Here is a 57,671-nt window from a genome sequence, read left to right as displayed (position 1 = left end):
GGGAATAACTTCAAACTTTTTTTCTATCAAACCTTGATATTTATAAATATACTCTCCAGATAACGCCACAAAATCACCATACATGTCAAACTTGCCATTAGTGTTAATTTCAATTCTCAAATTGCCATCACCTCTACCTCTTAAAGTGCTTCCACTTTCTTGGTCTACAACCACTTCGACTAAAGCATCTTTTGTAATCTCAAGGTCAAAAGCCATGCTTAAGCCTGAGATTTTGTCAAAGGTGTAAGTTTTTCCTTCTTTTTTACTGGCTTTATCTTCAGGCGTTAAAAAATAAATGAAAGAATTGTCCCCAATAGTTTCTGTATCTGATAATGGAATATTAAAAACCGTATTAGGATTACTTTTGGCATCGACATTTATTGTTAGTGCGTCTGTTGGACCTACAATACTTGCAGTTCCATCAATAAATGCAGTACCGTAATATAGGCTTTCCTCTTTGTATGGCGTGTCTAAGGTTAAAATATTGTCAGAGTCTAATCTTAAATCTAAATTCCACTTCGAAAAGTCTTCGTGAAATATTTTGCCGCTTAAAACCCCTTTGGTGTTGTATTTTGTATCGGTAAGTTGTATATTATCCAGGATAAATTGCTTTTTGTCCAATTGAATTTTAGAGTTTTGGTCAAAATCAAAATCAATATTGAGGTATGGAAATTTTAAACCAGCATCATTGAGATTTAGTTCACCGTATAAATCTGGATTTTGAAGTTTTCCTGAAAGTTTTGCTTCACCAATAATCTTACCTCTTATTCTGCTTAAAACCTCACCGCCCAAAGGACTTAGGGATGATACGTCCAATTGATTTAGCTTTAGGTTGACATCAATAAATTGATTTTGATTGTTATTGGTGATTTGACCTTCTGCAGTGAGGTAATTTTGCTGTTGATTGAAAATATAAGCTTTAACATCAAAATCTGATAAATCCCTGTTACCGTTTGCAGATAGTTTTAAGTTACCGTAATCTAATTGATTGACGTTAAAGTTTTTGACCAAAACATCAAGATTGGGGGAATACTGATTGTCTTTTTGAAAAATACTAATATCGCCATTCACTACACCACCAAAGTTTAAGCTGTCAAGATAAGGTGTAATATTTGCAAGATTTACTTTTTTCAATTTAAAATTGATGTCTTTGTAAGTCGAATCTCGCATTTGGCCATTGAGCTTTATCATTTGATCTTTATAAAACGCTGAAATCGAATCAAATGTAAAATTTTGTAAACCTGGTTCTAAAATAATGCGGTTATTGGTATATCGATTATCTTTATTGATATCCCAGGATTTGTTTTTGAAGTTGATATTGGATTTTTGAATACCCACTACGGTATTATTGTCTTGATCGTAGGTTTGGTATAAATTGATGTTGTAGTTGTCATCATTTTTTAGACCACCTTCAAACTCTGTTCTAAAAAACAAAGTATCATTTAGTTTGACGTTTATTAAGCTTAAATTTTGGATTGGGTAGATAGCGTTTTGAATATTAGCAATTTTGACATAAGTATCAAAGAAAGGGTTTTGCTTGTCGAGCTGAACTTCTACATCTTTTAATATGTTATTTTGAAACCTAATCTCAGGAGAAATAAATCGAATTTTCATCTCATCTTCATTAGATGATATGTTTCCTCTTAAAAAAGTATTTGGGGCGATACTGACTTTAGGAAAGAAAGCTTCGACAACCTTGTTGTTGATTTGAAATTCAAAGTTTACATTTCTGTCTTTAAAATTGCTTTGTTGTAAATCTTTGAAGTACAAATTTCTTAAGGAATAATCAACAAACTCCGGTAATTGAGAAGGTTGAAAATCCCCATAAATTCTACCATTAACTACATCTGGAGAGTTGACGCTAAACTGATGTATGCCTGCAGACATTGAGGATTGAAGCTTAAAATCTTTGAAGTTGTATTCACCAAATGAATTTTTATAATTAAAATCATTGAAATTAAGTTCTCCAACTGCATCATCTAGAGAGTTTGCCTTAAGATTCATGTCTAAGTTTCCCTTAAAAATAGATAAGGTATCTTTTTTGATAAAATTCAAAGCGTACAAATCGGCATATTTTATGTCAGATTGAAATTTATAAAGATTTTGATCTTGACTAGCATCGACTAAACCATTGAAGTCAAACAAAAAATTTTCATCTTCACTTTTGAGTTGGCCATTAAATATTGGAAACTTTAAATTGCCTTGAACTGCAATTTCGTTATAGGTATAATTATTAAAGTCAAAGGCTTGAATATCAGCATCAATTTTGGTGTTTAAAGCCTTTTCTGTAAACCCTTTTCCGTTGATATTTACTTTGAGGCTAGCCAAACCTAATCGTTTGGACTGAAGCACTTTTGCCAAATTAAAATTTTGCAAGTCCAGCTTGCCATCGTATTTTACCTCATCAGAAAGATTGAGGTTTTTAAACATAACTTCAATTTGACCTTGGCCAACTGGTGAATTAAAATCTACATCGGCAAATAAGTTTCGGGCTTTTAGCGCTGTTTCTCCTTTCACCGAAAAATTCCCCATGTATTGGATAAATTCCGGTAGCCTATCGCCTAAAACTTCTGGCAATAAACGCTTTAAGTCAAAATAATTGGTTTTAATGTCAATATTTTGAGTGATAAGCTCAAAATCTTCAGACTCTGTTACACGCTTAAAATAAATATCACCTTGAATTTGACTTCTTTGAATGCCTTTGATGTCTATATTTTTAAAATTAAAATCATTGAGTGTCCCAATAACCTGACCGGATAAGACTAAATCTTCAGCATATCCAAAACCTTTGTAAAAATGATTTAAGTCTGTGGTAGAAAGTTTAGACTTATCGAATCTCGCCGATATTTTTACTTTATTTTCAAAATCTGACCAATCGCCTGAAGCATACTCAAGTTTTAAATCAGTCTCCAATTGTGATTGAGGCGTTTTAAGTTTTAATTGATCTAACCGCATTTCTGATGCATTCATAAAAAACCTCGATTGAAGTTGGTCTATTTTAAAGCCAAATCCTGTTAAGCCTGATAATGAATTGATGTTTAAACTCACCTTACCACCAACAATATTGAGATTATCAACATCAAAATTTAGGTTTTCAATACTAAATGACTCTGGATTGTCTAAGTTATAATTGGTTACACTAAATTGACTATCAACTAGCAAAATATCGTCGACGTGAAGTTTAAATAATTTGGTAGTATCTTTTGGTTTATCAGATTCAAATTTTTGTAAAATGGTGGTGAGGTTATCATTGGGGTCATCTTTATAGCGTATCAATTTCATCTTTAAACCCTCAATATCAGTACTGCTCAAATTTAAATTGCTCCCATCAATAAGACTTGGAATATTAAATATCGAGCTCGATAGTTTTTTGATATTAAAAAGGGTATCATTTTTATGATCAATAACCCGAATAGATTCAATTTGTACATTGGCACTCAACCCGATTTTTAGGCGCTCTATGCCAATCTCTGTGCCATAAGTCTCATTAATATTTGAAGTCAATTTTTGGGCCGTATAGGTTTGCACTCCAGGAATTAAAAATATCAAAACAATCAATAAGAATAGCAATATGATTGCTATGACTATTCTTTTAACAATATGAAAAACGCGCTTAATAATACTTCGTAATTTTTGTTAAACAAATATACATTTAATCTATGATTGATAATACCTAAAAATATTTAGCTTTGTTATGTATTTCAATAATTATGCCTTTTAAGACATATGACTAAACAACCTATTTATACACTTGCCATAGAATCATCATGTGACGATACATCTGCAGCTGTATTTAAGAATAACAAAAAGCTAAGCAATATTATTGCCTCACAAGCTGTTCATGAAAAATATGGCGGTGTAGTACCCGAACTGGCCTCTCGTGCGCATCAACAAAATATCGTACCAGTGGTAGACCAAGCCTTGAGTCAAGCTAAGGTTGACCGTAAAGATTTAAGCGCAATTGCCTATACAAAAGGTCCAGGATTATTAGGCTCGCTTTTGGTAGGGTCATCTTTTGCAAAATCTTTGGCCATGGCTTTAGACATTCCGCTCATAGAGGTTCATCATATGCAAGCGCATATCTTGGCTCACTTTATTGATGATGAAAATCAAAAAATACCTCAATTTCCTTTTTTGGCACTAACGATAAGTGGTGGTCACACACAAATTGTAAAAGTTAACGACTTTTTTGATATGCAAGTCATTGGAGAAACCCTTGACGATGCTGTAGGAGAAGCTTTTGATAAATGTGGTAAAATGATGGGACTTGGTTATCCTGCTGGTCCGATAATAGACAAACTTGCAAAACAAGGCAATCCGGAACGCTTCACTTTTTCAAAACCCAAGGTCAGTGGGCTTGATTTCAGCTTTAGCGGACTCAAGACAGCGGTCTTATATTTTTTACAAAAAGAGAAAAAGGCCAATCCTAATTTTGTGGATGAAAACATAAAGGATATCTGCGCCTCATTTCAAAAAACAGTCGTTGATATCTTAATGGATAAAATGAAAATTGCAGTCAAAGATACTGGTATTACCCAAATTGCTATTGGTGGTGGGGTTTCTGCCAATTCGGGTATTAGAACAGCTTTAAAGCAGGCTGAAATAGGGCTTGGTTGGCAAAGCTACGTTCCTAAATTTGAATATTGCCTTGACAATGCCGCTATGATAGCAATAGTTGGATATTATAAATTTTTACAACAAGAATTTGCCGATTTTGGCTCAACCTCAAAAGCAAGACTCAAACTATGAATAAATTCTACTTTACATTACTTTTTGTTTTATTTTGTATTCCATTAAATGCCCAGCGAAATTTATTCAATCAACGATATGATGAGATATCAAAAGATTTTAATATTGATGGTAATGAATTAAAAGTCTATCAAAATCAAGGGAAACTCATCATTTTTAATGAAGAAAAACACAAAACCAAACTCGCCAAAAAGTTGCTTAAGTCTAGAAGAGGTAAAACAAGAACAATAAAAAGAGCTTATTACAATTTAGAATATGAAGTCATTGGCAAAGAAAAAATACCCCACTACAGAGTGAGATATATTTTTATAGACAAAAATAAATTTGAGACCAATGAGGCGTTTAATGCATACCTTAAAAAGATAAGGTCTTTACTTGATGATGTTACTTTCAAATCGATTGCTATGCAATACTCAATGGATTATCAACAAAATGTAGGTGGTGATTCCGGCTGGTTTAAACAAGGCAAAACCCATTCAGAATTTTTTAAAAAAGCAACTGCAAGCAATAAACTTGCTGACGAAATATTTGAATTTGAAGTCCCGGAAATTAACGCCTATTACTTTGTAAAGAAAACCCATTCAAAACAAGATATCAAAGAAGTTTTGGTTGTAGAAACCAAAGTCAAAAAATAGTTATGCAATTATTTTACGATGAACATATTAACTCTGGTACCCATTCACATAAAATTGTACCAGATGAAAGCCGGCATATATTAAGAGTTTTACGCAAACAAATTAATGATGTCATCTACTTGACTAATGGATGTGGACAAGGCTTTAAATGCAAGATTTCTGATGTTGAGTCTAAACAATGTGTGGTAAATATTTTAGAAGTTTTTAAAGACAAGCCTCTACCCTATTCACTTCACATTGCCATTGCACCTCCTAAGTCTAGTGATAGGTTTGAATTTTTTTTAGAAAAAGCTACTGAGATTGGAATTTCAGAAATTACACCTATATTATGTCAAAATAGCGAACGCAAAAGATTGAACATGAAACGCTCTCAGAACATTTTAAAAAGTGCTATGAAGCAGTCCCAGCGTTTGTTTCTGCCAAAATTAAATGCATTATCAACTTTTGAAAATTTTATAAATCAAGACTTTACAATGAGTAAAAACCTAATTGCCCACTGCAAAGTACAAGATAAATCATATCTGACAAATCATATAAAAACATCACAAAAGCTGTGTATACTCATCGGCCCGGAAGGTGACTTTGATTCAACTGAAATTGACATGGCTCTAAAATCAAATTTTATACCTGTGAGCTTTGGCCAAAAGCGCTTAAGAACGGAAACTGCCGGTATTTTTGCATCTCAAGCCTTAGCTTTACAACATCAAATTTAGACCTTAAACCATGAGATATATTTGCCTTATTCTTATAATGTTTTTTTCGCATGACACGATTGGGCAAGAAATCGCCGTCATGAAGTATAAAGGTGGTGGCGATTGGTATAGCAATCCTACTGCTCTTCCTAACCTTGTTAGATTTTGCAATGCTGAAATTAACACCTCAATATCAGAAAAAATACCAACCGTAACCCCTGATTCGCCAGAGTTATTCAATTATCCTTATATATATTTAACTGGACACGGTAATATATTTTTTACTGAAAAAGATGCTCAGAATCTTAGAAACTACTTGTTAAGTGGTGGTTTTCTTCACGTCGATGATAATTATGGTTTAGAACCATATTTTAGAAAAGCACTAAAAACAGTTTTTCCAGATAAAATTTTGGAGGAAATTTCAGCAGATCATCCTATATTTTCGCAGACTTTTAGTTTTCCTAAAGGACTGCCAAAGATTCATGTACACGATGGCAAGCCACCACAATTATTTGGAATAACTCATGAAGATAGATTGATTTTAATATTCTCATACGAAAGTGATTTGGGCAATGGGTGGGAAGACCCTGAAGTCCACAACGATCCAGAAGAAGTAAGGCAAAAGGCTTTAAAAATGGGCGCTAATATCATCAAGTACGTATTTTCAAACTAAACTTGATAATGAAACAACTGCCGCATGATCTTATTAATAACAATAAACACAATCTATCTATTGTCTTAATTTGCGACAAGTTGCAATCGCCAGCCAATTTAGGTAGCATTTTCAGGATAGCTGATGCTTTTGGCGTTGCAAAACTCTACATACATCAAAACAATACCAATATTTTAAATTCTAATCGATTTAAAAAAACCGCTCGTCATTCAAATCAATTTATTGAACTTACTTACTATAATGATTTTTTTACACTTTATAAAAGTCTTAAAAACAAACACTTTGAAAGTGTGGCCATTGAACATTGTGATACGAGCATAGCCTTAGCTCAAACAAAGTTTAAAGACAATACAGCATTGATTGTTGGCAATGAAATTTCTGGTCTCTCGGACGACATCTTAAAATGTGTTGATAAATGTGTTCACATTGAAATGTATGGTCAGAATACCAGTATGAATGTAGCGCAAGCAGCAGCAATTGTACTTTACGAATGTGTAAATCAGCAATTATGAGTGTTAACAAAAATATTTTACATCCTAAAATTATAGATTTTATAAAACATCATGAAAACGATGATATACCGGCGCTAATTTTAAAAGGAAGCTCTTTTAAAACCGTTAGTATTCAACATATTGCTCAGCAAATTAAAGGGAAACAGATTGCTAAAACGAAATTTCCGACATTGTATTCTAATGAGCAGATCATTTATCCACCAAAACTTAACTTAGAACAGTCTTCGTCTGAAATTACCGCAAAATACAAGGCTCAATTTTTAAAATCTGATGATAAGGTTATTGATATTACTGGTGGTATGGGAATTGACGCTTTAGCATTTGCTGAAAATGCTGAAAATGTCACCTACTGTGAAGTCCACCCGAAAACTTTTGAATATGCTAAGCACAATCTAAAAATTCAAAACCCAAAAATAAAATTTCACCTAACCGATGGGATAGAATTTATTAGACAGAAGAAAACTAAATATGACTTGATATACGTCGATCCAGCTCGACGAAATCAACATCAAAGCAAAGTCTTTAGACTTGAAGATGCTTCACCTAATGTTTTAGAATTTTTAGATTTATTTAAATCCAGATCAAATCGCATTTTAATTAAGACTTCACCACTACTCGACTTAAAGTATTGCTTAAATAAAATACACAATATATCTGAAATACATATTATTGCAATTAAAAATGAAGTCAAAGAGGTATTGCTGCTCATCGATTTTTCTTCGACTAAAAGTTTACCCATTTTAAAAGCTATTAATCTTGAGTCAGGACAGCCTGGTTTTGAAAGTCAATTAACATCTGCAAACCCAAGTCCATCAATATCTAAACCCAAAACTTATCTCTACGAACCCAATGCTGCGCTCATGAAATCTCAATTATTTGGTCTATTATCTTTGCGTTTCAGACTTTCAGCATTAGCCAAAAATTCGCATTTGTTTACAAGCGATACACTTATAGAATTTCCAGGGCGTCGTTTTAAAATCAAATCAGTTTTTTCGCCTAAATCAAAAAATATAAAAAATAATATCCCCGATTTAAAATCTAATGTGAGTTGCAGAAACTACCCTTTAAAGTCTGAACAAGTCAAGGCAAAGTATAAACTCAAAGACGGTGGTAAAAGTTATACGTTTTTTACAACAGATTTTAAAAATCAAAAAATTGTCTTACTTTGTGATAAAATATGACATGAGTGTGAAATCAGTTAAATTGCTATTTTTATTATGGATTTGTTTTAGCATTCTAATCTATGGGCAGTGTAACTATGAACGCATAAAATACGACAATAAAACTAATGAAGCTACGCTTAAGCTCTCGCCAATAACATTAGATCTTTACGAAACACCTCTAAACGGTAGAATAATTTTAGCCTCTTTAATTAGAATTGATAATAAATTTTTCATAGAAATTGAAATCACTAAAGACTCAAAAACTCAAAAATTAGAGCCAATTTGTTTTAGACAAGGAACGAAACTAAGTTTTTCTCTTAAAAATAACACTATAATTAGTTTATTTCAACGCGAGAAGAAGATTTGCGGAGTTAATTATTACGATAAAAAAAACAATTACAGCTCGGTTTCTAATTATGCGAGATTTATTCTTACGCAACAGGCTTATGATGAACTTATACAGTCTGAAGTTATTTTAATGAAAATTATAGCTAAAAACTATGAAAACACCTTCGTTCTCAAAACTGAACTTGAAGAACAGTTTGAAGATCAAATCATTACCACAAATCCTAGTCGTTTTTTTATAGATAATATCAAATGTCTAACCAACCCACAATTTAAATAAACTTGAGGCAGTCTTTTATAAAACTCATCAAATCTATAGGCCCTGGATTTTTATTAGCTGGAGCAGCAATTGGAGTCTCTCATCTGGTGCAAGCCACACGAGCTGGTGCAGAGTTCGGGTTTGTTCTGATTTGGGCTTTGGTTTTGGCTTGCATAACCAAATATCCATTTATGGAGTTTGGGCCACGATATACTTCATCTACAGGTAATACCTTAATAGAAGGTTACAAAAGTATTGGTCAATGGGCTTTACAGTTGTATTTTATAATCAGCATTGGCAGTGTTTTTATTATACAAGCGGCTGTCACTTTAGTCACTGCGGGACTTGCAGAATACTTATTTCAAACAGGAATCAGTATTTTTGGGTGGTCTTGTATTATCTTAAGTTTATGTATAATCATATTATCGATAGGTCGCTACAAAACTATAGACCGATTGATGAAATTACTGATAAGCGGTTTAACTTTAGCGACCTTAATTGCCGTTTTTCTAGCTGTTGGTAATGAAAAAAACACCTATTTGTTTAACTACACACATCCTGACTTATGGACTGTGAGCTCTTTAGCTTTTATCATTGCTTTTATGGGCTGGATGCCCATTCCAGTTGACGCCTCTGTTTGGCACTCTATATGGACTAAAGAAAAAAATAAACAATACCTAAACAATTCTGTAAAAAATAGTTTAATTGATTTTAATATAGGTTATCTCTCAGCTTCATTTATTGGCTTATTATTTTTTCTGCTTGGGGTATTGGTTTTCTTTGGGAGAGATATTGTTATTTCAACAACTGCTGTAGGGTTTTCTGGCCAATTGATTGAAATGTACCAATATACTATTGGAGAATGGAGCAAAACCATCATCGCGGTAGCTGCTTTTTTTGCAATGTTTAGCACTACTCTAGCGGTAACAGATGCCTATCCAAGGGTGTTTGATGAGTATCTTAAACACAGGTCACAATCGACCAATACCCACAAATCAAATTATATCTTACTGTTGTTTATAATAGCTGTTTTAAGCATAGCGTTACTTTATTTCTTTTCAAATCGCTTTACTATTTTTATAGATTTTGCCACCGGTGTTGCTTTCTTAACGACTCCAATTATTGCTTGGCTAAACTTAAAATTGGTAACATCTTCAAATTTTCCTAAAGATAACCGACCTAAACCTATTTATTATTGGTTTAGCCAGGTCTGTCTATGGTTTTTGGTGGGTTTTGGTGTATTTTATCTTGGTCTAAATATATTTTATTAATCTTTTACAATCAATTTTTTTACTACGATACCCAATGTTGTATCGATTATCTAGTAAAGACTTATTTTTAATGGTCTTAAGCCGTTTTCCTATAGAATTAAAAATTTCAACATTATGGATATCAATATTAGAATTGTGAACAATTTTAACTTGATCTTCAGCAGGATTTGGGGACAATTTAATTTGTTGAGCTTGTTCAAAATCTGTAATATTAAGATTGTCCACAACTTCAGTAGAAACTGTATTGGTAATGATTGGTGCGTTAAAATCAAAAAAGATGTAAGCTTTATTGTCTATGATATCGCCAATTTGCACATCATTTTTAGGTTTAATTTTAAAGCTGACATGACCATTACTACCAGGTTCATCAATGGCTTCGTAAGGCAAGTTGATGTTTTCAAAGATAAAATTGATTTCTTCTTGATCAACTAACTCTAAACGGTAATCATGGCTGGAATTAATGGGTTGAAAAGTTGTCCAATCCAGTTTACTGCTAATAGTATCGGTTATTACAACATTTATAGCATTGGCAGTTCCTACATTTTGAAATCGGATCTTATAATCGAGGTATTCATCGGTTTTATCAATAGTAATTTCATCGCCTTGAGTGACGAGTTTATTGTTGGGGTCAAAAGAATTAACTACGATTTGGTCAAAACTAACACTATTATCGTCCGGATTGGCATCATTATTATCTGGGCTAACATCTGCATTAATGATGACCAAATAACCGCTGTTAAGTGTCGGTGGCTGAACATTTAACAATGTAAAATTAATTACCTCTGAACCCAGTATCGGTAGATTGTAAATGGTAAATGTTATAGAGTTTGAGGTGCTGGTTGAAGGGGTTTGACTGGCTGAAATAAAGCTTTGCTTAGTATTTTCAAAATTCACAGTGACTTGAACATTCTGAATTGATGTGGTGCCTTTGTTTTCAACAATTAGCTCATAATCAGATTCAAATCCAGGAACAGCATCGTCTAATGGAAAAAGTTCGACACTTAAGTCCTCTACAGTCTGATTTGCTGTTACACAAAAATCTTTTTGGTGTCTCTCAGATCCACAACACAAACTGGCCGTTGAGGTCAAGACCAATACAACCCCTAATGGTGATGGAATAGGGATTGTTAATGTGGGTAATTCAAATTATTGGAACATACACATGTCAACTGCTTTTTTACGTTTTAGTTATGAAAATAATAATGTGTCTTATATAAATGATTTTTCCGGAGCTTATGTACAAACATCTGATAGAAGTTTAAAAGAAAATATTAGACCTGCTCAGGCTAATATTTTAGATAAGCTTAATCAAATTAAAGTTGTTAAATACAATTATAAAAGAGACAAATCAAAAACTGAAATAACAGGTGTTATTGCTCAAGAAATTCAAGAGGTGTTTCCTGAGTTTGTTCACCAAGATGAAAAAAGCGATAAACTAGGCGTAAATTATGCAGGCCTGAGTCTGATAGCAATTCAAGGTATTCAAGAACTGCAACTGCAAATAGATAAGCTTAAGTCTGAAAATAAAAATCAACAGGAACAGATTGATAAACTCAATTCTAAAATTGAACTTTTAGAACAAAAAATTCAAAATGTTATAGAAAATAATTAATCACTTCTAGTTTTTATTTGAGTTGACTAACTAATGGATTAGCCTAAACTATCCTAGTTAAAGCTGAGCAGAATATGCTCAGCTTTTTTTTATTTTAGATAGCCCTTTATAATTTCCTCAACGACTTCTGGATTAAGTAATGTACTGGTATCACCCAAATTACTCGTATCATTTGAAGCGATTTTTCTTAAAATTCGACGCATGATTTTACCACTTCGGGTTTTTGGTAAACCTTTGGTAAATTGAATTTTATCCAGTTTAGCGATAGGTCCAATTTGTTCAGTAATAATTTGATTGATTTCTTGTCTTACGTTATCTTGATTTCTGCTTTCTCCGGTGTCTTTCATGGTGATATAACCGTATAACGCATTGCCTTTAACGTCGTGTGTATAACCTACAATCGCACTTTCTACTACAGCAGGATGCTCATTGATAGCGTCTTCAATAGGTGCCGTACCAAGATTGTGCCCGGAAACAATAATCACATCATCTACTCTACCCGTAATGCGGTAGTAACCCACTTCATCTCTAAAAGCTGCATCTCCAGTAAAATACATGTTTTTGAAGGCTGAAAAATACGTGTTTTTGTAACGCTGATGATCGCCCCAAATGCTTCTAGCTATACTTGGCCAAGGAAATTTGATACATAAACGCCCGTCAACTTGATTGGCTTTTACAGGTTTTCCATCTTCATCCATTAAAACAGGCTGGATACCTATAAATGGCAAAGTGGCATAAGTCGGTTTGGTTGGTGTGGCAAAAGGAATTGGAGAAATCATGATACCACCGGTTTCGGTTTGCCACCACGTATCTACAATGGGAGATTTTCTTTTACCCACATTATCATCATACCAATGCCAGGCTTCCTCATTGATGGGTTCGCCAACCGTGCCCAAGACTTTTAAAGTTGATAAATCGTGTTTCTCTATATGCTCAATACCTTCTTTGGCTAACGCACGAATAGCAGTTGGCGCTGTATAGAATTGATTAACTTTATGTTTTTCAACAATATCCCAAAACCGACCAAAATCCGGATAATTAGGCACACCTTCAAACATGACTGTAGTTGCACCGTTGCAAAGCGGACCATAAACAATATAACTGTGACCTGTTATCCAGCCTATGTCTGCGGTACACCAATACACATCTTTATCTTTATATTGAAATATATTTTTGAACGTATAAGCCGTATATACCATATATCCTGCAGTGGTATGCACCATGCCTTTGGGCTTACCGGTTGATCCGGATGTGTATAAAATAAATAACGGATCTTCGGCATCCATGATTTCAGCCTCACAAGTTTTATCAGCTTGGTCTAGAAGCGGTTGTAACCATTCGTCACGACCGGATTTCATATTAACATCAGACTTTATGCGTTGAACTACCAAAACACTTTCAACAGATGCACATGATTCTAAAGCCTCATCTACAATACCTTTAAGATCTATAGTTTTTTGACCTCGATAAGAGCCATCGCTTGTTATGAGCATTTTGCACTCTGCATCGTTGATGCGTGTGGCAAGGGCATTAGCAGAAAATCCAGCAAATACTACTGAATGTATGGCACCAATACGAGCACAAGCCAAAACGGAAATGGCCAATTCCGGTATCATGGGTAAATAGATACAGACCCGATCGCCTTTTTGAATGCCTTTTGATTTTAATACGTTAGCAAACCGGCAAACCCGTTCATGTAATTGTTTGTAAGATATATGTTCTGCACCTTCATCGGGGTTGTTGGGTTCAAAAAGTATGGCCGTTTTATCGGCTTGTGTATTGAGATGTCGGTCGATACAATTTTCGGTGATGTTAAGTTTAGCTCCATCAAACCACTTGATTTCCGGTTTAGAAAAATCCCAATCTAAAACCTTATCCCATTTCTTGCGCCACATGAAATGCTCTTCAGCAATTTCTTCCCAAAATATTTCCGGGTTACGAATAGATTTTCTATAAACTTGGTAGTATTCTTCAAGGTGTTTGATATGGTAATGACTCATAATGTATTATAGGTTTAGAAATGAATTTAAACTCTAATTTCAAATTTAAATTTAATAAATATTTTATGGAATGGTTTTGAAAAATATAATTATGACTTATCGTTTAAAAAAGTGTTTTCTTCTTTGCTCAAAAGTCGAGAATGGATAATAAAGCGTAAACCTAGTGGTATTTCTAGTGAAAAACTTGAGCCTCTACCTTCTGTGATGTCAACGGTCAAATGGGTATGTTTCCAATATTCGTATTGATCTTGATTCATATAAAACGGCACACCATCTAAGTCACCCATGTGTATATCGCTATCATCAAGATACATATCGTCTTTTTCAAAAATCATAGGTGAAGAACCGTCACAACAACCGCCACTTTGGTGAAATATTAATTCGCCGTGTTGATGCTTAAGTTGTTTCAGAACTTTTAAAGCTTCCGGGGTAATGTCTATACGTGTCATAGGCTAAAATTGTACTATTTAAAATTAATTTCTATCGTTTCAATTCTGTATTAATATAATAATAATTGATTTGATGAAAATTTAGAAATAATCGTTTTAAGTTAATAAAGCAGACTAATAGTATCAGTCTGCTTTATAAAATTTTAAAGTTTAAAAGAACCCTAATTTATTCTTGTCATAAGAAATCAACATATTTTTGTTTTGGCGATAGTGGCTAAGCATCATTAAGTGGTTTTCACGACCAAAACCCGATTTTTTATATCCACCAAAGGCAGCATGTGCCGGATAAGCGTGATAACAATTCACCCATACTCGACCAGCTTTAATGGCTCTTGGAATTTGATAAAGCTGATGCGCATCTCTTGTCCAGACTCCGGCGCCAAGACCATATAAAGTATCATTGGCAATTTCTAGTGCTTCAGCTTCATCTTTAAATTTGGTCACACAAACGACCGGACCAAAAATTTCTTCCTGAAATACCCGCATTTTGTTATGACCTTCTAAGATAGTTGGTTTGATATAATGTCCTTTAGATAAATCACCATCCTTATTTGCTTCACCACCACAGAGCGTTTTGGCGCCTTCTTCTTTGCCAATTTTTAAATAAGATTGGATTTTTTCATATTGGTCATTGGAGGCTTGAGCACCAACCTGAGTATTGACGTCGTAAGGATTGCTTTGAACAATGGCCTTAGTTCTTTCGACAACACGTTCCATGAATTTGTCATAAATGTCTTCTTGAACTAACATTCTGGACGGACACGTACAGACTTCGCCTTGATTAAAGGCAAACAAAACTGCACCTTCTATACATTTATCTAAAAAAGCGTCGTCTTCATCCATGACAGAATTAAAAAATACATTTGGTGATTTACCACCGAGTTCGACGGTAACAGGATTCAGATTTTTAGATGCATATTGCATAATCAATTGTCCTGTTGTGGTTTCGCCGGTGAATGCCACCTTATCAATTTTTGAGCTTGAAGCTAAGGGTTTACCGGCTTCTGGTCCAAACCCGTGAATTACATTCACGACGCCAGGTGGAAAAACATCTGCAATTTTTTCCATCAGTAAAGTGGCTGCAGATGGAGTTTGCTCGGCAGGTTTTAAAACGACGCAGTTACCAGCAGCAAGTGCCGGTGGCAGCTTCCATGATAACATCAATAAAGGAAAATTCCAAGGTATAATTTGACCAACCACACCGAGTGGTTCTTTGATGTTCATAGATAAGGTATGCTCATCGAGCTCAGCAACACTACCTTCTTCAGCTCTTATACAAGACGCAAAGTAACGCCAGTGGTCTGCAGATAATGGCACATCTGCATTCAAGGTTTCTCTTATGGCTTTACCATTATCACAAGTTTCAACTGTAGCAAATTCCTCGAGGTTTTCATCGATAATATCGGCCACCTTATTAAGCAAAGCGGCACGTTCTGTAACCGATGTCTTTTCCCAGTTATCTTTAGCTGCATTAGCCGCATCTATAGCCATCTCTACATCTTCTTTTTGAGAGCGTGGATATTTTGCAATATGACTACCGTCTATTGGTGATGTATTATCAAAATAATCGCCACCAAGCGGTTCAACAAATTTTCCATTAATAAAATTGCCATAACTGGCTTTGAATTTAGGTTTAGAATAACTCATAATATTGTGTGTTTTGATTATTTGTTAAAATTATAGAGTTATTTTATCAAATTGTTGAACAATGGTATCGTATTATAGTACAATTCTATTATATTTATAATCTGTATTATATTTTTAATAAAATGAGCCCACTTCTAAGTCAACATAAAAAACACAGAAAGCTTACCACACTAGTAGAAAATAGAACCGTATACAATGCAGATTTTGCTGAGCTAAATATTTATGAAACTCATGAATTTGCTGAAAAAGTAGCTTTAAAATTTAATTTTCCCATCATAGCAAGTATGCTAACCGGTAAAAAAATCATGCATATTGACGATATGCCGTCTTTTGAATTTTATCCCGGTGAATCTGTTGTTTTGCCCAGTCATCAAAATATGTTAATCGATTTTCCACTGGCTTCTCTTGACGAACCTACACAATGTTTAGCCCTTGGAATAGATACCGATAAAATAAATGAAGTGGTTGATAGGTTTAATACAATTGTAAGTGTAGATAACGAAAACAATTCTTGGTCATTGGATGATACCTCAAACCATTTGGCAAATCACGACGAGGTCAATGACCTCATTAACCGTTTAGTTTACACCTTTACCAACCAAACCAAATCCAAAGACGTGCTTCTAGACTTGATGATTCAAGAACTGATTGTCAGACTCTTACAAACTAAAGCTAAAGTTTTATTAATCAATGATATGCAAAATACGTTTTCAGATACCAGAATGGGTTCTGTAATCAAGTATATTAAACAAAATCTTACTAATAAAGACATCAGTGTAGAAAAATTGGCCGAAAAAGCGCATATGAGTAAATCTCATTTTCACAAAACCTTTAAAAATACTTTAGGCATTTCACCAATTGATTATATCAATTCTGAAAAAATCAAGTTCTCTAAACAATTAATTAAAGAACGTCAAGACTTAAGTATTTCAGAAATAGCGTTTTACTCAGGATTTAATTCCATCAGCTATTTTAATAGACAATTTAAAAAGTTGGAGCTGATGACACCCCAACAGTTTAAAATATCAATAAACACTTAGTTTATTTTTTTGGGGGTTGTGATGGTCTGACCTCAATTTTACTTGGTAAAGTTCTGGGGTTGAGTTTAAATAAATCCACAACAATTTCGCCCAAATCTTCAATTTGTATTTTCCAGGCATCTTTATCATCAGGTTCGTTACCATTAAAATAAGTTGAAACTGAGCCGGGCATAATGGTCGAGACGTTAACGCCTTTTTGTCTTAAATCTAGCATTACAGCTTGGGTAAAACCAGTAACGCCAAATTTACTCGCATTATAAGCTGAACCGCCCGCAAAAAAATTCTCACCAGCTAAACTGGAAATACTGATAAAGTAGCCTTTGGTTTTCTTAAGTGCTTCTACAGATGATTTTATGGTATAAAACACGCCGCTCAGGTTAGTGTCAATCACTTCTTGCCACTGCTCTACTTTGAGGTCTTCAACACTACCAAAGTGACCCAAACCTGCATTGGCAATCACATAGTCTATTTGTCCAAAAGCGTCTTCGGCACGATCTACCGCAGATTTAACAGCTTTATAATCACGAACATCGGCTTCTATGCCAAGACATTTGACCTTATATTTTTCTGATATGGCTTTTGCGGCTTTATCTGCATTGGCTTGAGTTCGACTGGTTAAAACACTGTGCACACCTTCTTGTGCTAAACTTTCAGCAATACCGTAACCAATACCTTTTGAACCGCCAGTTATGAATGCTACTTTTCCTCTCATTTTATTGTGTTTTGTAATTTATTTCAAAAGTAAAATTTAAGATTTAAGTGTTGGTTGATTTAAAAAAGGTTTAACCTTCTTTGTTTTTAGAGCATATTAATCTCTGAGTTCATAAGACTTAAACTAATTTGTTTCAGGTTAAAATAAAATGTAGTAAAATAGTTTTCTATTATAATAAAGGAATTTAACCTCTGCTTGAGTGGTTTTAGTTTGATTATTAAAAAAAATTAAACTAAATTCTATCGAGGGATCTTCGACTAATCTCGATACAATTTATTGTTTTTGGCTTTTAGGAAGCCAAGAAAAATAAATCACTCAATTTGACGATAGAAATAGATTATATAAAAATCATTTTGAATAAAAATTTGTTGAGATAATTATTTGAGGCCTATGTCAATATTTTTTTAAGACAATCTCATAAATATGTGGTGCAATCCCTTGATCTGCTTCTGAAGAGATATAAAATTTGTCAATATAGAAAGATAAACTTTCGGGTTGTGGCAATTCTGAAATATTGAGTTTGTATATCTTTTGTGGTTTAAAGCTAGAGTTTAATATCAATAATCGTCTATGCCGACCATCGAGCATATAATATTTTTTTGTCGAGGCATAATATGTTAAAGATGCCGGCATAAATTCTGGGTGTTTTTTCAGTAGGTTATCATTTAAATTTAATTGGTAAATCGGTGTATCAATAAATTTATGGCGGTTTAAATCAAACCCGAAAATCGGTTTTTTACCTGACTGTCTTTTGAGTTTGTATTTTGGAGCTATCAAGAGTCGGTTTTGAACTGAATCAAAAGATAAACCTTCAAAATTGTATCTTGAACTATAGTTTGATTGATAGGTATTTACATCTATATTTTTGAACGCATTTTTAATTTCAAACAACTTGCCGTCACTTCTCAAGACATAAATGGTATCGTTAACTTTTGTAATAGATTCGTAATCGCCACCTGGTCCGAATTTGATTTTTTGGTCTATAGATTTAGTTTTGAGGTTGTAAATAAACAAGTAGCCATCTTCATCTTGAATACAAAAAATGCGGTTTTTATCAAGGTGAATCATGCCCGAGATTTCGTTGAGTTCATCAGGCAGTGTCCATTCTCTGACCAATTTATAATGGTAATCTTCTTGTTCACTTTCTAATATAAAATCTTTAAAAATTAGTAATGTGGCAACCAATGCAACGCATAAAAAGACTATAATTTTTAAACCGAGTAAATTCTTAAACATCCTATTTTTATTCAATAACAATTTTAATCATTTATCTTTGAATTTTTAAAGTCATCCACATGAATCCTAAGACGTCTATTCATTACGTTTATGATATAATTAAATCCCATTCAGATTTAAGTGATTTTTACGCTTTGGTTTTTAATGCTTTAGCTAATAGTATTGTACTTATACTTATCTCTTATATTATCTATAGAATCTTAAGAGGTATTGGGTTAAAGTTGGTCAATCAGTTTGCCAAGAAGTCCAAAACCCATTTTGATGACTATTTGGTTCAGAACAAAACTTTTGTCAATTTATCAAACTTACTGGTTTTTTATATTATTTCTGCCTTTACGGAAGAATTGTATATTGACTTTCCGGTTTTTGAAAACCTTGTTAGCAAAATAATTCAAGTTCTATTAGTTGTATTCACAATTTGGACGGTAAGGAGTATTTTAAAAACCATCAAAGACTACCTTAAAACACTTGATAACCTTAGAGATAAGCCTATAGACAGTTATATTCAGGTCTTTATGATATTGTTATGGCTTATCGGGATTATCATCATTTTTTCAATTGTTACCGGTAAACCTTTAATGAAATTTTTGATTGGGTTGGGTACGATTTCTGCGGTAATTTTATTGGTCTTTAAAGATACTATTTTGGGATTTGTGGCTAGTATTCAAGTGGCTGCTAATGATACAGTGCGCATTGGCGATTGGATTACTATGGAGAAATGCGGTGCCGATGGTGATGTGTTTGAAATCAATTTGGCTTCGGTTAAAGTGCGGAATTTTGATAAAACCATTACCACCATACCGACTTATTATTTGATATCCGATTCGTTTAAAAACTGGCGTGGCATGAGTGAATCTGGTGGTCGTCGAATAAAACGCGCCATTATTATTAAAGCCAACAGCATCAAGTTTGTCGATCAAGACTTGCTGGAAAAATTCAAAAAAATTGAATTGATCAGCACATATGTTCAAAAACGACAAGCTGATATCGACAAATACAATGAAGCTCATGATGTAGATAAAAGTGTGATCATCAATGGCAGAAACCAAACTAATTTTGGCGTATTTAGAAAATATATTGATGAATACTTAAAGCAACACCCTGCTGTAAGTGACGACATGACGATTATGACCAGGCAATTGCCTCCAACTGCTCAAGGCGTACCTCTAGAAGTTTATTGCTTTAGTGTTGATAAAGTCTGGAAAAACTACGAATATATTATTGCTGATATCTTTGATCATCTATTGGCCACCATACCATTTTTTGAGCTTGAGGCTTTTGAGCTCCCAAGTGGCAAGGACTTGAATTTAATTAAAAGTTAACGTCTCAACGCGGTTTAAAATCCTATTTTTGCAACCTGAAAAATAGGTATGGTTCAGTTTTTGAAATTTATAAAGCTAAATTTAAAGCCTTTAAGTTATGGATGGTTGCTTACATTTTTATCAAGCTTTGGGCAAACCTACTTGATATCTTTGTATGTCATTCACATTACTCAAGCTTTTGATATTACAGAGGGCACTTTTGGAGCGATTTATGCCGTTTGTACTGTAGTCTCGTCTATGATTATGCTTAGTATAGGTCATACGGTCGATCATATTCCTGTTAAAAAAGTTAGTTTTTTTACCATTTTGGCTTTAGCCATGTGTTGTATTTTAATGGGCCTTTCCTATCATTTGGCTTTTGTATTTTTAGCATTAATTGGGCTAAGGTTGAGTGGTCAAGGTATGTTAAGTCATATTAGTTTTACAATATTGTCAAAATACTACGATAAAGATCGCGGTAAGGCCATTAGTTTTTCAACTTTGGGCTTTTCTATTGGGGAAGCGATTTTGCCTATCATCATTGTAAGCACCATTGCCTATTTTGATTGGCGAATAGCTATGATAGGAAGTGGTATTTTGTTGTTGATATATTTAATCCGTTTAAGATTTACAGACTTAAGCCATTTTGACCAACAGCTCAATAGTTTTAAACCTAGCTCTAAAAGTCTTTTTAAAGATTTTTTTGAGATTATAAAAGACAAGCGCTTTTTAATATTAATGCCAACGAGTTTTGTATTGAGTTTTACAGCCACAGCAGTTATTTTTTACCAATACGTCTTTGTAGAACAAAAGGGCTGGTCAGTAACACTTTATGCCTCATTTTTTACAGCTTATGCGATAACGCGACTATTATTTTCTCTTTTTGGTGGTCTTTGGGTAGACCGTTTTACGGCAAAAACACTGTTCAGGTTTTATTTGATTCCTATTGGTTTAGGCCTTTTGGCTTTTGCCTATATCAATTCTATTATTGGCGCCCTTATCTTTTTGATATTGATGGGAATTACAGTTGGGATGTCAGGCACTATAAAAACATCGGTTTTGGCTGAAGTCTATGGCATCAAAAAATTAGGAACCATTCGTAGTTTATTTACCATGTTTATGGTGTTAAGCACTGCTCTTGGTCCTTTAATTATTGGGCAAATGATAGATATGGGGTTAAGTATACAAATTATTATGATAAGTCTGTCCCTATTTGTTTTGCTTTGTATATTGAATGCTCAGCGAATAAAATATGTTCCTAGAATAAAAACTCAGTTATAATTTAAGGAAAACAATAATTATAAATTTTTTAGGTTATGATAAGCCTTTTTAAAAAGTAATTTGCAATTTCTAAATCACATTAATGGCTAATACTCCTCAAAAACATCAAAAAAAACCGCGATGGAAATTATTGCATCAATATTACACCTACACCGGGTTTTATAATTTTATTGGTCGAAGTTTGCTTAAAGCTACACCGCCTATCATCGTATTTATAATCATAGTTTTAAGCATACATTTTTTTGTCATAGACATCAATGATATTTTATTGTATGTGACAGAAAATTTTCATCCCATAGGGGTTTTCGGTGTGTTTTTTGCCTCGGAGTCTATATTAGGACTTATTCCTCCGGAAATATTTATAGCCTGGTCAGGAAAAAATGAATATCCATGGTTTTTCTTAAGTATTCTATCTGTGCTGTCTTACCTAGGTGGGGTTTTGTCCTACTTTTTTGGACGTGGTATAGCCAATATCCCAAGAGTATTTGTCTATTTGGAAGTTAAGATGGCTAAACACATTAAAAATATGCGTAAATGGGGTGGCCTGTTAATTATTGCAGGAGCACTTCTCCCCTTGCCTTTTGCTATATCGAGTATCGCTGCAGGCATTATTAAATTTCCTTTTGGAAGTTTTTTACTTTTCGGCTTATTGAGGTTTTTACGCTTTGTAATTTATGGTTTGTTAATTTTTGGAGTCCTTTAAATTAATCCATAAAGAGTTCATTGATTTTTGAACGCAGTTTTCTCGTATAATCTTCATAGAGCCAATCTCTGTAGTTTTTTGTATTTCTAATAATACATTTTGAATATTGCTTTATACGGTCTTGGATGTCTTCCTTTAATTCACGCGCCAAAATTCGAGCATCAAAAACATCTTCAGAGTTTTCTACACACATCTGTGCATGCTGAGCGATAGACTCTTCAAGAACTAACTTTGATTTTTCACCATTATTCACAGTCTCATCATATCGTTTTTTAATATCAAAACTGATGTCTTCAGTATTTTTAAATTTCTCTCGAACTTCTTCCGGCATTTCATAAACAAATTGACTTTCAATTTCTTCGTCAGACACGACATTTTCTAAAAAGTAATCTGGATTTTTAAAGATCATTTGCCAGTCGACTTTAGCGTCCCATGGTCCGAAGCGAGCGAAGTTATTACCTAAATCAATAACATTGAAGGTATCTTTATTAGGAAGTTTTCTAGAACCACGACCAATCATTTGAAAATACAAAGTCAACGATTTTGTAGCGCGATTTAAAATAATGTTTTCAACCGTTGGTTCATCAAATCCTGTCGTTAAAATACTGACTGAAGTCAAAATAGCATCGGGCTTTTCTTTAAACCATTTCAAAATGGCTTTACGTTCTTTTTTATTGTGGGTATTGTCAAGATGCTTGATTTCGTAACCCGCTTCTTTAAACGTGTGGTATACATACCACGAGGTGTTGATACCGTTATTAAAAATTAAAGTCTTCTTCCCTTTACATTTTTCTTCATACGCCTGCAATAACTTTGTTTGCATGTTCATATTTGTATAAAGGTCTTCTGAAGACTTTACAGTATAGTCACCATTGATCCCAACCTGTAATTGGCTTAAACCCACATTATAAGTATAGGTTTTAGCTTTGGCTAAAAATCCTTGTTGGATTAAAGAAGGAATAGATTCGCCTACGACGAGCTTGTCGTAATTTTTATACATTGGCAGCTTAATATTAGAACTCAAGGGTGTTGCTGTGACACCAAGCAAAAAAGTTTTTTCTAAAAATTTAAACAGCTTGGTAAACGAATTATAATGGGCTTCGTCAATAATGGTTAAACCGATATTTTTCAGGGTTACTTTTTCATCATTGAGGCGATTATTGAGTGTCTCTACCATGGCTACAAAACACATATAATCATTATCATCACTGAGTTCTTTAACCTGTGAGTTGATTATTTTATTGTTGACGCCAAATTCCTTCAACATTTTTGAAGTTTGCTTACAAAGCTCTATTCTATGGGTGAGCACTATAACTTTTTTACCTGTTTTATTGATATAGCGCCTCACAATTTCTGAAAACACTACAGTTTTTCCACCACCGGTAGGCAGTTGATACAATAAATTAAAGTCACTTTTTTCATTCTCAATATGTTCAAAAATGTTCTGAAGATCTTTTTCTTGGTAGTCATACAGGGTTTTATCTGCTGTTTTTGTCAACATAAAAGAGGTATCATTTAGGTTTAAAAGATTTGCAAAAATAAGTAGAAATAAAAGTTAACTAAAATTTTAAAGGTTAAAAAGCATTAAAAATCATTTTTAAACTAAAATATCTCATAAATAATTTATTTTTGCCCTCATAAAATTTAATATTTTGGAACATAAAAAAGCCCAACAAAAGATAGAAGATATCATCAGCGATGTTGAAAACAAGAATGCTGTTTCTCAGTCATTAATTGAACAGTTGAAAGATTTAAGAACTTATGCTGTAGAAGCCAAACAGCCTGTGGTTGCTAAAGCCCTACGTCTAGCTTCTGAACACATTGAAGAAAACGAAAGTTTTATTATTCCTATCCCAACCGATGAGCCACTTGAAGGTGAAGAAGATGATGTACAGCTGATTACTGGTGTAGAAAGCTTTGTTTATTTTATGAATCTTATAAAAAATTCAAAAAATAAAATTAATCTCGAGGAATTAAGAGAGTACAATAGATTGATGGATTTGTAAATAAAATAGTCAAAATTATAAACAAAAAAAGTCGTGTTTTTACACGACTTTTTTTGTACTTATATACAACTTTATTGTTACATCTCATCAAATATAGAATGCATCAACCGTTTTTTGTCGTTAATACTTTCCTCAAGTGATATCATGGTTTCTGTGCGTTGAACACCCTCAATATCATCAATTTTAAAAATAATTCCTTTTGCGTGATCTGTGTTTTTAGCTCTTAATTTGCAAAAGACATTATATTTACCGGTAGTAATACTTGCTACAGTTACATTTGGGATTTCACCGATTCTATTAATCACAAATTGAGTTTGGGATGTTTTTTTCAAATAAATACCGACATAAGCAATAAACATGTAGCCTAATTTCTTGTAATCTAAACTCAAACTTGATCCGGTTATGATACCGGCTTCTTCCATTTTTTTGACTCTCACATGAACAGTACCGGCAGATATCAATAGCTTTTTTGCTATATCTGTGAAGGGTGTCCTGGTATTTTCGATGAGCATGTTAAGAATCTTGTGATCGGTGTCGTCTAATTTTATTTTTCCCATTTTTTAAACTTTAATGAATTAAATAGCAAAATTAATGCTTTTTTATCAAAAAAACATTTAATAAATCAATAATTTTATGGCTTTGTAATTTTACTATAAGGTTTTCGTTAAAAACTCAAGAGAATTTTAGGTCAATAATCTCTTTGCCGACTCGAATTTTATCCAGCTGCTCACCTACTTTTAGTTGATACCTTGAACCAGCTAGAATATTTTGATGCTGCGCATCAATATACCTAAAGGCAAAAAAATCGTCTAAACGATCTATGATTTTGATAATGGGCAAAAACACAATTTTATCATCCTCTAAAACTTCACTATACGTCAAACCTATTGCATCTGGGTATGTTTGTAAAGCGTTCGTGATAATACAATCAAAGAAGAGCTTATGATTCATTGGGATTTCAGAATATTTATTGTAATCAATAGAAGATAGGCCATTTTGAGAAATAAGACTTAACATTTTATGTAAACACATAAAGACTAGTTGACGGGTTTTGTTTCTGTTGTAATCCCCCGGATAATGTCCGGCTTCAACAAGTACAGTAGGAATCCCTTGACTTTGAATATGATCTCCAAAACAATTAGCGTTGTACGTATCGTCATATCGTCCTATCTGATTAGGAATAAAGGCCTGAAGCGTTTCAAAGGCTGATAAAATAAGTTGCATGGCTGTCTTACGAACTGTATTAAGTGAACGATTAGCATTTACAGAAGGAGACAAAAAAGATAAAGTTGCGGGATATTCCGCTTGACCTGCACTATACATTGTACGTTGACCATGCATATTAAAACAATAATCTGGTTTAAATTGCTTGAAAACTTGAAAAAAAGCTTGTGTTTCTGATTGACTTTGATCTATGGCATCGCGATTAAGATCTTTACTATTGGCATTTAACCTTGTATACTGCGTAGCTCCATCCGGATTCAGCATGGGTATGATTTTAATGGTACATTGAGAAAGCATGTCCATAACCTCGGCGTTCTCAGCATTTAAACGACAATAATTCAATAGGTCTAAAATAGCTTTTGTCGTAGTCGATTCATTACCGTGCATTTGAGACCAAATAAGAATTTTAGTATTGCCATGCCCAATGTTAATTTCATAAATAGGTCGCTTTTGTATAGATCGGCCAATACTCTGATGAGAATAATAAGGAAATACATTTTTATTTAAATGCGTTTGCAAGTGCTCAAAACTTAAATAACGGTTATCAAAACCTGAAACTTCAAAACTTGAGTAGTTCTGCTGAAGCCTTTTGTAAGAAGATATATCCATGTCACAAATGTAAACAATCCACTATTCACATCTGTAAACATCTTGAATATTACAATTGTATACAGTGTTCTGTGGTCAAGTTACAAATGTAAAATCCACTGGTTGGCTTTATGAGGAAATATTCCAAGAAACTTCAAATAACATTTTATATTCCTTATTATCAATACTTTAAATACTTTTATCTAAACTTTTAGTTAGTGTTTATAACTCATGTTGGGGTAAGTAGTCTTAGTTTATAATTATTATTTACATTTGTATAATTCAAGTTTCATTAAAATAAGTTTACAATGGTAAACAGTAAGGAATTTTCAAATCGTCTAGAACAAATCTTTGATTATTACGATTTAAATGCTTCGGCTTTTGCTGATAAAATTGATGTTGGTCGCGCTTCGATCTCGCATTTATTGTCCGGCCGTAATAAGCCGAGTTTAGATTTTGTGATGCGTGTTGTTAAGACTTTTCCTGAAGTTGAGCTTTATTGGTTGTTAAACGGCAAGGGAGATTTCCCTCAAATCGATGAAGAAACTCAAGATCGCAGTCGTTCATCACTAAGACCTCAAAATCAAAATAGCGAAGAGGTTGAAGAACATCCGGAAAAACCACCAATTGTAAGGAAACAGCAAACACCAAAAGATATAGAACGCATCGTAATTTTTTATAAAAATGGTTCTTTCTCTACTTATACCCCGAATTAAACTTTAATTTTGCAACATGAGAAAATTAAGTGTAATTATTGTCGTAATATGTCTTTCATGTTATACTCCTAAACGAGACTGCCAAGACTTTAAGTTGGGAAAGTTTAAATATGAAGCTCTTGTCGATGGTGAATTAGAACAAACCTTGTTTATAAGAAATGACAGTTTGCAAATAGAGGTATACAAAAACCAGACAGATACTTCTGAGATAAGATGGATTAATGACTGTGAATTTATTTTAACGCCTCTTCATCCGGAAAGCATTTTAGACCAATACCAAATGCATATGAAAATCATAAGTACAACAAAAAATTCCTATACGTTTCAATACAATGTTGTCGGAGAAACCCAGAAAGAGACTGGAAGAGCCACAAAAGTTGAGCCGTAATATTTGGTGTTGCTTTTCTTAAATAAAGTTGTATATTTGCACCCGAGAAAAATTTTCTCGTACATAATAATCATTGAAATAATATTTGCATGTATATTACATCTGAAGACAAAAAGAAATTATTTGCCAAGCACGGTAAAAACGAAAAAGATACCGGCTCAACCGAAGGACAGATTGCATTGATGACCAAGCGCATCCAACACATGTCCGATCACTTAAAGAAAAACACCAAAGACTTTAATTCTGAAAGAGCTTTGGTAAGAACTGTTGGTAAACGAAGAGATTTACTTAACTACTTAATGAAAAAAGACATTGAACGATATAGAGCTATCGTTAAAGATTTAGGTTTAAGAAAATAAATTTGCTAACCAAAAAGGGGCGTTTGCCCCTTTTTTTTTATCTTTAAATTTGCTTTCCTTGTTTTAAGTTTCCTTTGGTCTTTACAACATCAACAACACAACCGGACCGTCACGAAAGGCGGAAATTTTAAAACATTATTATGATTCCAAAAACATTTAAAGAAATAATCGATTTAGGCGATGGTAGAGAAATTTCAATTGAAACCGGTAAATTAGCTAAACAAGCTCACGGTTCTGTAGAAGTGAGAATGGGAGATGCAGTATTGTTATGTACAGTTGTATCGTCATACACACCTACAAAAATGGACTTCTTTCCATTGACACTAGATTACAGAGAAAAATTTGCTGCTGCCGGTCGATATCCCGGTGGATTTTTAAAACGAGAAGGTCGACCGAGCAATGATGAGATACTTGTCATGCGCTTAGTTGATAGAGTTTTAAGACCTTTATTCCCAAGCGATTACAAGTTTGAAACTCAAGTAATGATTCAATTGATGTCTCATGATGACGAAGTTATGCCGGATGCGCTTGCAGGTCTTGCAGCATCTGCAGCAATACAGTTATCTGATATCCCATTTGAGTATCCTATTTCTGAAGTTAGAGTTGCTCGAGTAAATGGTGAATTTGTTGTTAATCCCAGCCGTTCTCAAATAGAAGAGTCGGATATGGATATGATGGTTGGTGCTTCTGAGGATAGTGTTTCTATGGTAGAAGGAGAAATGCACGAATGCTCTGAAGAAGATATGACCGAAGCGATCAAATTTGGCCACGAAGCCATTAAAGCACAATGCGAAGCCCAAAAAAGATTGGTCGCACAAGTGGGCAAAAAACCTACACGTGAATACGAGACAGCAAATGAAAATGAAGACTTGAAACAAAAAATTAACGGTGCAGCTTACCAAAAATCTTATGACATAGCCAAGCAAGGTTTAAGTAAACAAGAGCGTTCTGAAGCCTTTTCGGCTTTAAAAGAAGAAGTCGTCGATATGTTTTCTGAAGAAGAACAAGAAGAGCTTGGAGATATGATTTCCAAATACTTTAAAGAGGCTCATAAAAATGCTATACGAGACCTAACCTTAAATGAAGGCATCAGATTAGACGGTAGAAAAACCACAGATATCAGACCGATATGGTGCGAAGTCGACTACTTACCTTCTACTCATGGTTCTGCTATATTTACTAGAGGTGAAACTCAGGCTTTAGCGACGACAACGCTGGGCACTTCCCGTGAAGCCAATACTATAGACAATGCGACTTATCAAGGCGAAGAGACATTTTATCTTCATTACAACTTCCCGCCTTTCTGTACCGGTGAGGCTTATCCCATAAGAGGAACCTCTCGACGTGAGATTGGACATGGAAATTTAGCACAACGCGCCCTTAAAAATATGATTCCTGAGGATTGCCCTTACACCGTTAGGGTGGTTTCTGAAGTTTTAGAATCCAACGGATCTTCTTCAATGGCTACAGTGTGTTCAGGAACCATGTCGTTAATGGATGCCGGAATTCAACTTAAAAAACCCGTTTCCGGTATTGCCATGGGATTAATTTCTGAAGGTGATAAATATGCCGTATTGTCTGATATTTTAGGTGATGAAGACCATCTTGGAGATATGGACTTTAAAGTCACAGGTACTGAAGATGGGATTACCGCTTGCCAAATGGATATCAAGGTCAAAGGTTTATCTTATGATATCTTAATCAAAGCATTAAAACAGGCGCGTGACGGGAGATTGCATATTTTAGATAAAATCACAGAAACCATAGCTCAGCCAAACGAAAATGTAAAAGCACATGCGCCAAAAATTGTAACCACAACGATACCCGGCGACTATATCGGAAGTTTAATTGGCCCTGGTGGTAAAACTATTCAGGAACTACAAAAAGAAACGGAAACGACAATCGTGATTAATGAAGATGAAGAAACCGAACAAGGTATTGTGGAAATTTTAGGCACCAACCAAGATGGCATAGATCAAGTTTTAGCTAAAATTGAAGCCATGTTGTTCAAGCCTGAAAAAGGCAGCGTTTACGAAGTGAAAGTGATAAAAATTTTAGACTTTGGCGCTGTGGTAGAATATGTTGAAGCGCCTGGAAACGAGACTCTACTTCACATTTCTGAATTGGCTTGGGAGCGTACCAACAACGTCACTGATGTGGTCAATGTAGGTGATGTTATAGATGTAAAATATTTTGGCTTTGACCCAAGAACCAAAAAAGAAAAAGTCTCAAGAAAAGCTTTATTGCCCAAACCTGAAGGTTATAAAGAGCGTTCTTCTAAACCGAGACGTGATAACAACAGAAGAGATAATCGTAGAGATAACGACAGAAAGTAAAATCTGTTTTTAATCAAACTTTAAAAGCCTGCCATTTTAGGTGGGCTTTTTTTATTGGCAATTCGTAATGCCTATTTTTAACTTAAAAATTTTACGACTAAAATCAACGATTTTAATTATGGTTTTTATTCCAGTGAACATTTAAGTTTATTTTCTAATCTCACAAATTGACAACAATTTGATAAACCACGATGACATGGAAGTTATTTTGTATTTCATCACTCATGATAGTCAAATTTTGTCATTACCCCAAAAGGATAAACTTATGAAAATCATACGAAAAGTATCGAGATTTTTAGGAAATAAGGATTCGACGGAAACCAGAGACTATTATTACGAAAAATTATTAAACAAGTTTGAAAGCATTGATCCGTACTTAAATTTAATAAAACTTCAAAATAAACGGGGACTCTCCACAAACAAAGATATTGTCTTTTCTGAAAATCCCGAATTCAGCAAGCATAAAATTAAGTACATCAAAAAAAGGTATGGCAGACCAAATTATACGATTGTCAACAATTATGGTTTCGGTAAAATCAAAATTTATTTTTATCGAATTTACTTAGGTGACCACAAGGTCAATATGGAATTACATTTTTATAAAAATACTTTGATAATGTACAATTATACATTTTCTCACCTACACAATGATGTCCAAAAATCTGAGGTCATAAATCTATTAAAACAAAAATATCATATTGATAAAACAATTGATCTTCAAGACACCAATTCATATATCATAGATCAAAAAAATTCTATTATTGTTTCATCTCAAGACATTGATTTTACCATCAATTATGTTCTTAATATAAATGACAAAGTGTTTCAAGATATGTCTGAAACTCAAAAAAGAGAAGTCGAACAAGGCAAACAAATCCCTAATCATAATAAACGACAGGTTTTTGTGAATTTATAAATCAAATAACCTTAGACTTCAATGAGGTGAATAAAAGTAATACGTAAAATATTTAATATACCTTCGGTAGAGATATTTTAAAGACTACAGCAGAAATCCTTATGGCAATGACAATGAGTCCGGAAATAATAAAGATTAAGTCTTGAGGCAAATTAAAATAAGCTAAAGCAAAATAAGAAAAGCCACCAAGGATACAGGCCGTTGCATAGATTTCTTGATGAAAAATCACAGGAATATCATTACACAAAATATCTCTAATAACCCCGCCAAAACAAGCACTCATCGTCCCAAACGCCACACATATCACTGGTGGCAGACCAGCTGAAATGGCTTTTTCTACACCGACAACCGTATAAAGGCCAATACCCAGCGTATCAAATAAAAAAAGGGATTTGCGTAGATAGTTTAGCTTGTTTCTCAAGATTATACCAAATATGGTGGTAATGATAATCACATAGACATAAGTCATATTAGTGAGCCAGCTGACATCGGTATCAATCAACACATCACGTAAAGTTCCTCCTCCAACCGAAGTTGCAAAGGCGATAATCAAAATACCAAATACATCAAGACCTTTACGCATGGCTGCTAAAACGCCTGAGATAGAAAAGGCCACAACACCGAGAATGTCTAAAACGAATATAAATTCCATTATCGCTGAGTATAGTAATTATAATCCATTAAAACAGTTTCAACAAATTTGATAGATTGTCCTGAAGAATCAACATCCATCTTACTTGCAAGTTGTTGTTGCAACTTGTTGATTAAATGATATTCCCGTTGATGTTTAGCTTTCATGTAAATGGCTTTGGTTTGCCGCATATCTTCATCATTAAAAATGGTCACTTGTGGATATTTAGGTTGATAATTCTCCGGCACATCCATGATGATAGTCTGCGTAAAATCGACACGGTTACGTTCTGAAATCACTGTAGTTTTGGCAGCCAAATCTCCTAAACGCTGACCTTTACCGCCAAATAAAATAAACAAACTAGCCACTGAACCCATTGTTATGCTGATGTCAATCAAGCGCAAACACCATCGGATCAAATAGTGGCCTATTTTAGGTTTTGAACCATCAAGACAAACCACTCTAATTTTCAAGGCGGCTTTACCTACACTTTGACCATTCATCGCCAATTCCATGACCAAATGATAAAGCAATAAAGGCAGAGAAATTACCATACCAACAGCAAAGCTAGAGCCGCCTAATAGTGGAAAAATAAAACTAACTAAAAATAAATAAGCTAATAAAATGAGAATATCTATAAGAAACGCCGCTGCTCGCTCAAAGTAGTTTGCTAAATTTTGATCAATCGTGACATTTTGAGCCGTTTGAATTTGAAAATTATCCATTAAAATTTGTTAGATTTGAAGTTTATTTTAAAAACCATGCGCGAGGCTGCTTTTGTAAAGCAAAATAAAAACAAATGGTTCAAATTTGAAAGCTATTTGAGAGATAATGCTCAATATTCTCCCGACGACCTTTCAAATTTATACATCGAAATTACCGATGATTTGAGCTATGCCCAAACATTTTACCCAAACAGTAATACGACTAAATACTTGAATCAAATTTCGGTTAAAGCGCATCAAAAAATATACAAAACCCAAAAAACATCGGGTAATAAAATTGTAAAGTTTTATACCAAAGAGTTTCCGTTGATGTTTTATCAGTATCGTTATCAACTTTTACTGGCTTTTTTAGTCTTTTTGTTCTTTTCATTAGTAGGTGCATATTCTGCAGCCACAGACCAAGATTTTGTCCGGTTAATTTTAGGGGATAATTATGTCAATATGACTTTAGAAAACATCAACAATAACGACCCGATGGCCGTGTATAAAAAAGCCAATGAAACCGATATGTTTATTGGAATTACCATTAACAATGTCAGGGTTGGGTTTTTATCCTATATTTTTGGATTTTTACTTGGTATTGGCGCTTTATTTATAGGCATGCAAAATGCAGTCATGTTAGGTTCATTTCAGTATTTTTTTGCTGATAAAGGCTTGTTGTGGGAATCTGCTAGAACCATTTGGATTCACGGAACGATTGAAATTTCAGTGATTATTGTCTGTATTTGTGCAGGTTTAGTAGCTGGCAATGGCATTATGTTTCCTAAAACCTATACCCGATTAGAATCTCTCGCCCGAAGTGCAAAAGCCGGTCTCAAAATTGTTTTAAGTACCGTGCCATTTTTTATCATCGCAGGATTTTTAGAAGGTTTTGTCACCCGACATACCGAAATGCCTGATGCTCTGGCTATATTTATCATTGGTGGCTCAATGGCATTAATTTTATTTTATTACGTATTTTTACCCATTAAACTTCACAAAAACCAACACAATGGAAAACCTTAGTTCAAATCAACCACAATTTGCCTTTAGAAAAGAACGCGAGTTTGGAGAAATTATTAGTGATACCTTTAGTTTCTTTACACAAAATTACAAGAGCATTTTAAATCTATTTTTAAAATTTGTCGGGCCATTTATATTGCTGAGCATTTTTGTGACAACCTATTATCAATACAAAATGGGCGATGTTTTTAGTGACATCACTACTTTTACAGACCCAGATTCAGCCATCTCAGCCATTTTAGGAGATTCTTGGATTATCATTCTTTTATTTGTGGTTTCCATTGCCACCAATATTGTGCTGTATGGCACAATTTTACACATCATCAAATCTTATATTAAAAATAATGGGGAAATTTTAGAAAAAGACATATCACAAGGACTGAAAAAAGATTTTTGGAGATTGCTCGGCTACCTTGCTCTAACGACCATTGTTGGAATTGTCGGGTTTATGCTTTGCTTTATACCAGGTATTTATTTGACAGTCGTACTCGCTCCGGGGATTGCCCTTTTAATTATGGAAAACGAATCGATTTCAGAGGCATTTACCAAATGTTTTACCTTAATTAAAAACAACTGGTGGATCACCTTTGCAACGTTTTTTGTATTTGGGATTTTAATAGCCATTCTCGGGTTTATATTTCAGTTACCTGCTTTTGTTTTTAGTATGGTAGAAGGTTTTACGGCGATTGAACAAGCTTCTGACCCCAATGCGGTGACTGGACTATATCAAAATTGGGTCTATTTATTGTTTACCGCTATTGGTAGCCTTGGACAGCTATTCTTAAGCATTTTCACGGTCATTATGATTGTTTTAGTGTATTTTAATCTATCTGAAAAACAAGACTTTACAGGCACTTACGAACAAATTGACCAAATCGGAAACTAAAACTTATGCGCAAAACCATCTTGCTTTTATTAACGGTATTGTGTTTCAATTACAGTTTTAATTTGTACAGCACTGCGGTTTATCAAGACAAAAATATTTTTGACAAAGAAAAACTCAGCGAACTCAAAACAAATGATGACTACAATTACACTACTGAAACCTTTCAAAGCAATTGGTGGACTGAATTTAAGGATTGGTTAAACACGCAATGGCGAGATTTGTTTGGCGATAATCTCGACTCCAGTTTTTGGTTTTTTATCTTTAAAGTTTTGCCCTATTTAGTCCTTGGTGCAGCATTGATTTTTATCGTATGGTTTATTGTCCGTACTAATCCGGGAAATCAGATTATGCGTCAGCATCAAACTTCAAAAGTCACTTTGACTGAAGAAGAAGAATTGTTGATGACGCAAAACCTTGAGAAAATGGCTGATGATGCTATTGAAAATGAACAATACCGTTTAGCCATTCGGTATTTGTACCTTAATTGCATCAAACGCTTAGATTTAAAAGGCATCATCAAATACGCTAACGATAAAACTAATTTTGAGTATTTAAAAGAAATTGAGTTTAAGGAACTTTCAAAGATTTTTAAACAACTCACTATTGCCTATGAGCAAACTTGGTATGGGCAAATGCAATTTGATGAGACTTACTTTCAAAACCTGAACCAGCAATACGAAACATTTCACAACACCTTAGACCAAAAACAATATGCTCAAGTCTAAATATTACATACTGCTTATAGTTTTGGTGTTTTTTGGTTCCTACGTCTTTTTAGAATCAACTTCTCAAGCGCCTTTAGACTGGACAGATAGCTATTGGAAAACACATTCTAAACCCTTTGGTGCTGAAGTATTTCATCAAATTTTCACAAAACATCTTGAACAAACCCAAGAAACTCAACAGTCTACATACGAAACCTTAACAGAAACCTATAAAACAGGTAATTACCTCTTTTTTAATGGCAGTTTAGGCTTAGGCAAATACGACACCCAAGAATTATTATGCTGGATAGACAACGGCAATACTGTAATGATGTCTGCCGAATATTTGCCTAAAACTATTTTAGATACTTTAAATTTAAAAAAGGAAAAATTTGTGTTTGACAAGCAGTTTACTTATCAACCTAGTGTGACTTTAGACACTACAAATCAAGGTGAAGTTTTTGATTTTAAAAAAAACTTAAACATTCACTATTTCACCAACACTGACACTTTAAAGCATCAAGTTTTAGGTTACTCTAAAGTCGTTAATGACGACAGCACGACTACCAAATACTTACCAAATTTCATCAAAGCAGATTTGGGGCGTGGTGAACTCTACCTGCATCTTTTCCCAAAGGCATTTACCAATTATTTTTTGGTCAATGACAAAAATGCCATTTATACCGAACAGGTGTTATCAGGTTTAAATTACGATCAATCCATTTTGGTCGATGAATACTACAAAGCCCAACGTGTTCTTCAAAAACCCCATTTACTGCAATATCTCGTTGCTGATAAACATTTGAGATGGGCGTATTATTTGCTTTTGCTTTTAGCGGTCATTTACATCGTTTTTGAAGGCAAACGCAAGCAAAAACCCATCAAAGTCCTTCAGCCATACGAAAACAAAACTTATGCGTTTACCAAAACTATCGCTGAGATGTATTACCGTAAAAAAGACCACAAGAGCATTGCGACCAAACAAATTGAGCATTTCTATGATTTTGTCAGGTCTCAATACAATATTTCAACTACACATTTAGACGATGATTTTGTAGCTCAACTGGCTTCAAAATCTGGTAAAGCACCACAAGAAATCAAATCTTTATTAAAATATATCAAAAACATAGAAAGTCAGAAATCTATATCTAAAGAACAATTGCTTAAATTAGAAAAACAACTCTCAAATCTTAAAAACTAAGTCTATGGACAATCAAAATACAAATCCAACTGAACATCCTGAAGACAATTCAAAATCAGAGCTTAAATCATCAGAAGCCTCAACATCTCAAGAAACGTCTAGTTCAGCTTTAAATACCTATCAACAAATGGCTGAAGATTTAAAGGCTCAGCTTTCAAAAGTCATTGTAGGTCAAGAAGATTTTATAGAATTGCTACTCGTCAGTCTTTTGACAGATGGCCACGTTTTAATAGAAGGCGTGCCGGGCATTGCTAAAACCTTAACGGCTAAACTTTTTGCCAAAAGCATCAATGCCGATTTTAGTCGCATTCAGTTCACACCAGATTTAATGCCAAGCGATGTGCTCGGCACTTCAGTCTTTAATGCCGAAAAAGCCGAATTTGAATTTAAAACCGGACCCATTTTTTCTAATATGGTTTTAATTGATGAAATCAACCGTGCACCAGCCAAAACCCAATCGGCTTTATTTGAAGTGATGGAAGAAAAACAAGTGACCATCGATGGGCATCAATACGATATGGAAGCACCGTTTATGGTGTTAGCTACCCAAAATCCAATTGAACAAGAAGGCACTTATGCCCTACCCGAGGCTCAACTCGATCGGTTTATCTTTAAAATTAAACTCAGTTATCCCAATCTTGAAGAAGAAGTTAACATTATAGATAAGCATCATCAAAGTAAAGCTCAAAATTTTCTCAATCAAATTGACACTATCATTAACAAAGACAGTATTAGCCAATTCAAAGCTGATATTCACAAGATTAATATTGAGCCTAAAATCATGTCTTATATTGCTGAAATTGTCCATAACACACGCCAACATCCACATTTATTACTGGGTGCTTCGCCAAGAGCCTCTGTGGCAATTATGTTGACAGCTAAAGCTTTTGCGATTTTAAACGGTCGTGATTTTGTAACGCCGGATGATGTCAAACGCAGTTTGAAACCCGTTTTGAACCATAGAATTGTGCTTTCTCCAGAACGTGAGATGGAAGGGATGACTACTGAAGATGTCGTAGATATGATTGTAAAATCTATTGAAATTCCAAGATAGTGTTTAAACTGCTCAAGCCTTTATATTTTACACGACGGTTTTTTACAGCCTTGATCAGTATAGCTATGCTGTTCTTTTTATCTTATTGGTTTAGCATGCTGTTTACTATTGCTGCTATGCTATTTTATGCCCTAGTCGTTTTGGTCATTATTGATATCGCAGCCTTGTTTCGCATCAAAGGTTTTTTTGCAGAGCGATTACTACCGGATAAGTTTTCAAACAGTGATGATAATGTCGTATTGCTTAATTTTGAAAATGGCTACAACTTTAGAGTTCAATTGCAAATTATAGATGAAATTCCTGTGCAGTTTCAAAAACGAGATTTTTTAAAAACACTAAAAGTTGACGCCAAGCATCAAAAGTCTTACGATTACCAACTCCGACCAACTCAACGCGGCGAATATTATTTTGGCAATCTAAATTGCTATGTATCTTCTCCACTTAAGTTGACCAAGAGACGATATAAGTTTCAAAACGAACAAATGGTCAAAGTTTACCCGTCGTTTATTCAAATGAAAAAATACGACTTTTTGGCTTTAGATAGACAGTGGCGTGAGTTTGGAATGAAAAAAATAAGACATATTGGCCATAGTATGGAGTTTGAACAAATCAAAGAATACGTCAAAGGCGATGATGTTAGAGATATTAACTGGAAGTCCACAGCCAAGCACAACCAACTGATGGTCAATCAGTTTCAAGATGAGAAATCACAACCCATTTACAACATCATAGACAAAGGTCGTGTGATGAAAATGCCTTTTGAACAACTCAGTCTGTTAGATTATGCCATTAATTCGGCTTTAGCCTTTTCAAATATTGCGTTAAAGAAGAACGACAAAGTTGGAATGCTCACCTACTCCAATAGCATTGACAATTTTAGAAAAGCCCAGTCCAGATTATCTCAAATCAATGTCTTGTCTGAGGCTTTATACAATATTAAAACTGACTTTAAAGTCAGTGATTTTGGTTTGCTTTACGCGCATCTCAAACGCAAAGTCACTCAGCGCAGTTTACTTTTTTTGTTTACCAATTTTGAGCATATTTCGGCACTAGAGCGTCAACTACCCTATCTTAAAGCGATAGCGAGGAAACACGTTTTAGTGGTTATCTTTTTTGAGAATACAGAGCTAGACGAACTCATTCATAAGGAATCTGAAGATTTACAAAGTATTTATCAAAAAACCATTGCTACAGATTTTGCTTACAACAAGCGTTTGATGGTTAAAGAACTTGAAAAAAATGGCATCCAAGCCATTTTGACCAAACCTAAAGCATTAAGCATCAACACGATTAATAAATATTTGGAGATTAAAGCGAGAGGATTATTGTAACTGTTATTAAAATCTAGCACGTAAAAATCGTAAACAAAGTTTTATTTTAATTAAACAACATTTATCATTTAATTATAATAGATAATGTAATTAAGTAATAACTTTGAGAATCGTAATTTTTTTTGATTTCACAACTGGCTTAAATCCTTAATTTATGTTTAAGATTCAACATTTTAATGATGAGCTTGTGCTGAAAAAAGCCCATCAAATACAAGCCAAAATTGGTTTAACACATCAAGGCGGCAGACTTAAATCCTTAATTTTTAAAGATAAACCCATTGTAGAAGATTTAGAAAACAAGACTTACGACAAAAGCCACGCCGGTGCTATTCTCTTTCCATTTGTAAATCGGATAAAAGACGGACAATATGATTTTGCAGGAGAACACTATCAATTAGAGTGCAATGAACCCGGCAGCAATAATGCCATACACGGATTGATTTTTGACAAAACTTTTGATATTGAAGACACTGAAGAAAAGCCTGATTTTGCTGAAGTCAAATTATCTTATACCGAACAACATCCACCTCTGGGGTTTCCATTTCAATATAAAATCCAATTGATTTACAGGCTAACTGAAGCTTCACTTAGTCTAAAGATAGACATAAAAAATATAGATAAAACCCCATTTTTATTTAACTTAGGATGGCATCCATATTTTTGTATTAGTAATTTTGACACTGATTTTCTAGGTTTTGAGAGCCATAAACAAGTCATTTTTAATGACCAAATGATTGCCTTAGGCACAGCCAAAACCTTAATACCAAACCCCTATGCTTTAAAAAACAAAGCCCTTGATGATTGTTTTGTATTATCAAACAAGGTCGTTGAATTTTATACAGATTATTATAAAGCCAGAATTACAGGTCATCCAAAATCTGACTTCCTGCAAATCTATGCGCCACCTGGCGAAAACCGATTAGCCATTGAACCTATGACGGGCATTTCAGATAGTTTTAATCACAAAAAAGGGATTCAGATTTTAAAACCCAATGAAATAAAAACTGAAACTTGGACGATTGAATTAGAGTAAATTAACAAAAATAAATTTCGCGTCTTAAGCATCATTACGAAAACCTTATATTTGTTTTTAAAATTTTTAAACAATTAATATTATGTCTGTTGCCAAAAAAGAGTATAAAAGAGTTACAGTAAAAAGCTTGGTCGATATGAAGCGCCAGGGTGAAAAAATCAGTATGTTAACTGCCTATGATTTTACAACTGCAAAAATTGTAGACGGTGCAGGCACAGATGTAATTCTAGTTGGCGACTCAGCCTCAAATGTTATGGCCGGTCACGAAACGACTTTGCCTATTACTTTAGATCAGATGATTTATCACGCCTCAAGTGTAGTCCGTGCTATAAAACGCTCACTGGTCGTGGTAGATTTACCTTTTGGGAGCTACCAAAGTGACGCTAAGGAAGCTTTGCGATCTGCTATAAGAATTATGAAAGAAAGTGGTGGCCACGCTGTAAAGCTTGAAGGAGGCAGCGAAGTTAAAGATTCTATAAAACGCATTTTAAAAGCAGGCATTCCTGTGATGGGACATTTGGGATTAACGCCGCAATCTATTTACAAATTTGGCACTTACACCGTAAGAGCCAAAGAAGAAGCTGAAGCCGAAAAGCTTAAAAAAGATGCTTTGATGCTTGAAAAACTTGGGTGTTTCGCTTTAGTATTAGAAAAAGTGCCCGCACATCTAGCTAAGGAAGTCGCTAAGAGCATATCAATACCCGTAATTGGTATTGGAGCTGGCAATGGTGTTGATGGACAGGTTCTGGTTATTACTGATATGTTAGGTATGGATAAGTCTTTTAGTCCAAGATTTTTAAGACGTTATGCAGATTTACACGATATTATGAGCAATGCCATAGAGACTTACAACAGCGATGTTAAAACTGGTGATTTTCCCAATCAAGACGAGCAGTATTAACTACTACTTGTAATTTTCTATGGCATATTTAAGATCGTCTTGGCCCGAAAGCATTTCAAATGAGGTATCTTTTGCAATACTCTCTTCTAAAGCATAAATTAATGCCTGTGCGACATCCTCACGGGATATTTGACCTACTGAGTTTAGGCGACTAGCTATCTTAACCTTTTCATGACCTTCATCATTAGTTAATGCACCAGGTTGCACAATAGTATAAGACAGATTAGAGGCCTTTAAAAAGTCATCAGCCTTTTTCTTTGCTTCGAGGTAATGCTTAAGACTTTTGATTTGTTCTGGCTTATCTGTTCCCATAGAGCTTAACATCACAAATTTCTGCAACCTCTGGTTTTCTGCAATAACTATAGATTTTATGGCGCCATCTTGATCAATAGCAGTAGTCTTTTTATCACTGGTATGACCACCAGAACCAGCAGCAAAAATTACTTTATGGATATCTTTAAAAGCATCTGGAAAATCATTTTCCAAATCGCCAATTCTGGTATGGATACCTTGGTTTTCAAAGTAAGATTTTTGTTTTTCTTGTCTTATCATAGCAAAAGGTTTATAACCAGAAGCATTATTTAAGACCTTGCAAATAATTTTACCTGTTTTTCCATTAGCTCCTATAACTAATATGTTTTCCATTTTGATGATTTTTATAAACATAAGTTATTAACTTATTCTTCATTTTTAACTAAAGTTAAAATATGCAAATAGATGTGTTGAAGCTTAAACAAACCTGATTTAAATAGACTGTTAAATTAAAATTTATGACAACTATTTCTTAAGTCTATCATCATGGCGTTGAGAAAAAACCATTGAGAGTATTAAACAAATCATAGCAAAAATTACAAGATAATGATTTGTATTATCAGCCAAACTTAAATTTTTATAATCAATCAAATACAACTCAATTGCGATTAAAACTATAGCTACAACACTTACTCCAAGTCTAAGCTTTTTCATTTTTGATAAAGTCTTAAATTTAAACCAATGCTAACTCGCATAAGCTTCTTCAAAATATTGCATGTGATTTTTGAGTCGCTCTATAGTCAAGTTTGTTATTCGCTTATTGAGTGCGCGATTATTTTCAGCATAAATGAGGTATTCATCATAGGTAAACAAGCCTATAAAAACTCCTTTTATGGTATTTCGTAATTTGGTATCTTGTTTTACAGCATGCTCAATGTAGTCGACTTGTTTTTGTAAACTCAAGGTGAAGTAAACATTTTTACGTTTTTTAATGTAGTGTTTAAAAATTTCTAGCAGCAAATCGTTTTGCAGTTTAGCGATGGGTCTTAAAGTTTTGTTTTGAAAACTTTCTTCTTCAGATGTCAATGCGGTCACTTTGGCACCGGAAATCACAGGTCTTAATTCAGATAATTGTTGACTTCTGTTTTCCATGATGTGAATTTTTATAAAATTAAAGATTATGTAAATGCAGTTTAATCTGTGATTTTAGATGTTGTAAACAGGTTATTAACAATCAGTTCTTGATACAACTAGAGGCGTCACATCGAGCCAGCCTTGAGGGCGAGGCAGGTGTTTTATAATTTTTTAGAGTAGGAAAATAGTATAAAAAGTAACGAGATGTGCTACTCCACATCTTCCATTTTAGCCCTGTTTCTTTTAAACGGTCTTATAATCAAACGTTCAGAACGATCGTAATTGATGTAATTGTAAACCCAATTTAAAAAGGTCACTAACCTGTTTTTGATTCCAATTAAGAACCACAAATGCACAAACATCCAAATATACCAAGCTATAAAGCCACCGAGTTGAAATTTACCAATATCAACTACCGCTTTATTTCGTCCGATGGTTGCCATAGAACCTTTATCATTATATTCAAATGGTTGCATCTTTTCACCTTTTATAATGTTGAGGATATTTTTTGCTAATTGTCTTCCTTGTTGAATAGCAGGCTGTGCGACCATAGGATGACCTTTAGGATAATCAACACTATGCATTAATGCAATATCACCTATAGCAAACACATTTTCATAACCCTCAACTTGATTGAACGTATTAACTTTATAGCGGTTAGCACAATTTATCAAACTTTCAGCTTTTAAACCTTGAACAGGCGCGCCATGAACACCAGCACTCCATATAAAATTTTCTGATGAGATGGTTTCACCATTATTGGTAGTAACTTCACAGTTTTTATAATCTTTAACCATGGTTTCTAAGTGAATCTGTACACCCATTTCGGTCAAGTATTTATGAGCATCGGCAGAAGATTCTTCGCTCATGGGTGGTAAAACACGATTAGCACCTTCAATAAGATGTATCTCCAATTCACTAGCATCAAAATCTTTATAATCTTTCTTGATAATATGATTCCTCAACTCTGCGATCGCTCCGCTTAACTCAACACCTGTTGGCCCAGCACCGGCAATGACAAATGTGAGCAAGGCTTTTCGTTTTTCTTTTTCTTCTGTAATTGCTGCTTGTTCCAAACTTTCAAAAATCAAACTTCTTAAATTCAGTGCTTGAGGGACCGTTTTCATCCATACGGCATTTTTTTCTACATTTTCATTGCCAAAGAAGTTTGTTTTTGAACCTGTTGCTATAACTAAATAATCGTAATTGAGCGTTCCAATATTAGTTTCAATCAAATGCTTTTCTGCATGAATTTGATTGACTTCAGCCATTCTAAAATAGCCATTTTTACTGCGGTTTAAGAACTTTCTAAGTGGAAAAGCTATAGAATCTGGCTCTAAGCCCGAAGTAGACACTTGGTACAACAGCGGTTGAAAAGTATGGTAATTACGCTTGTCTATTAATACTAATTGAACGGGCTTGTTTAATAACTTTCGCGTGACAGACATCCCGCCAAATCCACCACCAATGACGACTACTCTAGGATCTTTTGAATCAGGTATATTCATAATACAAATTAATATTTCTTATTTTAATACATTTGATTCGTATATTCTGTAACATTAAGAAAACTTTACTACTTATAAGGTAATAACCGACTTTGTGAAATCTGAACTAGAGCAAAAATTTGTTAATCTTTTAGAAAAGCACCAAAACATCGTGCATAAAATTTGCCGTATGTATGCTGATACTGAAGCACAACACAAAGATTTGTTTCAAGACATTACTGTACAATTATGGAAAGCATACCCTAAATTTAGGGGTGATGCAAAGTTTTCGACTTGGATGTATCGCGTGGCTTTAAATACGGCCATTACATTGTACAGGAAGCAAAAACGACGTGTCAAAACGCAAGATATAGCTGATATCAGCTTTAAAATTGAAGCCGATTATTACGATGACACAACTGAACAACACTTAAAATTGATGTATGCCGCGGTAAAAGAGTTAAATGATATTGATAAAGCGCTGGTATTTTTGTATTTAGAAGATAAGAACTACGCAGAAATTTCTGAAACCCTTGGTATTTCTGAAGTCAATGCCAGAGTAAAAATGAACAGAATAAAAAAGAAATTAAGAACGATTATAAATCCTTGATATGGATGAACTTGATTTATTAAAACAAGACTGGAAACGACAGGAAAAAAACCTGCCGCGTCTCAAAGCAGAAGAAATATATACAATGATGCATAAAAAATCGACGTCTATTGTGAAGTGGATTTTTATCATCAGTATAGCCGAATTTGTGTTTTGGCTTGGAATAGAATCTTTAAGCTTTTTCGAAACTGGTCACAATCTTACTCAAGACATGGGCTTGGGTACTTTTTACAGAATATCATTGGTGGTCAATTATACGATGATTGTTATATTTATTGCCCTGTTTTTTAGGAATTACAAGAAAATAAGCACGGACGATAGTGTAAAAGGATTGATGAGAAACATTATCATCACACGTAAAACTGTTAAGGCTTACGTGTGGTTTAATATTGTTTTCTTTACAATCTCTTTTATGGTTACAGGTTATATTACAATAGATAAATTTACAGGTTCCGAACCCATTAAAGTTAAACTTCTCAGTTTAGGATTTTTGTTTATCGTTTTTTTGGTTTTTCTGTTATTAATAGTTGGTTTCTATAGACTGCTTTACGGCATCTTGACACGTAGGCTTTATAAAAACTATAAAGTATTGAAAAAGATTGACCGTAACGACTAAGATTTGAAAAGACCGTTGAGTTCAGCATCTATTTTGTTTATAATATCTCCCAAGTCTTCCGGGCTATCAACAAAGTTAAATTTATCGACATCTATGATTAACAAGTTACCTTTGTTATAATCGTGAATCCAAGCTTCATAGCGTTCATTGAGGCGGTTCAGGTAATCTATAGAAATCGAATTTTCATATTCACGACCGCGTTTTTGAATCTGATTGACCAAATTGGGCACAGTACTTCTCAAATAAATGAGTAAATCTGGCGGCTTAGTTACCGACTCCATTAAGTCAAACAAAGAGCGGTAATTTTTATAGTCGCGATTTGTCATTAATCCCATAGCATGCAAGTTTGGCGCAAAAATAAAAGCATCCTCGTAAATGGTTCTATCTTGAATAATATCCTTACCACTTTGCCTAATATCTAATATCTGTCTAAAACGCGAGTTGAGAAAATAGACCTGAAGATTAAAGGACCAGCGAGACATTTCGTTATAAAAATCTTCTAGATATGGATTTTCTAAAACATCTTCGTATTGGGCTTCCCATTTAAAATGTTTAGCCAACAGTGCAGTAAGCGTGGTTTTTCCAGCACCGATATTCCCGGCAATAGCAACGTGCATGTAGTTTTATTTTGAAAGAATGGTATATTGAATTACTTTTTTTCCGTCGTAAATATAGAAGTTTTCGCCAGCAAAAAAAAGATTTTTAAGCTCAAGACTATTGAATTCTATGGATTGTGTAATTTCAAAATTTTTATTGAAGATTGTCAACATCTCATTTGCATAGATAAGCAGTTGGTTTTTGTATAAATCTAAGCCATTAATTTGTTTTATTGGAATTTCTTTGACGAGACTTCCATAAATATTATACACCAAAACCCCTTCTTTACTGAGCAGATAACATTGATTGAAGTTGTTGTGCATAGATAAAATATCGACACTAATTGGTAAAGATTTAGCTGTGGTTTTATCAAAACGATAGTCGTAAAGCTCTAGTTGGTTTAGGTCAATATTGTATATCCAAAGGCTTTGATCTTTTGATGTGCCAGCAAAAGCAACATTTTTAAAAGGAAAAACACTATTAAAATCTTGCCGATCAATTTCTGTCATGCGGTTATCTAAAACCACAACGGTATTAGCCGATTGATAAAACAAAATAACTTTGTTGGGATTTAAAATATCTACTCTTGTAAGTTCGCCTAGTAAAACATCTTGAAATGCAAGAGTTTCTAAACCATTATCAGGTTTTTTAAATAAGGTATTATCCTTGACATAATACAAGTTTTGAAATTTGTCGATGCCGACAAACTTATCGGCTTTTAAAGGGATGCTATCAACAGGTTTTAGCGTTGCATTTTGGCTAAAGCAGAACAAACTTATAAATAACAAGCAAAACACCGAAACAAACCTAATAAATTTGAAAACCATCATGTTGTAAATTTATGTATTTAAATAGAGTTTGTCGCTTTGTTTTCTAATTAAAAATAAATGAAATGAAAGGCCTAAACCTACAATGCCTTATACCAACTCAATCCGACCCATAGTTGATGATTGACCTTTTCTAAAAACAGTTCTTCAAGTCGCCATTCTAAACCCCATTCAATTTTATTTTTATCGTTAATGTAGAGTCCTAGTTTTGCCAATACCCTATTTTCTAAATCGGCGTTTGGCGAACGATAAGACCAAACCAGCTCATCTGAAATGGACAAGTAATATTCGCCCGCATCAAGTTGTTGACCTTGAAGAGGAAACTGAAAGCCAGAGCGATATCTAAAGCGTATTTCCGGTTTTCTAGCTCTAGAATACGTCTGGTCACTTCTCAACCTATGCCCTATTCTAAAGGCTGTTAAATTATCTGTCCAGGAAAATTGCTGGATAAAGCGATGCTCATCTGCTGCACTGTCTTTAATACGGTATTGATAACCTAGGGACAATTTTGAAAACAAGCCTATTTTACGCTCGATAAAGTTCTGCATATCCAAACGTTCAAACTGAACATTAATATCTTCAGATGTATCGTTATAGGACGGAAAGCGACTTTCAAGCTTATGAACTATTTTATATTGTTCTGAAGCCTTGTATGACAATGTAAAATCTGGTAAAAAACCCGCAACAACATTTTGAGCAGAACATAAAAGTCCTATAAGACAAAAAATAATAATTAAAAATTGTCGCATTAATAATCTAAAATATCAGTGGATTTGAGCTTAACTTGTCGTTGACTAATAAGATTGCCGGTTTTATTGAATAACAATTCGTAAAGGTGACGTTTTTTATCTTTTTTGGCGTTGACTTCTATTTCGTAGCGTAGGTTTAAATCATCATCAATCTCATTTTCTGAAATAATTTCAAACAAATCCTCTCTTTCTCCAAGATATTCTCGTTGAATCTTTCTGATTTTAAAATCGCTAAATGTAGATTTAAGTTCAGATTTGATTTGTTTAAAAGTATCAGTTTCTATCTGATTTGATTTGGTAATAACTTCAACATTTAAAACTTCACCTTGTCTAGAAAATTCAACACTGTATTGATTTGAATTCTGTTTAAACTTAGCTTCAAACACTTTTTTATCACCGTCTTCTTGATAATACCATTTTACCTTTTTGGGATTTTTTAAATGTTCCCCTAAATCTTCCAGAGCTTCGGTTGGGACTTCATGTGTTTTGACATGTTTTTCAATTTCAATTTTGGTCTGGCTCCAAGTAGGATGAAAAATGAAAAGTGTCAACAACAATAAACTGAACGGCTTCAAAATACTTATTTTTTTGTGGGTTTATCTACAAATGGTCGTTTCTCACGGTTTGCAACCTCCCAAGCGGTGTAAAAAATCAATTTGGCACGTTTAGCTAATAGCTCGTAATTAATTTTATCAGGCGTATCTGTAGGTTGGTGGTAATCTTCATGTGTGCCGTTAAAATAAAATATCACAGGTATATCAAACTTAGCAAAATTGTAATGGTCACTACGGTAATAAAAGCGATTAGGATCGTCTTCAGCGTTGAATTTGTAATCTAAATCCAATTGCACATACTTTTCATTGGTGGCTTCAGATATTTCATGAAGCTCAGTACTTAATCGATCACTGCCTATCAGATAGATATAATTAGGGTTATTTTTATGGGGCTCATCTACTCTACCAATCATGTCAGTATTTAAGTTAGCAACGGTATTTTCTATGGGAAAAATAGGGTTTTTAGAATAATACAGCGAACCGAGAAGCCCTTTCTCTTCTGCAGTTACATGCAAAAACAAAATACCTCGCTTGGGTTGATAGCCATCGTTCTCTGCTTCTTTAAAAGCTTTGGCAATTTCCATCATAGCTACAGTGCCTGAACCATCATCATCGGCACCATTGTATATTTGATCGCCATTCACACCAATATGGTCATAATGAGCCGAAAGCACTAAAATTTCGTCAGTAGAACCATCACCCTCTATAAAAGCCACGACATTTTCAGAATCCGGTAGACGATTATTAAAAAAAGAAGATGGAATATCTTGGTAATAATTATCTTTACCCAAAGGTGATTTAACGCCTATAGATTGATAAAAATTTTTAAGGTATTCCGCAGCTTTCTTCTGTCCAGGCTCTCCAGTTTCCCGACCTTCAAATTCATCTGATGCAAAAGTATAGAGCTTGTTTTTAAGCGTCTGTGAACTGATGGTTTTAGCATAAATTTCTGGATTAACGTCATTAATATCCTTTTGTGCTTTGCACCCTAAAACAATAAAAATACTTAATAGAACAACAAAATTTTTCATGAATTTGATTTTGAAGACTAAAATACTAATCCAAATGTTAATTTTAATATGCTTTAAGGATAAAATTAAAAAGAAAAAGGTTGTTTGTGTTGTTCTACGAGTTCAATAGCTTTTTGTATTTGTTCGAAAGTCTGTTTAATATCGTAATCTAAACCCACTGAAAATCGCACTAAGCCTTCAGATAACCCCATTTCTTTTTGTTCGTCTTCTGAGATTTCACTTGAGGTTGAAGTCCCTGAAGCGCTAAACAAAGTTTTATAAAACCCTAAGCTCACCGCTAAATATCCAATATTTTGATGTTGCATCATTTCCATAATGGCATTGGCATTGTCCAGGCTGCCAAAATCTACAGTCATGATGCCACCATAGCCTATTACATCGGTAAGATAGTTTGAAATCAGGTCATGTTGAAGATGGGATTTTAATCCCGGATAAGTAACATTATAACCAGCTTTTTCAAATTGTTCGGCTAAATAATAGGCGTTTTCAGAGTGTTTTTGCATTCTAATAGGAAGCGTTTTTAAATTTTTTAGAATTGAAGCTGCTCTCAGGCTGTCTAAAGTTTGTCCCAACAACATCGCCAATCCGGAATTGACATCTTTTAAATCATCTATAAATTCAGCAGGTGCACAAACCGCACCGGCAACGGTGTCTGAACTGCCGTTTATGAATTTGGTTAAACTGTGAACTACCACATCTGCACCGTGAATAGCCGGCTGTAACATCTAAGGTGAAAAGGTGTTATCCACCACAAATTTTGTGTTGTGTTTTATTGAAATTTCTGAGATTCTCTTTAAATCAACGATTTCAAGTAGAGGATTACTTATCGATTCGCAATACAACAATTTGGTATGAGGCTGTATGGCGTGTTCTACAGCTTGGCAATTGGTAAAATCTACAAAAGTAGTGTCTATTCCAAATTTGGGTAAGACATTTTTAAGAAAGGCATAGGTGCCGCCATAAATCGTTCTACTAGCCACAATATGGTCGCTTTGCTGGCAGATTTGCAATATGGTAGATGTGATAGCGCCCATACCAGAGGCAAAAACGGTAGCATCTTCGGTGTTTTCCATTTTGGCTAAAGCTGAGCTTAAATATAGGTTGCTCGGCGAGGTATGTCGACTGTATAAAAAACAGCCTTTACCATTACCTTCAAAGGTATCACGCATACCTTTTGCGGTCATAAAAGTATACGTAGAACTGTCTGAAATGGACGGGTTGACGCCCCCAAACTCTCCAAAGTATTGCAAATCTTGTAAAGATGAAGCCGGATGTTTTGACATGATTTGTATTTTACATCAAATTTATATTACTTTAAATATATTTACAACCTATTACTTTAAATTTAGATCTTTTATCTATATTTTTATTTTATATAGAATATATATTTATAATTTAGCACGAAAAGACATTTTTCGAATAATTTATCATGATAAAAATAGATGAGAGAGACAAACAGATATTAAAGCTCTTACAAGAAGATGCCAGCCAAACCACAAAGCAGATTGCTGCTAAAATCAAACTCTCCCAAACCGCTGTTTATGAGCGGATAAAACGATTAGAACGCGAAAAACTCATTACGTCTTATGTCGCCCTATGCGATTTAGAAAAAGTCGATAAAGCTTTCACAGCCTTTTGTATGGTCAAGTTGGTCAACCATACCAGAAAAAGTTTGGAACATTTTGAAAAAGACATCTTAACCCTGGATGAAATCACCGAATGCTATCACATTAGCGGTGAATATGATTATTTACTCAAAATCAATGTTAAAAACATCAAGGCATACCGGCAATTTATGGTAGAAAAACTCACCTCTATTCCTTTTATCAGTAGCACTCAAAGTGCTTTTAACATCAATACTGTAAAATACAGCACAGCAATTTCTTTGACATAATTTTATAAGTTTTGGCAGTGAAAACATTTATATTTGAATTAAAAATAAAATGGGATTGCAAACCCGAAATCCATATACTCATCAAGATTTAAAGCTTTACAAAACCTCGGGTTCAACTGAGCTTGAGGAAAAAATTTCAGCTGCTGATAAAGTTTTTCAGAAGTTTAAAACCTTTAAGCCTTCTTCGCGTGTTGAAAAAATGCAACGTCTCGCCAAATTATTAAGAGACAACTCTTCAAAATACGCCAAACAAATCAGCTTAGAAATGGGCAAACCCTTTTCACAAGCTAAGGGAGAAATTGAAAAATGCGCCTGGGTTTGTGCGTTTTATGCAGATAATGCCCCTCAATTTTTAGAATCCAAAATTGTCAAAACCGATGACAAATCATCTTATATCAACTATGAACCGCTTGGTGTAATTCTGGCCATCATGCCGTGGAATTATCCGTTTTGGCAGGTCTTTAGGGTTATTGCACCAAACTTGATGTTAGGTAACAGCATTTTAATTAAACACGCTCCTAATACACTCGGTTGTGGTGAAATGATTCAAGGTTTGGTTGAAGACGCTGGTTTTAAACCGCATTCTGTTGGGCATATTATCGTTAAAGTTGAACAAATTGAATCAATCATCAACCACAAATTGATTAAAGCTGTAACGCTTACCGGCAGCACTAAAGCCGGCAGTATTGTCGCCAGCCAAGCCGGGAAGGCGATTAAAAAATCAGTTTTAGAACTCGGTGGTAGTAATGCTTTAGTAGTTTTTGAGGATGCCGATTTAGAAAAAACAGCTGAAATATGTGTTAAAGCGCGTTTTCAAAACACCGGACAAAGTTGTATTGCCGGTAAACGGCTTTTGGTTCACAATTCTGTTTACGATGAATTTATGGAAAAAATAAAAGCTGAAATACAACAGCTTAACATTGGTAATCCATTTGATAATAATTCCGATATCAGCGTTATGGCGCGTGAAGATTTAGCTGAAGCACTCAAGTCTCAATTGGATAAATCCGTTAAGATGGGGGCAACAATCAGCCATGGCGGACAACAAGACAAAACCTATTTTGAACCAACTTTAGTTGAAAATGTAACACCTGATATGCCGATTTTTAAAGAAGAAACCTTCGGTCCGGTGTTGGCTGTCACAGCATTTAAAGATGAAGAAGAAGCCGTTAAATTGATCAATACGTCCAAATATGGACTCGGTGTGAGTCTGTTTACAGAAAATAAGTCCAAATATCAACGCCTTATTTCACAAATTGAAGACGGTGCTGTATTTGTTAATTCTTTAGTTAAAAGTGACCCGCGTTTGCCTTTTGGCGGCACAAAACATTCAGGATACGGTCGCGAATTAGGACGAGAGGGCATTTTAGAATTTGCTAATATTAAAACAGTGTATATTCAATAAATCTAATCAAGACCTTACAGGTCTCAGCCTGTCCGCCTTAGGAGGAAGACTTGTGAGGTCTATTTAATATTTCAAGTCAATTTAATAATCTAATAAAAATATCATGAAAAAATTAAACAAAGAACAAATCGAAAAACAATTAAAACATTTCCCAAACTGGTCTTATGATGACAATGCCATACATATTAGTTTTGAGTTTGAAGATTTTAAAAATGCATTTACAGCCATGACACGCATTGCTTTTGAAGCAGAACGCCTTCAACATCACCCCACATGGTCAAACACCTACAACACCGTCAATGTTTCATTGTCAACTCATGATGCTGACGGTGTTACAGAAAAGGACTTTGAATTGGCTGAAGCCATTGAAACGGTTTTGGGGCAATAGTTAGTGGCACTGTATTGCAGCTTCAACCTGTTCTGTTGGTGGGGAAAGCTTAGGCGATATATATTTGATACCTAAACCCATGCCGCGAAGTATAAATAATAAACCGACAATAATCACAGCAACGGGGATAAGTTTTTTGTAGTTGAATTTAAAATGTTTTTTAATAAAAGACTGCGCATAAACCACTGTAGTCATCATAGGCACGGTTCCGAGTCCAAACAACACCATATACATTATACTTCCACTAAAACCTTGTGTAGCAAAAGCACCTACAACAGCCATATAAACCAAGCCGCAGGGCAGAAAACCATTGAGAAAACCCAGACTGAAAAAAGTATCGTATGATTTTTTATGAAGGGCTTTACCCAACTCGGATTTAATGCCATTGATAAATCTAAAAAATGGTCTAAAAACCCCTAAAGGTTTAATATAGGATTGTGGTATTAAAACTAAAATTATCATCAAAATGCCAACTGCTATGGAGATATGCTGTTGGTAACCAAATGCCATAAAGCCCTGACCAACAAGTCCAAAGACTAACCCAATAATAGCATAAGCTAAAATTCGACCAAGGTGGTATAAACTGATTTGAACGCCTTTTTTTAAAGGTTGATGATGGCTTACAGGCAACATAAAGGCAATTGGTCCACACATGCCTACGCAATGCAAACTCCCAACCAATCCTAATATGAATGCTGACCACAACATTATTGAATATTTGCAGATTTTGTGATCAGATAATCTTTATCTTGATAAGTAAAAGCCAACGTAAACTCCCACAAACCTCTTGCTAATGGCCTATTGACCAAAGCTTCACCTTGACTGTTTAATGTGATTGAACTATTAAAATCTAATGCTTTATCAGAAGCGCGATAAGCAAAAATGTTGGCTTCACTTAAACTTTTTAATTCCTCAGGAAAACTCAATAATAACCCATTAGGATTCGCATTAAATTTAATATCTGTAGCATATAACTTGCCATTTTCAATCTTTTGTAGCTTGTCGTTAAGCGTCATCTCTTTTTTGTAGTATTCTTCGACAACTAAGTCATGGTCATAGGCTTTTTGCGTGGTCATGGTAATCACCATATACATGATAAAGCCTATAAATAACGTCATTGCAATAACGATAGATGTTCCCCAATTCAGTTTCATATTTTTTGTTTTTTATTAAAAAGACCGTGGTCCCATAAAGTTTGTGCTGGTTTTTTCAAGCAATTCATTTCCCTTGTAAACGCCTATTTTTAATGTGTTTTCTTCACCTTTAATTTCTGCTTGTGGAATTTCAATAAACAAGGTACCTTCAGATAAGCCCGCTTCTTGAACTTTAAAGTATTCACCTTTGACCAACTTGATTTTGCCTTGATGGGAAAGCAATTTAAAGTTTATGCTATCCATAGAATTTGTCGTTTTATTGACTAATTTATACGTGTAAACATTACTCAAATTACCATCAGCAGTCGTTTCGTAGAGTTGACCAGGTAGTCTTAAAATATCGGCTTCAATATTACTTCTGATAAACAATAAACCAATTAATAACCCCACAAGGATAGTGAGCACTCCCGTATAAGCTTTTAATCTTGGTGTAAATTGAAATTTTGCTTTTTTTGTAATGTTATCTTCACTGGCATAGCGTATCAAGCCTTTAGGCAAATCTACCTTTTCCATAATTTCATCACAGGCGTCAATACAAGCAGTGCAGTTGACACATTCCAGTTGAGTACCATTTCTAATGTCAATTCCTGTTGGACATACATGCACGCATTGATGGCAATCAATACAATCTCCATAACCTAGAGCTGCTCTATCTTCATTTTTTCTAAATTTTTTACGTCCATTTTTAGATTCTCCACGTTTGTGGTCATAAGCCACAACGATAGACTTATTGTCGAGCAAAACGCCTTGCAATCGTCCGTAAGGACAAGCGATGACACAAACTTGTTCGCGAAACCATGCAAAAATAAAGTAAAACACAAATGAGAAAATGATTAAAGGAATAAAAGTTCCCAGGTGTGCTTGCGGACCTTCTGAAACATATTTTAATAATTCATCGCTCCCAATAAGATAAGCCAGAAAAATATTGGCTATTAAAAATGAAATGACATAAAAAATCAACCACTTGCTGCTCTTTTTAATGATTTTTTCTTTGTTCCATGGCATTTTGTCTAAGCGGATTTGTTTACCGCGATCGCCTTCAATAGCGTATTCGATACGTCTGAACACCATTTCTAAAAAAATAGTCTGAGGACAAATCCAACCACAAAATATACGTCCAAAGGCCACTGTAAATAAAGTGATAAAGACCACTCCAATGATCATTGAGATGACCACTAAATAAAAATCTTGAGGCCAAAACGGAAAACCAAAAATATTAAACTTACGCTCTAAAACATTAAAAAGTAAAAACTGATTGCCATTAATTTTAATAAATGGTGAGGCAAACAAAAAAAGTAATAAGGCATAACTTACCCATTTGCGATATTTATAAAATAGGCCATTAGGTTTTTTGGGGTAAACCCATTCGCGCTTTCCTTCTTCATTAATCGTGCCTATACTATCTCTAAAATTCTTCTCAGCCATGATAAATCTCTAATTCAATTATTCTTCATTTTCTGGTTTCCAAATTTCGCCTTGTGGTTCTTTAGGGTCTGATGGCGTGGTTCCTTGAAAGGTCATCACATAACTTGCCACTTCATGCATTTCTGCAGGTGAAAGGTTATTCTTCCACGCCACCATCCCTTTACCAGATCGACCACCTTCACTAATAGTTCTGAATACATTTTTTATTCCTCCACCAAGTATCCAGTGTTCATCTGTAAGGTTTGGACCTATTCCGCCACCGCCATCAACTTTGTGACAAGCCACACAGTTTTGAACATAAATTTGTTCTCCATTTTGAAGTCGCGCTTCATCTTCAAGCATGGTGACATTTTCAGCATTGACAAAATCTTTGGCATTTTCTTTCCATTCTTCAATAGCAACTTCAGCCTCTGCTACTTCTGTTAAGTATTCTTCTTCTTGATCGTAATCATTAAAAATGTGAAAGCGGACTAAATAAACTGCGGCAAAAATAATGGTGAGATAAAAACTGTAAACCCACCATGGCGGTAAGCGGTTGTCTAACTCACGAATCCCGTCATAGTTATGGTCAAGTTCTATTTCGTGCTCTTCTTCAATCTTTTTACTTTTTGTCATCGCTTGCATTAAGCGTTCTACTTGTCTTGAGAAATACGTTGACTTTTTAGCTTGAGCTTTATCAAAAGCTTCTTTTTTGTCTTCAGATAAAGACAAATACAAAATCTTATGTAATGCAGCCACAGTAACTTCAATAGCAATTGCGACAATTAAAACCATAAATACAAATAGTGCAGCAAATGGCTTTTCAAAAATAGCGTATTCCCCTTTTGGTAAATCGGTAAAATACTCGGTTCCGATGATAGCTATAACTACAAGTGCTATAACTCTTAAATATGATGCAGTTGTTCTCATTGGTTGTTGTCTTTTGGATTGGTTTCTAAAGGCATCTCGCTCATGGCTTTACTTTGTTGTTTGGATGTGGTAAACACCCACCAAAACAACACTACAAAGAAGCTAAAGAAAATGAGCAAGGTGATGATAGGGTAAATTTCAACCCCGTCTATACTTTCTAAATATTGTTTAGCAAATTTCATTTTTACAAGATTTTATGTTAATTAGAAGCAGTAGATGCGTTGTCTGATGCTTTTTTAATATCTGTACCAAGACGTTGTAAATAAGCAATTAAGGCTACAATTTCACGGTCTTTCATTTCTACAAACTCTTCTCCACTAGCTTTAGCTGCTTTTTTATCAGCTTCATAAGTTTTGACAAAATCTGGATCGGTATACAGGCTTTCCTCAATCCTTTGTCCTTGCTTGTCCATTGCCGCTTGCGCATTGGCGATTTCCTCGTCTGAGTAAGGCACGCCAAGTTTGACGAGAGTTTTCATTTTAGCTTCTGTTTCAGATTTATCTAATTCATCTGTGATTAGCCATGGATATTTTGGCATAATTGAGCCTGGCGATGTGCTACTCGGATTATACATGTGATTAAAATGCCAGCTGTCATTATACTTACCCCCTACACGAAGTAAGTCTGGTCCTGTTCTTTTACTTCCCCATAAAAATGGTCTGTCATAGACGTATTCGCCACCTTTAGAGTATTCGCCATAGCGTTCCACTTCACTTCTAAATGGCCTAACCATTTGCGAGTGACAACCTACACAGCCTTCACGGATATAGATATCACGTCCTTCTAACTCAAGTGGCGTATAGGGTTTTACGGAGCTTATAGTAGGTACATTAGAATCTACCATAATGGTCGGAATAATTTGCACCGCACCACCAATTAATATCGCAATAGTTGCTAGAATAGTAAGTTTAACTGGCTTACGTTCTAACCAAGTGTGAAAAGCTTCGGTTTTTTGACGTTTAGTCACTTTTACTAAGGCTGCAGCCTCTGCCAGTTCATCTTCAACTTTAGAACCAGAAGCTACCGTTCGCCATACGTTATAGACCATTACAAATACTCCTACAATATATAAGCTACCACCGATAGCACGCATCCAATACATTGGCATGATTTCGTTGACCGTTTCTAAAAAGTTACCGTATACTAAAGTGCCACTTGGGTTAAATTGTTTCCACATAAAAGCCTGAACAAATCCAGCAACATACATTGGTAAGGCATAAAGCACGATACCAAGAGTTCCAAGCCAAAAATGAACATTAGCTAAACCTATAGAGTGTAATTTAGTTTTATACAATCTTGGAATGAGCCAGTACAACATCCCAAAAGTCAAAAAGCCATTCCATGCTAGCGCGCCAACGTGAACGTGAGCGATAATCCAGTCGGTAAAATGCGCAATCGCGTTGACGTTTTTAAGTGATAACATCGGCCCTTCAAAGGTAGCCATACCATAACCTGTAATGGCGACCACCATAAATTTCAAAATAGGATCTTGCCGGACTTTGTCCCAAGCGCCACGTAAAGTTAAAAGACCGTTTATCATACCACCCCAAGACGGCATAATTAACATCACCGAAAAGACCACACCGAGGTTCTGCGCCCAATCGGGCAAAGCAGAATATAACAAATGGTGAGGTCCGGCCCAGATATAAATAAAAATTAACGACCAAAAGTGTATGATAGATAATTTATAAGAATATACAGGTCGATTAGCAGCTTTAGGTACAAAATAATACATTAGACCCAGAAACGGCGTAGTGAGGAAAAACGCCACCGCATTATGACCATACCACCATTGCACAAGTGCATCTTGCACACCAGCATAAGCAGAATAACTTTTAAGAAAATCTGCTGGTAAGGCTAAACTGTTAAAGATATGAAGCACTGCAACAGTCACAAATGTGGCGATATAAAACCAAATGGCAACATATAAGTGACGCTGTCTTCGCTTGATCATGGTCCAGATTAAATTTACACCAAAAGCTACCCAAACCAAGGCAATCATGATATCAATTGGCCACTCTAATTCAGCATATTCTTTAGACGTAGTATACCCCAATGGAAGTGTAATTGCTGCAGCCACAATAATAGCTTGCCAGCCCCAAAAATTTAATTTACTCAAAAAGTCACTTGCCATTCTTGCCTTTAATAAGCGTTGTGTAGAATAATAGACGCCCGCAAAAATCGCATTACCCACAAATGCAAAAATCACTGCATTAGTATGTAGTGGTCTTAAACGCCCATAACTTAACCAAGGAATGCCTTCAGTTAAGTTAGGAAATAAATACAAAAAGGCCACCAGTAAACCTACTGACATGCCTACGACGCCCCATACAATTGTAGCGTAAATGAAGTTTTTTA

The 57,671-nt window shown here is 34.5% G+C and carries 58 protein-coding genes and 1 pseudogene (2 of these 59 only partly in view); 32 read left to right on the top strand and 27 right to left on the bottom strand.

The features are described 5' to 3' along the window. A protein-coding gene (locus FCN74_RS05875) for a translocation/assembly module TamB domain-containing protein (RefSeq protein ID WP_138931666.1) crosses the window boundary here: on the bottom strand, nt 1–3,528 show its 5' portion. 858 nt of this gene lie to the left of the window's left edge; only the first 3,528 of its 4,386 coding nucleotides appear in the window; it begins with the start codon at nt 3,526–3,528; the stop codon falls past the left edge of the window. Between the two features lie 198 nt (nt 3,529–3,726). On the opposite strand from FCN74_RS05875, the gene tsaD reads away from it, so the two are divergent. From tsaD to FCN74_RS05835, 8 genes are read left to right on the top strand one after another with little or no spacing between them, the layout of a single operon-like run. After that, nucleotides 3,727–4,749 (top strand): tRNA (adenosine(37)-N6)-threonylcarbamoyltransferase complex transferase subunit TsaD, encoded by a 1,023-nt coding sequence (gene tsaD, locus FCN74_RS05870; RefSeq protein ID WP_138931665.1) that lies wholly within the window; start codon nt 3,727–3,729, stop codon nt 4,747–4,749. Further along, nucleotides 4,746–5,384, top strand: a complete 639-nt coding sequence (locus tag FCN74_RS05865) for a peptidylprolyl isomerase (RefSeq protein WP_138931664.1) — start codon at nt 4,746–4,748, stop codon at nt 5,382–5,384. The genes tsaD and FCN74_RS05865 overlap by 4 nt, the downstream gene beginning before the upstream one ends. Nucleotides 5,385–5,386: 2 nt before the next feature. Then, nucleotides 5,387–6,097, top strand: coding sequence for a 16S rRNA (uracil(1498)-N(3))-methyltransferase (locus FCN74_RS05860; RefSeq protein ID WP_138931663.1), 711 nt, complete (start codon nt 5,387–5,389; stop codon nt 6,095–6,097). 10 nt (nt 6,098–6,107) lie between these two features. Further along, nucleotides 6,108–6,749 (top strand): DUF4159 domain-containing protein, encoded by a 642-nt coding sequence (locus FCN74_RS05855; protein WP_138931662.1) that lies wholly within the window; start codon nt 6,108–6,110, stop codon nt 6,747–6,749. Between the two features lie 8 nt (nt 6,750–6,757). After that, complete coding sequence (locus FCN74_RS05850) at nt 6,758–7,261, top strand: TrmH family RNA methyltransferase (protein ID WP_138931661.1); 504 nt, start codon at nt 6,758–6,760, stop codon at nt 7,259–7,261. Beyond that, nucleotides 7,258–8,442: a class I SAM-dependent methyltransferase gene (locus tag FCN74_RS05845; RefSeq protein WP_171047123.1), complete on the top strand. Its 1,185-nt coding sequence runs from the start codon at nt 7,258–7,260 to the stop codon at nt 8,440–8,442. Before FCN74_RS05850 ends, FCN74_RS05845 begins: the two co-directional genes overlap by 4 nt. Nucleotide 8,443: 1 nt before the next feature. After that, nucleotides 8,444–9,049 carry a hypothetical protein gene (locus FCN74_RS05840; protein ID WP_138931659.1) on the top strand — a complete coding sequence of 202 codons (606 nt, stop codon included), beginning with the start codon at nt 8,444–8,446 and terminating at the stop codon, nt 9,047–9,049. 2 nt (nt 9,050–9,051) lie between these two features. Next, nucleotides 9,052–10,299 (top strand): Nramp family divalent metal transporter, encoded by a 1,248-nt coding sequence (locus FCN74_RS05835; protein ID WP_246062570.1) that lies wholly within the window; start codon nt 9,052–9,054, stop codon nt 10,297–10,299. Here the strand turns inward: FCN74_RS05835 and FCN74_RS05830 are convergent. Next, the gene (locus FCN74_RS05830) at nt 10,282–11,388 is read right to left on the bottom strand and encodes a DUF7619 domain-containing protein (protein ID WP_171047122.1); all 1,107 of its coding nucleotides are present in this window, start codon (nt 11,386–11,388) and stop codon (nt 10,282–10,284) included. The genes FCN74_RS05835 and FCN74_RS05830 overlap by 18 nt on opposite strands. Before the next feature lie 73 nt (nt 11,389–11,461). Between FCN74_RS05830 and FCN74_RS05825 the strand changes: the two genes are divergently transcribed. Next, a complete protein-coding gene (locus tag FCN74_RS05825; protein WP_138931656.1) occupies nt 11,462–11,911 on the top strand; it encodes a tail fiber domain-containing protein in 450 nt (149 codons plus the stop codon). 89 nt (nt 11,912–12,000) lie between these two features. On the opposite strand, the gene acs is transcribed toward FCN74_RS05825, so the two are convergent. The 3 genes from acs to FCN74_RS05810 all read right to left on the bottom strand — a co-directional run bounded on the left by acs (nt 12,001) and on the right by FCN74_RS05810 (nt 16,007). Continuing rightward, nucleotides 12,001–13,911 (bottom strand): acetate--CoA ligase, encoded by a 1,911-nt coding sequence (acs, locus tag FCN74_RS05820; protein WP_138931655.1) that lies wholly within the window; start codon nt 13,909–13,911, stop codon nt 12,001–12,003. 89 nt (nt 13,912–14,000) lie between these two features. Further along, entirely contained in the window at nt 14,001–14,360 is a 360-nt protein-coding gene (locus FCN74_RS05815) for a DUF779 domain-containing protein (RefSeq protein WP_138931654.1), read from the bottom strand. Nucleotides 14,361–14,510: 150 nt separating this feature from the next. Further along, the gene (locus tag FCN74_RS05810) at nt 14,511–16,007 is read right to left on the bottom strand and encodes an aldehyde dehydrogenase family protein (protein ID WP_138931653.1); all 1,497 of its coding nucleotides are present in this window, start codon (nt 16,005–16,007) and stop codon (nt 14,511–14,513) included. Between the two features lie 122 nt (nt 16,008–16,129). Here FCN74_RS05810 and FCN74_RS05805 point away from each other — a divergent pair, with 122 nt between their 5' ends. Beyond that, nucleotides 16,130–17,047, top strand: coding sequence for an AraC family transcriptional regulator (locus FCN74_RS05805; RefSeq protein ID WP_138931652.1), 918 nt, complete (start codon nt 16,130–16,132; stop codon nt 17,045–17,047). A gap of 1 nt (nt 17,048) precedes the next feature. Here the strand turns inward: FCN74_RS05805 and FCN74_RS05800 are convergent, their stop codons facing one another. Both FCN74_RS05800 and FCN74_RS05795 read right to left on the bottom strand, forming a co-directional pair. After that, on the bottom strand, nt 17,049–17,759 hold the full coding sequence (locus tag FCN74_RS05800; RefSeq protein WP_138931651.1) for an SDR family oxidoreductase: 711 nt from the start codon (nt 17,757–17,759) through the stop codon (nt 17,049–17,051). A gap of 393 nt (nt 17,760–18,152) precedes the next feature. Beyond that, the gene (locus FCN74_RS05795) at nt 18,153–18,995 is read right to left on the bottom strand and encodes a hypothetical protein (protein ID WP_138931650.1); all 843 of its coding nucleotides are present in this window, start codon (nt 18,993–18,995) and stop codon (nt 18,153–18,155) included. Between the two features lie 59 nt (nt 18,996–19,054). Between FCN74_RS05795 and FCN74_RS05790 the strand changes: the two genes are divergently transcribed. From FCN74_RS05790 to FCN74_RS05780, 3 genes are all read left to right on the top strand, one after another. Then, a complete protein-coding gene (locus tag FCN74_RS05790; RefSeq protein WP_138931649.1) occupies nt 19,055–20,317 on the top strand; it encodes a mechanosensitive ion channel family protein in 1,263 nt (420 codons plus the stop codon). Nucleotides 20,318–20,422: 105 nt separating this feature from the next. Beyond that, a complete protein-coding gene (locus FCN74_RS05785; RefSeq protein WP_317128767.1) occupies nt 20,423–21,577 on the top strand; it encodes an MFS transporter in 1,155 nt (384 codons plus the stop codon). 82 nt (nt 21,578–21,659) lie between these two features. Next, a complete protein-coding gene (locus FCN74_RS05780; protein ID WP_138931647.1) occupies nt 21,660–22,280 on the top strand; it encodes a YqaA family protein in 621 nt (206 codons plus the stop codon). Nucleotide 22,281: 1 nt separating this feature from the next. Here FCN74_RS05780 and FCN74_RS05775 read toward each other — a convergent pair whose 3' ends face one another. After that, nucleotides 22,282–23,781 (bottom strand): DEAD/DEAH box helicase, encoded by a 1,500-nt coding sequence (locus FCN74_RS05775; RefSeq protein ID WP_138931646.1) that lies wholly within the window; start codon nt 23,779–23,781, stop codon nt 22,282–22,284. Nucleotides 23,782–23,932: 151 nt separating this feature from the next. Between FCN74_RS05775 and FCN74_RS05770 the strand changes: the two genes are divergently transcribed. Beyond that, the gene (locus FCN74_RS05770) at nt 23,933–24,286 is read left to right on the top strand and encodes a hypothetical protein (RefSeq protein ID WP_138931645.1); all 354 of its coding nucleotides are present in this window, start codon (nt 23,933–23,935) and stop codon (nt 24,284–24,286) included. Between the two features lie 77 nt (nt 24,287–24,363). Here the strand turns inward: FCN74_RS05770 and FCN74_RS05765 are convergent, their stop codons facing one another. Together FCN74_RS05765 and FCN74_RS05760 are read right to left on the bottom strand one after the other, a co-directional pair. Next, nucleotides 24,364–24,843, bottom strand: coding sequence for an Lrp/AsnC family transcriptional regulator (locus FCN74_RS05765; RefSeq protein ID WP_138931644.1), 480 nt, complete (start codon nt 24,841–24,843; stop codon nt 24,364–24,366). A gap of 115 nt (nt 24,844–24,958) precedes the next feature. Next, complete coding sequence (locus FCN74_RS05760; protein WP_138931643.1) at nt 24,959–26,119, bottom strand: M14 family zinc carboxypeptidase; 1,161 nt, start codon at nt 26,117–26,119, stop codon at nt 24,959–24,961. Between the two features lie 287 nt (nt 26,120–26,406). Here FCN74_RS05760 and FCN74_RS05755 point away from each other — a divergent pair, with 287 nt between their 5' ends. The 5 genes from FCN74_RS05755 (at nt 26,407) to FCN74_RS05735 (ending at nt 30,813) form a co-directional block, all read left to right on the top strand. After that, nucleotides 26,407–26,814 (top strand): helix-turn-helix transcriptional regulator, encoded by a 408-nt coding sequence (locus FCN74_RS05755; protein WP_138931642.1) that lies wholly within the window; start codon nt 26,407–26,409, stop codon nt 26,812–26,814. Nucleotides 26,815–26,830: 16 nt separating this feature from the next. Next, nucleotides 26,831–27,202 carry a DNA topoisomerase IV gene (locus tag FCN74_RS05750; RefSeq protein ID WP_138931641.1) on the top strand — a complete coding sequence of 124 codons (372 nt, stop codon included), beginning with the start codon at nt 26,831–26,833 and terminating at the stop codon, nt 27,200–27,202. Nucleotides 27,203–27,291: 89 nt separating this feature from the next. Continuing rightward, the gene (gene rpsO / locus FCN74_RS05745; protein WP_138931640.1) at nt 27,292–27,561 is read left to right on the top strand and encodes a 30S ribosomal protein S15; all 270 of its coding nucleotides are present in this window, start codon (nt 27,292–27,294) and stop codon (nt 27,559–27,561) included. Nucleotides 27,562–27,701: 140 nt separating this feature from the next. Further along, on the top strand, nt 27,702–29,897 hold the full coding sequence (locus tag FCN74_RS05740) for a polyribonucleotide nucleotidyltransferase (protein ID WP_138931639.1): 2,196 nt from the start codon (nt 27,702–27,704) through the stop codon (nt 29,895–29,897). A 196-nt stretch (nt 29,898–30,093) separates the two neighbouring features. Continuing rightward, complete coding sequence (locus FCN74_RS05735; RefSeq protein ID WP_138931638.1) at nt 30,094–30,813, top strand: hypothetical protein; 720 nt, start codon at nt 30,094–30,096, stop codon at nt 30,811–30,813. Between the two features lie 52 nt (nt 30,814–30,865). Here FCN74_RS05735 and FCN74_RS05730 read toward each other — a convergent pair whose 3' ends face one another. After that, nucleotides 30,866–31,465, bottom strand: coding sequence for a trimeric intracellular cation channel family protein (locus tag FCN74_RS05730; protein WP_138931637.1), 600 nt, complete (start codon nt 31,463–31,465; stop codon nt 30,866–30,868). After that, the gene (locus FCN74_RS05725) at nt 31,465–32,169 is read right to left on the bottom strand and encodes an RDD family protein (RefSeq protein WP_138931636.1); all 705 of its coding nucleotides are present in this window, start codon (nt 32,167–32,169) and stop codon (nt 31,465–31,467) included. Before FCN74_RS05725 ends, FCN74_RS05730 begins: the two co-directional genes overlap by 1 nt. A gap of 36 nt (nt 32,170–32,205) precedes the next feature. Here FCN74_RS05725 and FCN74_RS05720 point away from each other — a divergent pair, with 36 nt between their 5' ends. The 8 genes from FCN74_RS05720 to panB all read left to right on the top strand — a co-directional run bounded on the left by FCN74_RS05720 (nt 32,206) and on the right by panB (nt 40,281). After that, on the top strand, nt 32,206–33,174 hold the full coding sequence (locus FCN74_RS05720) for a stage II sporulation protein M (protein WP_138931933.1): 969 nt from the start codon (nt 32,206–32,208) through the stop codon (nt 33,172–33,174). Next, nucleotides 33,161–34,057 (top strand): hypothetical protein, encoded by an 897-nt coding sequence (locus FCN74_RS05715; RefSeq protein ID WP_138931635.1) that lies wholly within the window; start codon nt 33,161–33,163, stop codon nt 34,055–34,057. Before FCN74_RS05720 ends, FCN74_RS05715 begins: the two co-directional genes overlap by 14 nt. 5 nt (nt 34,058–34,062) lie before the next feature. Beyond that, a complete protein-coding gene (locus FCN74_RS05710; protein WP_138931634.1) occupies nt 34,063–34,782 on the top strand; it encodes a hypothetical protein in 720 nt (239 codons plus the stop codon). Beyond that, nucleotides 34,769–35,962, top strand: a complete 1,194-nt coding sequence (locus tag FCN74_RS05705) for a DUF4350 domain-containing protein (protein WP_138931633.1) — start codon at nt 34,769–34,771, stop codon at nt 35,960–35,962. The genes FCN74_RS05710 and FCN74_RS05705 overlap by 14 nt, the downstream gene beginning before the upstream one ends. 127 nt (nt 35,963–36,089) lie before the next feature. Beyond that, nucleotides 36,090–37,016 carry an AAA family ATPase gene (locus FCN74_RS05700; protein ID WP_246062584.1) on the top strand — a complete coding sequence of 309 codons (927 nt, stop codon included), beginning with the start codon at nt 36,090–36,092 and terminating at the stop codon, nt 37,014–37,016. Then, the gene (locus FCN74_RS05695) at nt 37,016–38,347 is read left to right on the top strand and encodes a DUF58 domain-containing protein (protein ID WP_246062569.1); all 1,332 of its coding nucleotides are present in this window, start codon (nt 37,016–37,018) and stop codon (nt 38,345–38,347) included. Before FCN74_RS05700 ends, FCN74_RS05695 begins: the two co-directional genes overlap by 1 nt. 154 nt (nt 38,348–38,501) lie before the next feature. Then, on the top strand, nt 38,502–39,380 hold the full coding sequence (locus FCN74_RS05690; protein ID WP_138931631.1) for an aldose 1-epimerase: 879 nt from the start codon (nt 38,502–38,504) through the stop codon (nt 39,378–39,380). A gap of 82 nt (nt 39,381–39,462) precedes the next feature. Further along, nucleotides 39,463–40,281 (top strand): 3-methyl-2-oxobutanoate hydroxymethyltransferase, encoded by an 819-nt coding sequence (gene panB, locus FCN74_RS05685; RefSeq protein ID WP_138931630.1) that lies wholly within the window; start codon nt 39,463–39,465, stop codon nt 40,279–40,281. A 3-nt stretch (nt 40,282–40,284) separates the two neighbouring features. Here the strand turns inward: panB and FCN74_RS05680 are convergent, their stop codons facing one another. The 3 genes from FCN74_RS05680 to FCN74_RS05665 form a co-directional block, all read right to left on the bottom strand. Next, nucleotides 40,285–40,926, bottom strand: a complete 642-nt coding sequence (locus FCN74_RS05680) for an SDR family oxidoreductase (RefSeq protein WP_138931629.1) — start codon at nt 40,924–40,926, stop codon at nt 40,285–40,287. Nucleotides 40,927–41,277: 351 nt separating this feature from the next. After that, nucleotides 41,278–41,685 (bottom strand): glyoxalase, encoded by a 408-nt coding sequence (locus FCN74_RS05670; RefSeq protein WP_138931627.1) that lies wholly within the window; start codon nt 41,683–41,685, stop codon nt 41,278–41,280. A gap of 191 nt (nt 41,686–41,876) precedes the next feature. Beyond that, complete coding sequence (locus FCN74_RS05665) at nt 41,877–43,175, bottom strand: NAD(P)/FAD-dependent oxidoreductase (protein ID WP_138931626.1); 1,299 nt, start codon at nt 43,173–43,175, stop codon at nt 41,877–41,879. Nucleotides 43,176–43,269: 94 nt separating this feature from the next. Here FCN74_RS05665 and FCN74_RS05660 point away from each other — a divergent pair, with 94 nt between their 5' ends. Both FCN74_RS05660 and FCN74_RS05655 read left to right on the top strand, forming a co-directional pair. Then, nucleotides 43,270–43,764 carry an RNA polymerase sigma factor gene (locus tag FCN74_RS05660; protein WP_138931625.1) on the top strand — a complete coding sequence of 165 codons (495 nt, stop codon included), beginning with the start codon at nt 43,270–43,272 and terminating at the stop codon, nt 43,762–43,764. Between the two features lies 1 nt (nt 43,765). Further along, nucleotides 43,766–44,380 (top strand): hypothetical protein, encoded by a 615-nt coding sequence (locus FCN74_RS05655; RefSeq protein WP_138931624.1) that lies wholly within the window; start codon nt 43,766–43,768, stop codon nt 44,378–44,380. On the opposite strand, the gene FCN74_RS05650 is transcribed toward FCN74_RS05655, so the two are convergent. The 6 genes and pseudogenes from FCN74_RS05650 to FCN74_RS05625 form a co-directional block, all read right to left on the bottom strand. Then, nucleotides 44,377–44,997 (bottom strand): deoxynucleoside kinase, encoded by a 621-nt coding sequence (locus FCN74_RS05650; protein ID WP_138931623.1) that lies wholly within the window; start codon nt 44,995–44,997, stop codon nt 44,377–44,379. The genes FCN74_RS05655 and FCN74_RS05650 overlap by 4 nt on opposite strands. Nucleotides 44,998–45,003: 6 nt before the next feature. Further along, complete coding sequence (locus FCN74_RS05645) at nt 45,004–45,807, bottom strand: DUF6705 family protein (RefSeq protein ID WP_138931622.1); 804 nt, start codon at nt 45,805–45,807, stop codon at nt 45,004–45,006. A gap of 77 nt (nt 45,808–45,884) precedes the next feature. Next, complete coding sequence (locus FCN74_RS05640; protein ID WP_138931621.1) at nt 45,885–46,553, bottom strand: DUF2490 domain-containing protein; 669 nt, start codon at nt 46,551–46,553, stop codon at nt 45,885–45,887. Beyond that, nucleotides 46,553–47,128, bottom strand: a complete 576-nt coding sequence (locus FCN74_RS05635; protein ID WP_138931620.1) for a hypothetical protein — start codon at nt 47,126–47,128, stop codon at nt 46,553–46,555. The genes FCN74_RS05640 and FCN74_RS05635 overlap by 1 nt, the downstream gene beginning before the upstream one ends. 5 nt (nt 47,129–47,133) lie before the next feature. Beyond that, complete coding sequence (locus FCN74_RS05630; RefSeq protein ID WP_138931619.1) at nt 47,134–48,138, bottom strand: M28 family metallopeptidase; 1,005 nt, start codon at nt 48,136–48,138, stop codon at nt 47,134–47,136. A gap of 65 nt (nt 48,139–48,203) precedes the next feature. Then, nucleotides 48,204–49,421 (bottom strand): annotated as a pseudogene (locus FCN74_RS05625) (aminotransferase class I/II-fold pyridoxal phosphate-dependent enzyme). A gap of 146 nt (nt 49,422–49,567) precedes the next feature. Here FCN74_RS05625 and FCN74_RS05620 point away from each other — a divergent pair. From FCN74_RS05620 to FCN74_RS05610, 3 genes are all read left to right on the top strand, one after another. Beyond that, nucleotides 49,568–50,032 (top strand): Lrp/AsnC family transcriptional regulator, encoded by a 465-nt coding sequence (locus FCN74_RS05620; protein ID WP_138931618.1) that lies wholly within the window; start codon nt 49,568–49,570, stop codon nt 50,030–50,032. A 49-nt stretch (nt 50,033–50,081) separates the two neighbouring features. Further along, the gene (locus tag FCN74_RS05615) at nt 50,082–51,437 is read left to right on the top strand and encodes an NAD-dependent succinate-semialdehyde dehydrogenase (protein ID WP_138931617.1); all 1,356 of its coding nucleotides are present in this window, start codon (nt 50,082–50,084) and stop codon (nt 51,435–51,437) included. A gap of 103 nt (nt 51,438–51,540) precedes the next feature. Next, on the top strand, nt 51,541–51,825 hold the full coding sequence (locus FCN74_RS05610) for a 4a-hydroxytetrahydrobiopterin dehydratase (protein WP_138931616.1): 285 nt from the start codon (nt 51,541–51,543) through the stop codon (nt 51,823–51,825). On the opposite strand, the gene FCN74_RS05605 is transcribed toward FCN74_RS05610, so the two are convergent. The 6 genes in view from FCN74_RS05605 to ccoN are tightly spaced (at most 18 nt apart) and all read right to left on the bottom strand, a layout consistent with a single transcriptional unit that may run on beyond the window. After that, nucleotides 51,826–52,533 (bottom strand): sulfite exporter TauE/SafE family protein, encoded by a 708-nt coding sequence (locus FCN74_RS05605; RefSeq protein WP_138931615.1) that lies wholly within the window; start codon nt 52,531–52,533, stop codon nt 51,826–51,828. Continuing rightward, the gene (locus FCN74_RS05600) at nt 52,533–52,979 is read right to left on the bottom strand and encodes a FixH family protein (RefSeq protein ID WP_138931614.1); all 447 of its coding nucleotides are present in this window, start codon (nt 52,977–52,979) and stop codon (nt 52,533–52,535) included. Before FCN74_RS05600 ends, FCN74_RS05605 begins: the two co-directional genes overlap by 1 nt. A gap of 15 nt (nt 52,980–52,994) precedes the next feature. Next, a complete protein-coding gene (ccoG, locus tag FCN74_RS05595; RefSeq protein WP_138931613.1) occupies nt 52,995–54,404 on the bottom strand; it encodes a cytochrome c oxidase accessory protein CcoG in 1,410 nt (469 codons plus the stop codon). An 18-nt stretch (nt 54,405–54,422) separates the two neighbouring features. Further along, nucleotides 54,423–55,313 carry a cbb3-type cytochrome c oxidase N-terminal domain-containing protein gene (locus FCN74_RS05590; RefSeq protein ID WP_138931612.1) on the bottom strand — a complete coding sequence of 297 codons (891 nt, stop codon included), beginning with the start codon at nt 55,311–55,313 and terminating at the stop codon, nt 54,423–54,425. Next, complete coding sequence (locus FCN74_RS05585) at nt 55,310–55,495, bottom strand: CcoQ/FixQ family Cbb3-type cytochrome c oxidase assembly chaperone (RefSeq protein ID WP_138931611.1); 186 nt, start codon at nt 55,493–55,495, stop codon at nt 55,310–55,312. The genes FCN74_RS05590 and FCN74_RS05585 overlap by 4 nt, the downstream gene beginning before the upstream one ends. A gap of 17 nt (nt 55,496–55,512) precedes the next feature. Next, nucleotides 55,513–57,671 carry the 3' portion of a cytochrome-c oxidase, cbb3-type subunit I gene (gene ccoN, locus FCN74_RS05580; protein ID WP_138931610.1) on the bottom strand. The gene runs 37 nt beyond the window's last position, so only the last 2,159 of its 2,196 coding nucleotides appear in the window; its start codon lies off the right edge, out of view — the gene reads right to left on this strand; it ends in the stop codon at nt 55,513–55,515.

Origin of the sequence: Mesohalobacter halotolerans, from assembly GCF_006120725.1 — a bacterium.
GTDB lineage: Bacteria > Bacteroidota > Bacteroidia > Flavobacteriales > Flavobacteriaceae > Psychroflexus > Psychroflexus halotolerans.
The sequence above is the reverse complement of the archived record's forward strand: the minus strand, read 5'-3'. Positions and strand labels throughout refer to the sequence as shown.

Excerpts from the sequence above, each read along its gene's own strand:
- FCN74_RS05740 (WP_138931639.1), top strand. The coding sequence starts at position 27,702 with ATGATTCCAAAAACATTTAAAGAAATAATCGATTTAGGCGATGGTAGA.
- FCN74_RS05735 (WP_138931638.1), top strand. The coding sequence starts at position 30,094 with ATGGAAGTTATTTTGTATTTCATCACTCATGATAGTCAAATTTTGTCA.
- FCN74_RS05810 (WP_138931653.1), bottom strand. The coding sequence starts at position 16,007 with ATGAGTTATTCTAAACCTAAATTCAAAGCCAGTTATGGCAATTTTATT.
- FCN74_RS05775 (WP_138931646.1), bottom strand. The coding sequence starts at position 23,781 with ATGTTGACAAAAACAGCAGATAAAACCCTGTATGACTACCAAGAAAAA.
- FCN74_RS05640 (WP_138931621.1), bottom strand. The coding sequence starts at position 46,553 with ATGCGACAATTTTTAATTATTATTTTTTGTCTTATAGGACTTTTATGT.
- FCN74_RS05805 (WP_138931652.1), top strand. The coding sequence starts at position 16,130 with ATGAGCCCACTTCTAAGTCAACATAAAAAACACAGAAAGCTTACCACA.
- FCN74_RS05620 (WP_138931618.1), top strand. The coding sequence starts at position 49,568 with ATGATAAAAATAGATGAGAGAGACAAACAGATATTAAAGCTCTTACAA.
- ccoG (WP_138931613.1), bottom strand. The coding sequence starts at position 54,404 with ATGGCTGAGAAGAATTTTAGAGATAGTATAGGCACGATTAATGAAGAA.
- FCN74_RS05615 (WP_138931617.1), top strand. The coding sequence starts at position 50,082 with ATGGGATTGCAAACCCGAAATCCATATACTCATCAAGATTTAAAGCTT.
- FCN74_RS05630 (WP_138931619.1), bottom strand. The coding sequence starts at position 48,138 with ATGAAAAATTTTGTTGTTCTATTAAGTATTTTTATTGTTTTAGGGTGC.
- FCN74_RS05845 (WP_171047123.1), top strand. The coding sequence starts at position 7,258 with ATGAGTGTTAACAAAAATATTTTACATCCTAAAATTATAGATTTTATA.
- FCN74_RS05850 (WP_138931661.1), top strand. The coding sequence starts at position 6,758 with ATGAAACAACTGCCGCATGATCTTATTAATAACAATAAACACAATCTA.
- FCN74_RS05600 (WP_138931614.1), bottom strand. The coding sequence starts at position 52,979 with ATGAAACTGAATTGGGGAACATCTATCGTTATTGCAATGACGTTATTT.
- FCN74_RS05765 (WP_138931644.1), bottom strand. The coding sequence starts at position 24,843 with ATGGGAAAAATAAAATTAGACGACACCGATCACAAGATTCTTAACATG.
- FCN74_RS05710 (WP_138931634.1), top strand. The coding sequence starts at position 34,063 with ATGCGCAAAACCATCTTGCTTTTATTAACGGTATTGTGTTTCAATTAC.
- FCN74_RS05800 (WP_138931651.1), bottom strand. The coding sequence starts at position 17,759 with ATGAGAGGAAAAGTAGCATTCATAACTGGCGGTTCAAAAGGTATTGGT.
- FCN74_RS05760 (WP_138931643.1), bottom strand. The coding sequence starts at position 26,119 with ATGGATATATCTTCTTACAAAAGGCTTCAGCAGAACTACTCAAGTTTT.
- FCN74_RS05795 (WP_138931650.1), bottom strand. The coding sequence starts at position 18,995 with ATGTTTAAGAATTTACTCGGTTTAAAAATTATAGTCTTTTTATGCGTT.
- acs (WP_138931655.1), bottom strand. The coding sequence starts at position 13,911 with ATGAGTCATTACCATATCAAACACCTTGAAGAATACTACCAAGTTTAT.
- rpsO (WP_138931640.1), top strand. The coding sequence starts at position 27,292 with ATGTATATTACATCTGAAGACAAAAAGAAATTATTTGCCAAGCACGGT.
- FCN74_RS05715 (WP_138931635.1), top strand. The coding sequence starts at position 33,161 with ATGGAAAACCTTAGTTCAAATCAACCACAATTTGCCTTTAGAAAAGAA.
- FCN74_RS05655 (WP_138931624.1), top strand. The coding sequence starts at position 43,766 with ATGGATGAACTTGATTTATTAAAACAAGACTGGAAACGACAGGAAAAA.
- FCN74_RS05780 (WP_138931647.1), top strand. The coding sequence starts at position 21,660 with ATGGCTAATACTCCTCAAAAACATCAAAAAAAACCGCGATGGAAATTA.
- FCN74_RS05585 (WP_138931611.1), bottom strand. The coding sequence starts at position 55,495 with ATGAAATTTGCTAAACAATATTTAGAAAGTATAGACGGGGTTGAAATT.
- FCN74_RS05650 (WP_138931623.1), bottom strand. The coding sequence starts at position 44,997 with ATGCACGTTGCTATTGCCGGGAATATCGGTGCTGGAAAAACCACGCTT.
- FCN74_RS05840 (WP_138931659.1), top strand. The coding sequence starts at position 8,444 with ATGAGTGTGAAATCAGTTAAATTGCTATTTTTATTATGGATTTGTTTT.
- FCN74_RS05690 (WP_138931631.1), top strand. The coding sequence starts at position 38,502 with ATGTTTAAGATTCAACATTTTAATGATGAGCTTGTGCTGAAAAAAGCC.
- FCN74_RS05610 (WP_138931616.1), top strand. The coding sequence starts at position 51,541 with ATGAAAAAATTAAACAAAGAACAAATCGAAAAACAATTAAAACATTTC.
- FCN74_RS05665 (WP_138931626.1), bottom strand. The coding sequence starts at position 43,175 with ATGAATATACCTGATTCAAAAGATCCTAGAGTAGTCGTCATTGGTGGT.
- FCN74_RS05825 (WP_138931656.1), top strand. The coding sequence starts at position 11,462 with ATGTCAACTGCTTTTTTACGTTTTAGTTATGAAAATAATAATGTGTCT.
- FCN74_RS05755 (WP_138931642.1), top strand. The coding sequence starts at position 26,407 with ATGGTAAACAGTAAGGAATTTTCAAATCGTCTAGAACAAATCTTTGAT.
- FCN74_RS05720 (WP_138931933.1), top strand. The coding sequence starts at position 32,206 with ATGCGCGAGGCTGCTTTTGTAAAGCAAAATAAAAACAAATGGTTCAAA.
- FCN74_RS05865 (WP_138931664.1), top strand. The coding sequence starts at position 4,746 with ATGAATAAATTCTACTTTACATTACTTTTTGTTTTATTTTGTATTCCA.
- panB (WP_138931630.1), top strand. The coding sequence starts at position 39,463 with ATGTCTGTTGCCAAAAAAGAGTATAAAAGAGTTACAGTAAAAAGCTTG.
- FCN74_RS05855 (WP_138931662.1), top strand. The coding sequence starts at position 6,108 with ATGAGATATATTTGCCTTATTCTTATAATGTTTTTTTCGCATGACACG.
- FCN74_RS05790 (WP_138931649.1), top strand. The coding sequence starts at position 19,055 with ATGAATCCTAAGACGTCTATTCATTACGTTTATGATATAATTAAATCC.
- FCN74_RS05750 (WP_138931641.1), top strand. The coding sequence starts at position 26,831 with ATGAGAAAATTAAGTGTAATTATTGTCGTAATATGTCTTTCATGTTAT.
- FCN74_RS05670 (WP_138931627.1), bottom strand. The coding sequence starts at position 41,685 with ATGGAAAACAGAAGTCAACAATTATCTGAATTAAGACCTGTGATTTCC.
- FCN74_RS05815 (WP_138931654.1), bottom strand. The coding sequence starts at position 14,360 with ATGACACGTATAGACATTACCCCGGAAGCTTTAAAAGTTCTGAAACAA.
- FCN74_RS05645 (WP_138931622.1), bottom strand. The coding sequence starts at position 45,807 with ATGATGGTTTTCAAATTTATTAGGTTTGTTTCGGTGTTTTGCTTGTTA.
- FCN74_RS05605 (WP_138931615.1), bottom strand. The coding sequence starts at position 52,533 with ATGTTGTGGTCAGCATTCATATTAGGATTGGTTGGGAGTTTGCATTGC.
- FCN74_RS05590 (WP_138931612.1), bottom strand. The coding sequence starts at position 55,313 with ATGAGAACAACTGCATCATATTTAAGAGTTATAGCACTTGTAGTTATA.
- FCN74_RS05705 (WP_138931633.1), top strand. The coding sequence starts at position 34,769 with ATGCTCAAGTCTAAATATTACATACTGCTTATAGTTTTGGTGTTTTTT.
- FCN74_RS05680 (WP_138931629.1), bottom strand. The coding sequence starts at position 40,926 with ATGGAAAACATATTAGTTATAGGAGCTAATGGAAAAACAGGTAAAATT.
- tsaD (WP_138931665.1), top strand. The coding sequence starts at position 3,727 with ATGACTAAACAACCTATTTATACACTTGCCATAGAATCATCATGTGAC.
- FCN74_RS05860 (WP_138931663.1), top strand. The coding sequence starts at position 5,387 with ATGCAATTATTTTACGATGAACATATTAACTCTGGTACCCATTCACAT.
- FCN74_RS05700 (WP_246062584.1), top strand. The coding sequence starts at position 36,090 with ATGGCTGAAGATTTAAAGGCTCAGCTTTCAAAAGTCATTGTAGGTCAA.
- FCN74_RS05730 (WP_138931637.1), bottom strand. The coding sequence starts at position 31,465 with ATGGAATTTATATTCGTTTTAGACATTCTCGGTGTTGTGGCCTTTTCT.
- FCN74_RS05725 (WP_138931636.1), bottom strand. The coding sequence starts at position 32,169 with ATGGATAATTTTCAAATTCAAACGGCTCAAAATGTCACGATTGATCAA.